At 50.8% G+C, this 52,854-nt stretch carries 59 protein-coding genes, 9 tRNA genes and 11 pseudogenes; 22 read left to right on the top strand and 57 right to left on the bottom strand.

Annotated features, from left to right (window positions below; all coding sequences use genetic code 11):
• The 4 genes from JCM13996_RS09565 to JCM13996_RS09550 form a co-directional block, all read right to left on the bottom strand.
• Positions 1-257: response regulator transcription factor (locus tag JCM13996_RS09565; RefSeq protein ID WP_156321953.1), on the bottom strand; the 257-nt coding region annotated here is incomplete at its 3' end.
• A 155-nt stretch (positions 258-412) separates the two neighbouring features.
• On the bottom strand, positions 413-943 hold the full coding sequence (locus JCM13996_RS09560) for a hypothetical protein (protein WP_054750955.1): 531 nt from the start codon (positions 941-943) through the stop codon (positions 413-415).
• Between the two features lie 371 nt (positions 944-1,314).
• The gene (locus JCM13996_RS09555) at positions 1,315-2,073 is read right to left on the bottom strand and encodes an ABC transporter permease (RefSeq protein WP_054750954.1); all 759 of its coding nucleotides are present in this window, start codon (positions 2,071-2,073) and stop codon (positions 1,315-1,317) included.
• Positions 2,066-2,716 carry an ABC transporter ATP-binding protein gene (locus JCM13996_RS09550; protein WP_054750959.1) on the bottom strand — a complete coding sequence of 217 codons (651 nt, stop codon included), beginning with the start codon at positions 2,714-2,716 and terminating at the stop codon, positions 2,066-2,068. Before JCM13996_RS09550 ends, JCM13996_RS09555 begins: the two co-directional genes overlap by 8 nt.
• Positions 2,717-2,894: 178 nt before the next feature.
• Between JCM13996_RS09550 and JCM13996_RS09545 the strand changes: the two are divergent.
• A pseudogene (locus JCM13996_RS09545) lies at positions 2,895-3,591 on the top strand (response regulator transcription factor).
• Between the two features lie 39 nt (positions 3,592-3,630).
• Positions 3,631-4,957, top strand: a pseudogene (locus JCM13996_RS09540) (sensor histidine kinase).
• A 93-nt stretch (positions 4,958-5,050) separates the two neighbouring features.
• On the opposite strand, the gene JCM13996_RS09535 reads toward JCM13996_RS09540, so the two are convergent.
• Positions 5,051-5,758, bottom strand: a complete 708-nt coding sequence (locus JCM13996_RS09535) for a hypothetical protein (protein WP_156321952.1) — start codon at positions 5,756-5,758, stop codon at positions 5,051-5,053.
• A gap of 25 nt (positions 5,759-5,783) precedes the next feature.
• On the bottom strand, positions 5,784-6,104 hold the full coding sequence (locus JCM13996_RS11030; protein WP_156321951.1) for a hypothetical protein: 321 nt from the start codon (positions 6,102-6,104) through the stop codon (positions 5,784-5,786).
• Between the two features lie 389 nt (positions 6,105-6,493).
• On the opposite strand from JCM13996_RS11030, the gene JCM13996_RS09530 reads away from it, so the two are divergent.
• The 16 genes from JCM13996_RS09530 to JCM13996_RS12040 all read left to right on the top strand — a co-directional run bounded on the left by JCM13996_RS09530 (position 6,494) and on the right by JCM13996_RS12040 (position 16,514).
• Positions 6,494-7,150, top strand: coding sequence for a VTT domain-containing protein (locus JCM13996_RS09530; protein WP_054750952.1), 657 nt, complete (start codon positions 6,494-6,496; stop codon positions 7,148-7,150).
• A 249-nt stretch (positions 7,151-7,399) separates the two neighbouring features.
• Entirely contained in the window at positions 7,400-7,813 is a 414-nt protein-coding gene (locus tag JCM13996_RS12060) for a phosphatase PAP2 family protein (protein WP_225353573.1), read from the top strand.
• Positions 7,795-8,742, top strand: a complete 948-nt coding sequence (locus JCM13996_RS09520) for a glycosyltransferase family 2 protein (RefSeq protein ID WP_054750951.1) — start codon at positions 7,795-7,797, stop codon at positions 8,740-8,742. The genes JCM13996_RS12060 and JCM13996_RS09520 overlap by 19 nt, the downstream gene beginning before the upstream one ends.
• A gap of 8 nt (positions 8,743-8,750) precedes the next feature.
• A complete protein-coding gene (locus tag JCM13996_RS09515) occupies positions 8,751-10,709 on the top strand; it encodes a glycosyltransferase-like membrane protein (protein WP_054750950.1) in 1,959 nt (652 codons plus the stop codon).
• Between the two features lie 2 nt (positions 10,710-10,711).
• Positions 10,712-10,924, top strand: coding sequence for a GtrA family protein (locus JCM13996_RS12580; RefSeq protein ID WP_263848910.1), 213 nt, complete (start codon positions 10,712-10,714; stop codon positions 10,922-10,924).
• A gap of 16 nt (positions 10,925-10,940) precedes the next feature.
• Complete coding sequence (locus JCM13996_RS12575) at positions 10,941-11,117, top strand: GtrA family protein (RefSeq protein ID WP_263848909.1); 177 nt, start codon at positions 10,941-10,943, stop codon at positions 11,115-11,117.
• Positions 11,110-11,742, top strand: coding sequence for a TVP38/TMEM64 family protein (locus JCM13996_RS09505; RefSeq protein WP_225353572.1), 633 nt, complete (start codon positions 11,110-11,112; stop codon positions 11,740-11,742). The genes JCM13996_RS12575 and JCM13996_RS09505 overlap by 8 nt, the downstream gene beginning before the upstream one ends.
• A gap of 383 nt (positions 11,743-12,125) precedes the next feature.
• Entirely contained in the window at positions 12,126-12,638 is a 513-nt protein-coding gene (locus tag JCM13996_RS09500) for a hypothetical protein (RefSeq protein WP_054750948.1), read from the top strand.
• Between the two features lie 139 nt (positions 12,639-12,777).
• Positions 12,778-13,053: a hypothetical protein gene (locus tag JCM13996_RS09495; RefSeq protein WP_054750947.1), complete on the top strand. Its 276-nt coding sequence runs from the start codon at positions 12,778-12,780 to the stop codon at positions 13,051-13,053.
• 1 nt (position 13,054) lies between these two features.
• A complete protein-coding gene (locus tag JCM13996_RS12640) occupies positions 13,055-13,699 on the top strand; it encodes a CatB-related O-acetyltransferase (protein ID WP_082383920.1) in 645 nt (214 codons plus the stop codon).
• 187 nt (positions 13,700-13,886) lie between these two features.
• Entirely contained in the window at positions 13,887-14,285 is a 399-nt protein-coding gene (locus tag JCM13996_RS09485) for a sigma-70 family RNA polymerase sigma factor (protein WP_054750946.1), read from the top strand.
• A 20-nt stretch (positions 14,286-14,305) separates the two neighbouring features.
• Complete coding sequence (locus JCM13996_RS09480) at positions 14,306-14,563, top strand: helix-turn-helix domain-containing protein (protein ID WP_054750945.1); 258 nt, start codon at positions 14,306-14,308, stop codon at positions 14,561-14,563.
• A 300-nt stretch (positions 14,564-14,863) separates the two neighbouring features.
• Positions 14,864-15,184, top strand: a complete 321-nt coding sequence (locus tag JCM13996_RS09475; protein ID WP_225353571.1) for a helix-turn-helix domain-containing protein — start codon at positions 14,864-14,866, stop codon at positions 15,182-15,184.
• A gap of 61 nt (positions 15,185-15,245) precedes the next feature.
• On the top strand, positions 15,246-15,455 hold the full coding sequence (locus JCM13996_RS12050; protein ID WP_054750944.1) for a hypothetical protein: 210 nt from the start codon (positions 15,246-15,248) through the stop codon (positions 15,453-15,455).
• A 1-nt stretch (position 15,456) separates the two neighbouring features.
• A complete protein-coding gene (locus tag JCM13996_RS12045; RefSeq protein WP_054750943.1) occupies positions 15,457-16,095 on the top strand; it encodes a hypothetical protein in 639 nt (212 codons plus the stop codon).
• 5 nt (positions 16,096-16,100) lie between these two features.
• Entirely contained in the window at positions 16,101-16,514 is a 414-nt protein-coding gene (locus JCM13996_RS12040) for a tyrosine-type recombinase/integrase (protein ID WP_054750942.1), read from the top strand.
• Between the two features lie 209 nt (positions 16,515-16,723).
• Here the strand turns inward: JCM13996_RS12040 and rpsI are convergent, their stop codons facing one another.
• The 35 genes and pseudogenes from rpsI to rpsJ all read right to left on the bottom strand — a co-directional run bounded on the left by rpsI (position 16,724) and on the right by rpsJ (position 35,404).
• Positions 16,724-17,116 carry a 30S ribosomal protein S9 gene (gene rpsI, locus JCM13996_RS09455; RefSeq protein ID WP_054750941.1) on the bottom strand — a complete coding sequence of 131 codons (393 nt, stop codon included), beginning with the start codon at positions 17,114-17,116 and terminating at the stop codon, positions 16,724-16,726.
• A gap of 11 nt (positions 17,117-17,127) precedes the next feature.
• Positions 17,128-17,574: a 50S ribosomal protein L13 gene (gene rplM / locus JCM13996_RS09450; protein ID WP_054750940.1), complete on the bottom strand. Its 447-nt coding sequence runs from the start codon at positions 17,572-17,574 to the stop codon at positions 17,128-17,130.
• Between the two features lie 153 nt (positions 17,575-17,727).
• Positions 17,728-18,497: pseudogene (gene truA, locus JCM13996_RS09445) on the bottom strand (tRNA pseudouridine(38-40) synthase TruA).
• A 20-nt stretch (positions 18,498-18,517) separates the two neighbouring features.
• Positions 18,518-19,315, bottom strand: coding sequence for an energy-coupling factor transporter transmembrane component T family protein (locus tag JCM13996_RS09440; RefSeq protein WP_054750939.1), 798 nt, complete (start codon positions 19,313-19,315; stop codon positions 18,518-18,520).
• A 12-nt stretch (positions 19,316-19,327) separates the two neighbouring features.
• Positions 19,328-20,173 carry an energy-coupling factor ABC transporter ATP-binding protein gene (locus JCM13996_RS09435; RefSeq protein ID WP_054750938.1) on the bottom strand — a complete coding sequence of 282 codons (846 nt, stop codon included), beginning with the start codon at positions 20,171-20,173 and terminating at the stop codon, positions 19,328-19,330.
• Entirely contained in the window at positions 20,149-21,000 is an 852-nt protein-coding gene (locus JCM13996_RS09430) for an energy-coupling factor ABC transporter ATP-binding protein (protein ID WP_054750937.1), read from the bottom strand. The genes JCM13996_RS09435 and JCM13996_RS09430 overlap by 25 nt, the downstream gene beginning before the upstream one ends.
• A 573-nt stretch (positions 21,001-21,573) precedes the next feature.
• The gene (rplQ, locus tag JCM13996_RS09425) at positions 21,574-21,954 is read right to left on the bottom strand and encodes a 50S ribosomal protein L17 (protein ID WP_054750936.1); all 381 of its coding nucleotides are present in this window, start codon (positions 21,952-21,954) and stop codon (positions 21,574-21,576) included.
• Between the two features lie 20 nt (positions 21,955-21,974).
• Complete coding sequence (locus JCM13996_RS09420) at positions 21,975-22,916, bottom strand: DNA-directed RNA polymerase subunit alpha (protein WP_054649313.1); 942 nt, start codon at positions 22,914-22,916, stop codon at positions 21,975-21,977.
• Between the two features lie 75 nt (positions 22,917-22,991).
• On the bottom strand, positions 22,992-23,381 hold the full coding sequence (gene rpsK / locus JCM13996_RS09415) for a 30S ribosomal protein S11 (RefSeq protein WP_054750935.1): 390 nt from the start codon (positions 23,379-23,381) through the stop codon (positions 22,992-22,994).
• A gap of 18 nt (positions 23,382-23,399) precedes the next feature.
• Positions 23,400-23,765 (bottom strand): 30S ribosomal protein S13, encoded by a 366-nt coding sequence (gene rpsM / locus JCM13996_RS09410; RefSeq protein ID WP_054750934.1) that lies wholly within the window; start codon positions 23,763-23,765, stop codon positions 23,400-23,402.
• Between the two features lie 30 nt (positions 23,766-23,795).
• A complete protein-coding gene (rpmJ, locus tag JCM13996_RS10590) occupies positions 23,796-23,912 on the bottom strand; it encodes a 50S ribosomal protein L36 (protein WP_003567518.1) in 117 nt (38 codons plus the stop codon).
• Positions 23,913-23,935: 23 nt separating this feature from the next.
• The gene (gene infA, locus JCM13996_RS09405; RefSeq protein ID WP_054750933.1) at positions 23,936-24,154 is read right to left on the bottom strand and encodes a translation initiation factor IF-1; all 219 of its coding nucleotides are present in this window, start codon (positions 24,152-24,154) and stop codon (positions 23,936-23,938) included.
• Between the two features lie 155 nt (positions 24,155-24,309).
• Entirely contained in the window at positions 24,310-24,957 is a 648-nt protein-coding gene (locus tag JCM13996_RS09400) for an adenylate kinase (protein WP_054750932.1), read from the bottom strand.
• 19 nt (positions 24,958-24,976) lie between these two features.
• Positions 24,977-26,288 (bottom strand): annotated as a pseudogene (gene secY / locus JCM13996_RS09395) (preprotein translocase subunit SecY).
• Positions 26,288-26,728, bottom strand: coding sequence for a 50S ribosomal protein L15 (gene rplO / locus JCM13996_RS09390; protein WP_054750931.1), 441 nt, complete (start codon positions 26,726-26,728; stop codon positions 26,288-26,290). Before rplO ends, secY begins: the two are co-directional and overlap by 1 nt.
• Before the next feature lie 31 nt (positions 26,729-26,759).
• Entirely contained in the window at positions 26,760-26,945 is a 186-nt protein-coding gene (gene rpmD / locus JCM13996_RS09385; RefSeq protein ID WP_054750930.1) for a 50S ribosomal protein L30, read from the bottom strand.
• Positions 26,946-26,958: 13 nt separating this feature from the next.
• Positions 26,959-27,462: a 30S ribosomal protein S5 gene (gene rpsE, locus JCM13996_RS09380; protein WP_054750929.1), complete on the bottom strand. Its 504-nt coding sequence runs from the start codon at positions 27,460-27,462 to the stop codon at positions 26,959-26,961.
• 20 nt (positions 27,463-27,482) lie between these two features.
• Positions 27,483-27,851 (bottom strand): 50S ribosomal protein L18, encoded by a 369-nt coding sequence (rplR, locus tag JCM13996_RS09375; RefSeq protein WP_054750928.1) that lies wholly within the window; start codon positions 27,849-27,851, stop codon positions 27,483-27,485.
• A gap of 33 nt (positions 27,852-27,884) precedes the next feature.
• A complete protein-coding gene (gene rplF / locus JCM13996_RS09370; RefSeq protein WP_054750927.1) occupies positions 27,885-28,415 on the bottom strand; it encodes a 50S ribosomal protein L6 in 531 nt (176 codons plus the stop codon).
• Between the two features lie 30 nt (positions 28,416-28,445).
• Positions 28,446-28,844 carry a 30S ribosomal protein S8 gene (gene rpsH / locus JCM13996_RS09365; protein ID WP_054750926.1) on the bottom strand — a complete coding sequence of 133 codons (399 nt, stop codon included), beginning with the start codon at positions 28,842-28,844 and terminating at the stop codon, positions 28,446-28,448.
• Between the two features lie 32 nt (positions 28,845-28,876).
• Positions 28,877-29,062 (bottom strand): type Z 30S ribosomal protein S14, encoded by a 186-nt coding sequence (locus tag JCM13996_RS09360; protein ID WP_054750925.1) that lies wholly within the window; start codon positions 29,060-29,062, stop codon positions 28,877-28,879.
• A 13-nt stretch (positions 29,063-29,075) separates the two neighbouring features.
• Entirely contained in the window at positions 29,076-29,618 is a 543-nt protein-coding gene (gene rplE / locus JCM13996_RS09355) for a 50S ribosomal protein L5 (protein ID WP_054750924.1), read from the bottom strand.
• A 22-nt stretch (positions 29,619-29,640) separates the two neighbouring features.
• Complete coding sequence (rplX, locus tag JCM13996_RS09350; RefSeq protein WP_054750923.1) at positions 29,641-29,952, bottom strand: 50S ribosomal protein L24; 312 nt, start codon at positions 29,950-29,952, stop codon at positions 29,641-29,643.
• A gap of 22 nt (positions 29,953-29,974) precedes the next feature.
• Complete coding sequence (gene rplN, locus JCM13996_RS09345; RefSeq protein ID WP_054750922.1) at positions 29,975-30,343, bottom strand: 50S ribosomal protein L14; 369 nt, start codon at positions 30,341-30,343, stop codon at positions 29,975-29,977.
• Between the two features lie 30 nt (positions 30,344-30,373).
• On the bottom strand, positions 30,374-30,637 hold the full coding sequence (rpsQ, locus tag JCM13996_RS09340; RefSeq protein WP_054750921.1) for a 30S ribosomal protein S17: 264 nt from the start codon (positions 30,635-30,637) through the stop codon (positions 30,374-30,376).
• A gap of 20 nt (positions 30,638-30,657) precedes the next feature.
• Positions 30,658-30,852 carry a 50S ribosomal protein L29 gene (rpmC, locus tag JCM13996_RS09335; RefSeq protein WP_054649285.1) on the bottom strand — a complete coding sequence of 65 codons (195 nt, stop codon included), beginning with the start codon at positions 30,850-30,852 and terminating at the stop codon, positions 30,658-30,660.
• A complete protein-coding gene (rplP, locus tag JCM13996_RS09330) occupies positions 30,842-31,273 on the bottom strand; it encodes a 50S ribosomal protein L16 (RefSeq protein WP_054750920.1) in 432 nt (143 codons plus the stop codon). The genes rpmC and rplP overlap by 11 nt, the downstream gene beginning before the upstream one ends.
• A 3-nt stretch (positions 31,274-31,276) precedes the next feature.
• Positions 31,277-31,936 (bottom strand): 30S ribosomal protein S3, encoded by a 660-nt coding sequence (gene rpsC, locus JCM13996_RS09325; RefSeq protein WP_054750919.1) that lies wholly within the window; start codon positions 31,934-31,936, stop codon positions 31,277-31,279.
• A 13-nt stretch (positions 31,937-31,949) separates the two neighbouring features.
• Positions 31,950-32,303, bottom strand: coding sequence for a 50S ribosomal protein L22 (rplV, locus tag JCM13996_RS09320; protein ID WP_054750918.1), 354 nt, complete (start codon positions 32,301-32,303; stop codon positions 31,950-31,952).
• A 17-nt stretch (positions 32,304-32,320) separates the two neighbouring features.
• Positions 32,321-32,603 (bottom strand): annotated as a pseudogene (gene rpsS / locus JCM13996_RS10585) (30S ribosomal protein S19).
• 33 nt (positions 32,604-32,636) lie between these two features.
• On the bottom strand, positions 32,637-33,470 hold the full coding sequence (rplB, locus tag JCM13996_RS09315) for a 50S ribosomal protein L2 (protein WP_054750917.1): 834 nt from the start codon (positions 33,468-33,470) through the stop codon (positions 32,637-32,639).
• 31 nt (positions 33,471-33,501) lie between these two features.
• Positions 33,502-33,786 carry a 50S ribosomal protein L23 gene (gene rplW / locus JCM13996_RS09310; protein ID WP_054750916.1) on the bottom strand — a complete coding sequence of 95 codons (285 nt, stop codon included), beginning with the start codon at positions 33,784-33,786 and terminating at the stop codon, positions 33,502-33,504.
• The gene (gene rplD / locus JCM13996_RS09305) at positions 33,786-34,409 is read right to left on the bottom strand and encodes a 50S ribosomal protein L4 (protein ID WP_054750915.1); all 624 of its coding nucleotides are present in this window, start codon (positions 34,407-34,409) and stop codon (positions 33,786-33,788) included. The genes rplW and rplD overlap by 1 nt, the downstream gene beginning before the upstream one ends.
• A gap of 24 nt (positions 34,410-34,433) precedes the next feature.
• Entirely contained in the window at positions 34,434-35,069 is a 636-nt protein-coding gene (rplC, locus tag JCM13996_RS09300; RefSeq protein ID WP_082383919.1) for a 50S ribosomal protein L3, read from the bottom strand.
• 26 nt (positions 35,070-35,095) lie between these two features.
• Positions 35,096-35,404, bottom strand: a complete 309-nt coding sequence (gene rpsJ, locus JCM13996_RS09295) for a 30S ribosomal protein S10 (protein ID WP_054649271.1) — start codon at positions 35,402-35,404, stop codon at positions 35,096-35,098.
• A 432-nt stretch (positions 35,405-35,836) separates the two neighbouring features.
• Here rpsJ and JCM13996_RS09290 point away from each other — a divergent pair.
• Positions 35,837-36,391: pseudogene (locus JCM13996_RS09290) on the top strand (cysteine hydrolase family protein).
• A 108-nt stretch (positions 36,392-36,499) separates the two neighbouring features.
• Here the strand turns inward: JCM13996_RS09290 and fusA are convergent.
• The 3 genes and pseudogenes from fusA to rpsL form a co-directional block, all read right to left on the bottom strand.
• Positions 36,500-38,585 (bottom strand): annotated as a pseudogene (gene fusA, locus JCM13996_RS09285) (elongation factor G).
• A gap of 123 nt (positions 38,586-38,708) precedes the next feature.
• A complete protein-coding gene (gene rpsG / locus JCM13996_RS09280; RefSeq protein WP_054750914.1) occupies positions 38,709-39,179 on the bottom strand; it encodes a 30S ribosomal protein S7 in 471 nt (156 codons plus the stop codon).
• Positions 39,180-39,232: 53 nt separating this feature from the next.
• A pseudogene (gene rpsL, locus JCM13996_RS09275) lies at positions 39,233-39,648 on the bottom strand (30S ribosomal protein S12).
• A gap of 600 nt (positions 39,649-40,248) precedes the next feature.
• Here rpsL and JCM13996_RS11025 point away from each other — a divergent pair.
• The 3 genes from JCM13996_RS11025 to JCM13996_RS09265 all read left to right on the top strand — a co-directional run bounded on the left by JCM13996_RS11025 (position 40,249) and on the right by JCM13996_RS09265 (position 41,221).
• On the top strand, positions 40,249-40,488 hold the full coding sequence (locus tag JCM13996_RS11025) for a hypothetical protein (protein ID WP_156321949.1): 240 nt from the start codon (positions 40,249-40,251) through the stop codon (positions 40,486-40,488).
• Positions 40,464-40,667 carry an A24 family peptidase gene (locus JCM13996_RS11020; protein WP_156321948.1) on the top strand — a complete coding sequence of 68 codons (204 nt, stop codon included), beginning with the start codon at positions 40,464-40,466 and terminating at the stop codon, positions 40,665-40,667. Before JCM13996_RS11025 ends, JCM13996_RS11020 begins: the two co-directional genes overlap by 25 nt.
• Before the next feature lie 119 nt (positions 40,668-40,786).
• Positions 40,787-41,221, top strand: coding sequence for an ACT domain-containing protein (locus JCM13996_RS09265; RefSeq protein WP_054750911.1), 435 nt, complete (start codon positions 40,787-40,789; stop codon positions 41,219-41,221).
• A 114-nt stretch (positions 41,222-41,335) separates the two neighbouring features.
• Here the strand turns inward: JCM13996_RS09265 and rpoC are convergent.
• The 13 genes and pseudogenes from rpoC to JCM13996_RS09200 form a co-directional block, all read right to left on the bottom strand.
• A pseudogene (gene rpoC, locus JCM13996_RS09260) lies at positions 41,336-44,995 on the bottom strand (DNA-directed RNA polymerase subunit beta').
• Between the two features lie 11 nt (positions 44,996-45,006).
• Entirely contained in the window at positions 45,007-48,609 is a 3,603-nt protein-coding gene (gene rpoB / locus JCM13996_RS09255) for a DNA-directed RNA polymerase subunit beta (protein WP_305068999.1), read from the bottom strand.
• Positions 48,610-48,850: 241 nt separating this feature from the next.
• Positions 48,851-51,344 (bottom strand): annotated as a pseudogene (locus tag JCM13996_RS09250) (ATP-dependent Clp protease ATP-binding subunit).
• 21 nt (positions 51,345-51,365) lie between these two features.
• Positions 51,366-51,832 (bottom strand): annotated as a pseudogene (locus JCM13996_RS12035) (CtsR family transcriptional regulator).
• A gap of 192 nt (positions 51,833-52,024) precedes the next feature.
• Positions 52,025-52,098, bottom strand: a tRNA-Pro gene (locus tag JCM13996_RS09240).
• A gap of 10 nt (positions 52,099-52,108) precedes the next feature.
• A tRNA-Gly gene (locus JCM13996_RS09235) sits at positions 52,109-52,180 on the bottom strand.
• A 21-nt stretch (positions 52,181-52,201) separates the two neighbouring features.
• Positions 52,202-52,275: transfer RNA gene (locus JCM13996_RS09230), tRNA-Pro, on the bottom strand.
• An 8-nt stretch (positions 52,276-52,283) separates the two neighbouring features.
• A tRNA-Arg gene (locus JCM13996_RS09225) sits at positions 52,284-52,357 on the bottom strand.
• A gap of 22 nt (positions 52,358-52,379) precedes the next feature.
• Positions 52,380-52,465: transfer RNA gene (locus tag JCM13996_RS09220), tRNA-Leu, on the bottom strand.
• A 12-nt stretch (positions 52,466-52,477) separates the two neighbouring features.
• A tRNA-Gly gene (locus JCM13996_RS09215) sits at positions 52,478-52,549 on the bottom strand.
• Positions 52,550-52,567: 18 nt separating this feature from the next.
• A tRNA-Thr gene (locus JCM13996_RS09210) sits at positions 52,568-52,640 on the bottom strand.
• A 35-nt stretch (positions 52,641-52,675) separates the two neighbouring features.
• Positions 52,676-52,759: transfer RNA gene (locus JCM13996_RS09205), tRNA-Leu, on the bottom strand.
• 21 nt (positions 52,760-52,780) lie between these two features.
• Positions 52,781-52,853 (bottom strand) — tRNA-Lys (locus JCM13996_RS09200).
• Position 52,854 lies beyond the last annotated feature (1 nt).

Genomic DNA, 52,854 nt, shown 5'->3' with positions numbered 1-52,854 from the left:
GCAATATCGTCACGTGCTGTAATAAAGAGAATCGGGATTGCGGGATCAGTTCGACGAACTGTTTCAGCAAATGAATAACCGTCAATACCCGGCATCATGATATCAGATAATATCAAATCAAATGTTTGGTCGTACATTAAGTTGTAGGCATCATTGGCCGTATGCGCACCGATTGCCTGGTATCCTGTCTGCATCAGTGTACGGACTAGAATTTCGTTGAACTTTTCATCATCTTCAACAATTAAGATCTTTTGCATTATGATTCTTCTTTCTCTTGCAGCGCCAGGTTACGGTGGGAGGCGAACAATGCAATCCAGAGGCCAACAACGACCACTACTCCACTAATCGCCATTCCAAACACACCCGTTGCTGTCGTTACCTCAGAGGCTTTTTGGTAGGTCAACAAAGCATATTAAGTTAAAACGATAGCGGTCATTCCGTCGGCCACACTATATGCCTTTAACAGCGTAATCAATGGACTGAGAAGGTGTCTTGAGCGAACCAAGCCAACGATGGCACTGATCAACTTTGTGAAGCCAATCAAAGCAATCACCAAAGCAGCATTAAGATTAAATTTCTGGTCATATCCATGGTGATACATCACAAAGCAGAACACCCCAAAAACAAGCCCAATCAGGCTATATCCAAGGCCACCAAGCACCAAGAAAGCTTGCTCAGCCCGTATTTTCGCACTGGTAGGATTGTTACTCATCCGAATTTTCCGGTAGCGTATCAATGACAAGACCTTGACACTCAGCAAAATCGCATAATATAGGCCGAAGATTAGAAGCCAGCTGGAGAAGAATACTATCCCCATCACCAGCTTCGTTACAGCCATTAAAATTCCAACAGGAACTGATAGTGCAGCATAAAGTGCGATTCGATCGCGCCGATGCTCGACCTTGACTGGCAAATGTAACCAGCGAATTATCATGTTGAGCAAGTAGAATCCTCCAATACAGCTTACTAACCAATTATAGCTTAGTCAGTTATCACCAATCCCAACTTTTTTTCAAACAGCTAATTCCAGTGTTTGAATGCGGGGAAGAGAATTGCCAACACAATATTCCCAATTACGGCCAGTGATGTTACAACATTTAATTTCGAGTGTTTTGCTCTATTCATGTCAAATCCTCCACAGCTTCATTATTCAAAAACATCATAAGCTGTGGCTATTAGTGATTTGTTGCTGAAATGTTGCCAAATTGTTAATTTATGTTCCAATAGAAATCGTTGGAAAATATTGTGTCAGACAAAAAGACACTTCGTATGATTACCGAAGTGTTGCTTTGGCTATGATAATTTTTGAAGAATCTACCGTAACTGTAAGTCTACATTGTAAAATTGCGGATAAGCCAGGTAACAAGCAATGACACTCCCGATACTCGTAGCTGCTAGTAACATGAACGTGACCATGATCTGATACATAATTGCCTTAGTTGGATCAACACCCGCAAAAATTAAGCCCGACATCATGCCCGGTAGACTGACGATTCCAACTGTTTTAGCAGAATCGATGGTCGGTGCCATACCGGTGCGAATCGCGCTCCGAACAATCGCATTTGAGGCTTGTTTCAACGTTGAACCTAACGCCAGACGCTCCAACACACCTTGCCGTTGATCATGAAAGCTCGCATTCATACTCCGGTAGGCTAAGCCGATGGCAACCATCGAGTTTGATGCGATCATGCCTGACACTGGTACAATCTGACTGGGGGTAAAACGGACCGAGTGAGTTAAAACCAGCAGTGCGATGGTCAACAGTGTCGCCGTGCTAATTGCCAGTAAGCTGATAGCAAAAGCATGGGGAATCCCATTGGCGCGTTTGTTGGCATTCAGCGCAGCATTAAAGATAATGATTGCAACCATCAAACCAGTCAACCACAAACGATCAACCTTGATGATGTAGGTCAGCACATATCCTACTACGGTAAGTTGGACTACTGCCCGAATGACCCCAATTAGCATATCCCTTTCCAAACCGATTTTTTCACGTAAGTTGATGACCAGCGCAATCAAAACTAATACCACAGCAAAGGCCAGCGCAGTAGGACTAACGATTAGACTATTCATGCTTTGCCTCCAAACGCCCACCACGAATCTCTACCAAGGTTTCCGCTGCTGCAATCTCAGTTTCGTCGTGTGTCACCATCAAAATCGTCATGCCTTGCTGATGGTAATTCGCAATCAGACGATGCACACAGTTCTTCGTATCAGCATCAAGCCCTGTCGTCACTTCGTCTAGCAACAAGACCTTGGGTGGAAACAACAAGTTGCGAATCAGCGCAACGCGTTGCTTCTCTCCGCCTGAAAGCGAAGTGATCGGCGCATCGATCATCGTCTCTGACAACTCGACTGATGCCAGTGCCTGCTCTGCTCGCTTTTGAGACCAGGGCTGATCGCGAATTGAAAAAGGAAACGCCAGATTATCCCGCACAGTTTCGCCAAAAAGACTTGGCTGCTGGAAGCAGTATGAAACCTCTTGGCGATAGTACGGCTTGGGCAACTGTGCTTGTGGCTGACCTTGATATTTGATCACACCACTAGTAGGCGTCAGTAATGTTGCAATCAGTCGCAGAAGCGTACTTTTACCCGAACCGGATGGCCCAGTAAAAGTAATAAAGGCGTTCTCGTTAATTGCCAGATCAATGTCGGACAGAATTGGTTTCCCCTGAGGCGCATAGTTCACCTGATCAAGGGTCAAAATTAAGGTCATGGTAATCGCTATCCTTTTTTTCAATAAGTTTAGTCCTCGACGTTTGAGAACACCAACATAGAATTCTGAGTTTTCTTTAGATTTGCTTTAGTTTCTCTGGGTAGCTTCCTTTACATAAATGACTTATATTGAAGGCGATGATTTGCGTACCATGCAGAACAAAATAGGAGAAATAAATTTGAAAACAACACTACTACTAGTCGAAGATGAAGAAGGGCTGGCCGACTCATTGAAAACCGAGTTCGAGTTGGAGGCTTCAACGTAATTTGGGCGAATGATGGCCTAACTGCACTTGATCTCTTTCACCGAGATGAAGCCAGATTAATCTGATTATTCTAGACTGGATGCTGCCTCACTTAGACGGGTTCAGTGTACTGCGACGCATTCGCAAGTCCAGTCAAATTCCAATCATTATGCTCACCGCACGGGACTACATTGGCGATAAAGTGGCTGGACTAACAGGCGGCGCGGACGACTACGTGACGAAGCCTTTTGAGATGGAAGAATTGATTGCCAGAGTTGAAGTCGCCTTGCGTCATCGTCAATCTACCGATAACCCAGTAAAGACTTATACAGTCGGAGATCTAACCGTTGACACTGGCTCTAAACGTGTTACCCGCGACAGCCGAATCATTCCCCTGACACAACGCGAATATGAGCTACTCATCGCATTGATCAGCAATCAGAATGAGCCGTGCTCTCGTGAAGAATTATTGGATACAGTGTGGGGTGTTGATTTTGACGGCCAGCCTAATATATTAGATGTCTATGTTCGTAACTTACGAAATAAAATTGATCTTCCAGACAGGCAAAAGCTGATTCACACTGTACGTGGAGTCGGCTATATGCTTTCACAAAACGTAGTGGAGCGGTGATGCCAATGAAAAAAAACTGATCAATCAAGTGCTGCAATCATGCTTCGTAGCCTGATGCGGCTAATCATAGTCGTAACACTGGCACTTGGACTGCTGATCATTGTTGCCGTCGGTCATCAGCTGCTTCAAGGAGTACGATCGACCACCAGTCACATTACTGCAAGCCTCAAGAAAACAAACATCGATGGTGATGATGATTGGGAAGATTGGCGTAAAAACAGCACCCTGGACACCAGTGCCAGTTTTGTCTATGTGCACAACAAACGCGCTGATGCCAAAGTAAAACAGTATTTGTCACCAAATGCAGACGATGTGCTAGAAGTTAAGCCCATCAAAATACCATTTTTGACACACCTGTATTACCGGCCGGGAATTGGATTTCTTTATCACCGGATGGTGCATGCGCGTGGAATTTACTACACGTTGTGGCAGAATATGAAACCACAACTCGCTGTACTAGAACGAGTTATTCAGGTTACCGCCATGATATTAGTCTTGACGTTGATCATCACGCCATTCTACATTCGACGTATGATTAAGCGCTTGACTGATCCACTGACCGCATTGTCACAAACGACTCAGGTAATTGCGACTGCTAAAGAGCCTGGCGCAATGCAACTCCCAGTTCCGGCTACCCCTTCCGAAGTGACAGAGTTAGCTGGTAACTTCAATGAACTGCTCAGTATGCTGAACGAACGTCAGGAACAACAGAAACTCTTTGTGATGAACGCTGCCCATGAATTACGCACTCCGATTGCAACCATCCGGAGCCATGCACAGCTGATTGAGCGTCATGGGGAATCGCACCCCGAAATCATTGCAAAGTCAGTTCACTATATCACCGAGGAATCTCGCCAGATGCAACAACTGATCGATGAGCTCCTTCAACTTTCTCGCGCCGATCGACTCGCCCTCGAACTACACCACCTCAATCTAAGTGATACCGTTCAGACGATTATGCAAAAAAATCACGCCAACATTCTCACAGAAAGTTGTCACTTCGATTCAACCAAATGTTTACGTCAACGGCAACGCTAGTGCAGTAGAGCAGATTCTTATCAACTTGGTCACCAATGCGGCTAAATATTCACCTGCAAATAGCCAGATAGACGTATCTCTATCATTGCTAACAGATGGCACGCCTGAGCTTTCCGTCAAAGATCAAGGTAGCGGGATCAGCGAAACCGATAAAGTCCATATCTTTGAACGTTTTTACCGCAGCGCCGACGTCCGTGGTACCGTTGTGGGGACTGGACTAGGACTTGCCATTGCCACCCAGCTTGCTAAGCTCAGTAACAGCCAGCTAACTGTCCAAGATAATGAACCACAAGGAACCATTTTTACGCTTACGCTACCCCATGAATAAGGATTTTACCGGCTCGATCACACGTTTCGTGAACTTGATGTTTCTTTGACTTACAGTTCCATTGAAAACATGAAAAGTTTTCAATGCTGTTCGTCATTTCAACAAAGTTTTCAAATCTAATTTTAATACCCGATCTGCATGAAATTCCAGATCAGCTTGACGATAATGGATTGATGCTGATTCAAATAGCACATATAAATCACTACCGACAGCCACGATTTGTTCTAAGTATGGTGGCATGGTTATGGACTTCAACGTATCGTCCCCATCGAAGTCTAACCAGGACTTCTGCCCATCGTTGTCAAATACCAAGATATTAGACGGATGGACGCCAAAAGATTGCGAAAACAATAGCTTGCCCTGGAAAAATGTTGCGCCTTGGAGTCGCTTATTAGTTTCGTAGGTACCGACCTGTAAGTCTGAGCCACGTAAATCCATGTCCGCTTTCTGATGTACCTGTGGCATTCCCGATGCGTTTAGTGGGTAACTACGGAAAGTCCCTTGACCACTAGCAGCAAAGTAGCCCACATACAGTGCATTGTTGTGATAGGTCAAAAAGCTTGCTCTTGGAATATCTGGGAGAGCAACTACATGGTCAAACGGTGTTGCCTTTTTGATTCGCGAAAAGTCTGCATATTTCAACGTTTTACCGTCGTAGGCCGACAGAGATGCTTTACCCTTCTTAGACATTGTCGTAACCCACAAGCGACCTGTGACGGTGTCATAGGCAAGCCCACCGACATGATCCGTGCTGGGCAATACTATTTGTTTGTTATAAGCGCCAGTTTTCTTATCAAGCAAGTACAACACTGAATGATATGCCTTATCACGACTGTACGCAGAAATGATGACGTCTTTTTTTGGTCACCGCCAAGCCTTGCGGGTCCATCTGGGTAGAAGTGCCCAGCTTGCCTGCCAGATTTAAGCTGCGCGTCTTTAATAAGCCTGGAATCGTATAAGTTTCAGGCTTCGCGTCATGATCGAGTGCTGATTGCAAATGTGGATACTGCTTAATCAAAGCATCATAAAAGTCATGCTTGTTGGCAACCGTTGGACTGATTGTCGTACCAAAAACGCTCACCGAATGTGCTGGATCATCGGCCACTTGAGGTTTAGCTTGACTACACCCAGCTAATAGTCCGCACAAAATCAAAACGCTCCATAATTTTTTTCATCTTCTACCCTCTATCTGCCATTGTAGCAAAACGTTGGCTCGCGGTAATATTCAATTTTCACATTGAAAAGCCCCTATCAACCCTTAATACAGACACTTGCTAGCAGGTATTTACGCTAAATCTGATTTCAAACAACTTTCCCCGTGCCGCTCAAAAAAAATTGAGCGGTTTTTCTAGGCCTATGATTTGAACAATCTAAATTTTTTTTCAGATACATAGCCCTTAACACAGGCATTTCAGAATCGTGTTCTGAAATTTACTGAGTTTTACCTCAGTTTTCATAAGTGGGAGCACTACGTCAATCCAGCTATGCTTATGCCATAGTCAAGCATTACGAAAATCACTTAAAGGGGAACTCATCATGTCAATGCTCATGCTTACATCTTTAATTCCTAACCTGAGCCAACTTCTACCACAGCTCATCACTCAGTTCGGTAGCCTAATCTATGTTGGCTTATTTGCCTTAATCTTCATCGAAACGGGTATCGTCATTCTGCCTTTCCTACCCGGGGACTCGCTCTTATTCCTCTGCGGATCACTTGCCGCAATGAGCAATCATTCCTTGAATATCTGGGTATTGTTTATCTTACTGAGCGTGGCAGCGATTCTTGGTGATTCCCTAAACTTTGAAATTGGTGAACACTTCGGTACTCGCCTCGTACACAGTCCCAAACTAAGCCGGCTCATCAAGCCAGAATATTTAGCCCGCTCGCAACGCTTTTTCGAGAAACACGGCAAGCCGGCAATTTTCCTCGGTCGCTTTATGCCGATCATTCGCACGTTCATTCCCTTTACCGCTGGCGTGAGTCAAATGCACTATCGCTCATTCGTCACATACAACATCCTTGGCGGCGTGACCTGGGTATTGGTTGCACTAGGCGCCGGTTACTTCTTTGGCAACATCGCGGTCGTCAAAGCCCACTTCGAGTTGATCATGCTGGCAATCATCGTCATTTCCTTACTACCAGCAGCAATCATGGCGCTGCGTAATCGCGGAGGTGAAGCCGATGAGGACTAAACAAAAAAAATATGCTCGGCATCCTGTTACTGCTGTGTTTTGCTGGCTTGGTGCTGGGTGTGATGACGAAAGCACCATGGCTGGACTCCTTTGACAATAGTGCGAGTGCGCTGTTTACGAGATCCATCAATCCCGTCAACACATTCATTTTCAAAATCGTCGCATTTTTCGGTAGTCCCGCGACCGTGATTGGTTTAACCATCCTGGGGTGCTGCTGGCTTTGGTTCAAAAAAAGACCTTGTCATCAGCTTGTGGGTCGGTGGATTACAGCTTGTTGGATCGGCATTTGCTGAAATTATCAAGCAACTGGTTGGTCGATCACGCCCACTGCATCAGCTCGTCCCTGATAGTGGTTATAGCTTTCCAAGCGGGCACACATTCTGCACGACAGTTCTAGTGATCACCTTGCTAATACTATGCTTGCCCCAAATTAAAGATCAAGAAAATCAGCTGATCGCCATTGTAATCGGCGTCGTATGGATTGGTATGGTGGCTGCTTCGCGAGTTTATCTACGCGACCATTACGCCTCTGACGTTATTGCGAGTTTGCTCTTAGCTGGAGGCTACTTACTGATCATCGCACCATACGCAGAAGCTGTTCAAAGTAAGTTGCGAAGCATCTTGCCAGAAAGGATATTGAAACCATGGACACCCAAAAACTAACGATTGTTGTTCCTGCATACAACGAAGAAGAAGTATTGACGTCTTCCATTCAGAAACTGCTCTCGATTGAAGATAAGATTGCAGCGCAAAATATCATGGGCCAGCGGGCAGACATTCTGATTGTCGATGATGGCTCAGTTGATCATACCTGGGAGATTATTGAGAAGCTTCACCACAGTAATTCAAGGATTCGTGGCTTACGTTTCTCCCGCAATTTCGGTCATCAATCTGCATTGATCGCGGGTATGAAAGAAGCCGTGAAAAGTGCAGATATGATTGTCACAATCGACGCTGACTTACAAGACGACCCTGAAAAGATTGCAGAGATGGTTGATAAATACGCTGAGGGCGCAGACATCGTCTACGGCGTTAGAAATAATCGCGAGTCTGACAGTTGGTTCAAACGAACCACTGCCCAGGGTTATTACAAAACACTCAAAATGTTAGGAGTCGAATTGATTCCTAATCATGCAGACTTTCGGTTGATGTCCAAACGGGCAGTTGAAACTTTCCTAGACTACCCAGAACGAAATGTTTTCATTCGTGGCTTAATTCCAAAACTCGGTTACAAGACTGAGGAAGTTGACTACAAGCGAACGCCGCGCATGGCAGGCGAATCGAAGTATCCACTCAAGAAAATGCTAGCCTTTGCTTGGGATGGCATCACAAGTCTGACGATTGCTCCGGTACGCTTGATCCTGATTCTCGGTACACTGGCCTGCTTGCTGGCAGTCGGTATGGTCGCTTATGCCGTAGTAACCAAGTTGCTTGGTATGACAGTCCACGGCTGGTCTTCACTGATGGTATCACTATGGTTCATTGGCGGGGTGCAGATGGTCAGCCTCGGCGTGATTGGTGAATACATCGGTAAGCTCACAACGGAAGTGAAGCGACGTCCGCGCTACACTGTCCAAACAATCTTAGAATAGGTGTAAATATGACTCACAAGTTCATGCCAACCTTCCTACCCTTGGTTCTGATGATTTGCTTAATCGTTGGAATTGCTAGCAATTTAATCAAATCAACAGGCATCGCGGTTCTGATCGTCGCCATTTTAGCGTTTATTGGTATTCACCTTACCGCCAAGTGGCTTGATCAAATGAAATCAGTGCACGTTTATTGGGGTATTGGTATTGGACTGTTATTGATGCTAATTGGGCAGATCTTTGTCCTCAACGTCATGCCAAACACGGTTTACCACGATCCATACCGAGTACTATCACAAGCAGATCAAATGGCTGCCGGACACATGACTTGGGACATTACCTACTTTTGGCGCTATGCAAACAATGTCCCACTGACTTACTTCATGTCCTTGTGGCTCAGATTCACCCAGTTATTTGGCTTGAGCACCAACCTATCCGTTCACTTGCTAAGTATCCTGACCTTGGACGGGTTCATTCTCTTAGCGCTCTGCACAGTTTGGCAACTTAGCCGGCGCCACAGCACGCTAATCGGCGCGTTTGCTTTCTTCGCTTTGACGCCGTTCGCTTACACGTACTATCTACAAGTCTTCTATTCAGATTTACCGACAATGCTGATTCTCCTGATTATCATGAAGACCTTGCTGAACTGGTCGCAGGGCACGCATAACCAGCATCTGATCAAAGGTGCCGGTCTTGTCCTCACAGCATTGGCTGGCCTCTTGATCAAAGCGAACCTAATCGTGATTCTGCCAGCACTAGCGATTGTTTTGACTATACTTGCTCGCCAACGACTACTGCACAAATCACAGTTGATGATACCGGTGATCTTGATTGCATTGGGATTCGGACTTAGCTTACCGACCACTAAAGTGATCGACGAAGTCAGCAACTACCATACGGAGACCAAGTTTGAGTTTCCCGTTACTAATTGGATTTTGATGGGTTATAACTCAGTCAGCAACGGTGGTTATTCTGGCAGCGATGTTGGAAAAAGCATCAAGCAGCCAAGTAAGGCTGCACGCCAACAACATGATCTACAAGCAATTCCACAACGGCTCAAGCGACTAGGAGCTTTCGGTGTGCTACGGTTATGGATTGTGAAGCTAGGCATTCTACTCAATGTACGGGGAATTCAGAATTGGTACAACGGCGGTTTTCGTTCAGCCCCAAGTTGGTATCACAATCGTGTGAACTTTTTCCGGATGTTGACCACGATCAGCTATGCCTCCGCAACCATTGTGTTGTGGCTCATCCTCATGCTTCGACTGACCACTTGGCGGCCAGATCTCAGTGATTCAAAACAGGTCATTGCGTTACTGACAATCGTCACAGCACTTGGTTATCTCGCATTTCACACTTTGTTGTGGGAGGTCGAGCCTCGATATGGTCAGGCAATTCTGCCGCTCAGCTGGATTGCCTTAGCTGCGCTTCCTCAACCACAGCATGAATCAAATCCTCAACGACGCTGGCAGCAAGTGGCAGGTCAGTCATCTCTGCTTGCTAGTGTGTTAGTTGCACTTGGGCTGGCTGGCATTATTGGCAAGGCAGTCCCACAAAATCAAGTTGTGGCTGCGCAACGCAGTCAACTATCAGTGCAATATCATGCTAAGCCAAAGGCGCTGAAACCTGGTGCGGTCTTAACCGAAGACGTTGACCTACACGCCAAAGCAAACTACTTCTCGGTACAAATGCACGCCGGTTCAACAGAACGCGTCACGCTAACAAACCTCAAGACCAACAGTTCATATACACTGTATGATGCCGGATCGGTTTATCGACTACATCATCAGTTGAGTGCCGGTCGCTACCGTATCACTGTGCGGAACAATACAAATAAGCACCAGTTGGTCGATGTGGTGCACACCTATCAATACCGGCTCGCAACACATCCGCTGATCATCGACGAGCATAGCAATCCAACCGCATCATTTGTCTTCACCTGCATGCAACGGGTTCAAAAGAAGGGATAGTCATGGAGAAAACGATAACGACGCTGTATAGCAAATATGGAACGGCTTTCCGCTACCTCGTTGTAGGGGGGCTGACGACACTGATCAACATTGTGCTGTTCTTCGGCCTAACGCACCTTTCAATACAGTGGTTCTGGGCAAACATTGTGGCATGGTTTCTCAGCGTTCTGTTTGCCTTTATCACCAACAAAAAAAGTTGTGTTCGGCTCAGCTGATATGGCGCTGCACACCTTGCTAAAAGAAAGTATCAGCTTCTTCACTTTACGCGGGGCTTCTCTGTTAGCTGACACAGCAATTCTATTCGTTGGCCTAACCTTACTCAAGGGTTCGCCAATCATCGTCAAGATTATCGATCAGATTGTCGTGATTGCTTTGAACTACGTCTTTAGCAAACACATTTTTGCATGAAGCGACAGCAACGGCGGAAAAAAAAGGAGAGCAACCTATGACGAACTCGCGGAAAGTCTTGCGCCTGATACAGCTCAGCGGATTGGTGGCCATAATCCTATTTGGGATAACCTGTTATCGGCTTGGATACCTGACTGACCCGGCATCGCTGCAAGCAACTATCTTGCAGGCCGGAATATGGGCGCCGTTACTGTTTATTCTTTTACAAATCATTCAGGTAATTTTCCCCGTGATTCCTGGCGGGCTTTCAACCGTCGCAGCGATTGCCATGTTTGGTGCTAAATGGGGCTTTGTTTATAACTACATTGGCATCAGTATTGGCTCCATCGCTAGCTTCCTGCTGGTTCGCCGCTTTGGCAGGAACTTTATATCACTACTTGTTCCAAAGAAAACGATGGCGAAGTATCAGTATTACCTCGATGGCGGAACAAAGTTTGATCGCGTGTTTGCGATTGCAATTCTAATGCCAGTCGCACCCGACGACCTCTTATGTATGTTTGCCGGATTAACAAAAATGTCCGTGAGAAAATTCGTGACAATCATTGTTTTATGCAAACCTTGGACGATACTTGCATACAGTCTCGGCTTAAACACTGCCTTTAAGTTCATTGCGCCTTATTTGTAAGACTTCAACACCTAAGGAGGTGATGCCAGTGCAACCATTACGTGCAAAGAAGGTCATGGTTATATCACACTTGATACACTCCCACTCAACAACGGTTAATGACCTAACTTGCACAATGCTTGACTCCAACACACGCAGCAGTCCCCCTACTGAGCTGTGACTCAACAATGAGGCCATCCCGATGTCTTCTACGCTGATACATCGAGGTGGCCTTTTTTTATGATTTAGTCTTGAACAGGGACTAGTGAATAGCATTCAACAAACAGCATAGATACAATCCTGTTTTCAGATTTAACATCTCAGAAACATATCGCCAACAATTTGCAAATATCGCGTAGATATACTGACGTTGTTAAATAGTTAAAGAAAAAGGAGATATATCCATGACAGAATCCGACTTTGTAGCCTTCGAGTATCTTGAACAACAGATTCCCAAGGCAATGCAAAACAATTATATTGACGGCTATATGAACTTCGGTTGGCAAGTAACTGATCGTACGCCGGACATCGGTAAAAGCACGGTTACGTTGAAATTAAAGCGAGATCGTAACTTGCCCGAAAAAGCAGCGTTAAATCGACTACAAAAACAATTCGAGCAGGAAATGGCTGCCGCTGCCGGGCTGGAACGCAGCAAGTCATCAGTACCTACCGTGGTCGCGATGACCGTTGGCTTGATTGGTACTGCATTCATGGCCGGATCGGTATTTGCGGTCACTAACCAAATGGTAATTCTCTGCGCAATTCTCGCCGTCCCCGCCTTCCTCGGCTGGGCACTCGGATATTTCAGCTACGGTTGGGCCAAGACCCGCCGCATTGCCAAAGTTGGCCCGATCTTGGAACAGTCCTACGACAACGCCGCAAACTATTGCCAGCAAGCCTTCCAGCTGTTGCACTAGGAGGTCACCATGTACTTATCAAAGATCCTGCGGTTCTCGTTATATTAAGTGCGGTAGCATTCACCATTCAACGATTCCATCACCGCCGACCGAATATTATTGTCCCTGTTCATCACTCAAATCAAAAGAGGTAATTCAAATGTTACTATCCATCATCACTGCTGTCATCGTCGGGCTCGCTATGGGCGCTGCTGTCTACGCCATCGACCGCTTCTTCCATGAAAAGAGCATTATCATGTTAGGTTTAGACCTCGCCTTCGGGGCCCTTGGTAGCTACTCTGGCACTTATCTGGTCAACTACGGCCCACACCTGCTTGGCGTTGATATTCTCCCGACGCTGGTCGGCGGCTTAGTGCTTAGCTTCGTCGTGACCTACGGCGTGCGCAAGTTTGTCTTAGGAAAGGTGGCTCACTAATATGTGGATCGAAAAACAAAAGCTCGATAATAACATTCTCGTCGGCCGACACAACTACTACGACGCCGCAGACGGCACTGATTTCAACAGCGAAAACGTGCTGTACAACCGTCCTGGCCACGGCCGCTTGATCATCGGCAGCTTCTGCAGCTTTGCGCGCAACGTTCGTTTCATTATGGGCGCCGCCAACCACCCGATGAACTCCTTCTCCACCTTCATCTTCCCAGAACTAGACCGTAGCCTGATCGCCAAGCTCGGCATGACCAAAGAAGATATGCCAGTCAAAGGCGACACGGTCATTGGGAATGACGTCTGGATCGGCCGCCACGCTATCATCATGCCAGGCGTGCATATCGGCGACGGCGCCGTCATCGGTGCGTATGCTCTGGTCACCAAGGACGTGCCTGCCTACGCCATTGTCGGCGGCAACCCAGCAAAAGTGATCCGCTCTCGTTTCGACCAAGCCACGATCGACTGGCTGGAGGCCTTCCAGTGGTGGCAGTATGACGATGCTCTACTTGAAAAAAATCGTGCCATTATTAACTACCGTGCACACGAAGGAAGCGCGTATCAAGTTAGACAGGCTTGCAGATACTGCGAAGCTAGCTTCATAAAAGTTCAGGATAATCACATTCGTAACCTCTAACTGTTGACCTAAGCCAGCAGCACCGGTATTCCCACACTTGCCAATCACCCAACCAACAAGAATCGACGAGTATGCAACTTGTACTCGTCGGTTCTTTTTCTATTTATTTCAGAACCGGTTTCATTTGTCTGGCAAAAAAACCGTCTGTAACTGTGTAGCAAAAATTATCTATCAGGAGGTCAACAATATGAGCAGCGAACGTGAGGTTTCTCGTATGTTCATCAGATACATGCAGCAAGTCCTTCGTAATGAGCGAATCAACATCTACCGTAAGCATCTCAAAGACGTCAAAGAAACTCCACTTGAAGACTGGTTGTTAGAGGAAATTGCTGAACCAGGTCATCTTGAGGACTTTGTTCTGACTGATGAAGAAATCGCACATCTAGAGTCATTCATCGAAAATGAACGTCTTGCCACGGCCATTGCAACCCTTTCCATAGCTGATAAGATGGTGTTGTATCAATACTACTTTTCTGAACTCAACGACGTGGAAATCGGCAGCCGCACAGGCAAAACCAGTCAGGGGGTGAACAAACGGCGGCGACGGGCAATAGCGCGGATTAAGAAAGTTTACGAAAGCATGTAATGAATACGGAGGAGTGTTCAATGCATTATACAGAGGTCGATAACCTGATCCCGGTTATCTTGGCAGCACAGGACGGAGACGCTGAGGCAATGTCCAGACTACTCGATATGTTCAGCCACGACTTTGATTGCGAGGCTGCATACGGAAAAAGCTATGTCGATCCCGATTTGAAGCAAGAACTTCAAATCAAATTTGTATTCAGCGTTCAGCGCTTTAATGTTGCTGAACACCTATCGCAACCGTCCACTCAATCAGGTTCACAACTAACTCGCACATAATCAATTTCAACTTTTTTTCTGATTTTGGTTTCATTTCGACCCGTTCCCGCTGTCTGTATATGCAGAAGCGGGATTTTCTTTTGCTCGCTATGTCCTTTGACAACTGAATAGCATCATTCAGCAACGAAGGCTCCACACCGCCATGACCTCCCACGAGCGAGCGACTAAACCAGTGAGCCGGATACTTGCACGTCACCCTGACGAAACGAGGGAGAGAGGCTCTTATTGAGATCCTCGATAGTTGGTTGGACCCGGGCTGAATGATGAGCTGCTCGTCACAACATCAGTTTCACCAATACCGTGAAGAAGGAGGCATGTCATATTTCAGCGCAAGCAACGGAAACGCCAATCGATTTTCCCATGAACGATGAGAACGTGATTGCGATTCGTAACGCGCTGTCTACTTTATTTATCGATGAAGTTCACAGAGCTCGCGAAGAACAAGCACAGCATGATCGGTACCTGTTGAAGATGGAATTGTGCGCATACCTGAAAATCTCTAACAACACCTTAGATAAGTGGATTGAGCTTGGCTTACCACGGATCAATATCTGTGGCGTTGTTCGTTACGATCGCGATGCAGTTGATAACTGGCTTCGCAAACACGTTGAAGGATGGTAATATGTCGATGTAGCTTTACGTCCTGTTCAAGCTCGTTGACAAACAACAGGAGGTAAATATCATGTCTATTACTAAAACTGATGCAGGCACTTACTTTGTGGAGGTGTTCTACCCTAAAGATATTCGCGGTATTCTTGGCGTGAAGGTTCCCCGCTACCGTAAAACCGTAGCGACGAAACTGGAAGCCAAGACGCTGCAAAAACAAGTCGATGCGAAAATTAAGGAAGCTCAAAAAAACGCAATCTGCGGGTACTATCAAGAAGAACGGTGAAATGCTATTCAAGGACTTCTACCGTGAAATCTGGTGGCCGCTATACGCTGCGGGCGCAACCGGACGTATTCGCATTATTCCTTCGGAGGAGACTCAAGCGAATACACGCAACATTTTCCGGCTGCATTTGCTTCCGATGTTCGGCGAGTATTCCATGACCTACTTGAATCTCAATAAGCAGTTCGTCATGCAAGAGCTGGCAATTCTGTCAGAGAAGTACGCAAACATTCGCACAGTGAAGTCATACGTCAGCCAGATGTTTGATACCGCCGAAATGGTGGACTTCATCGACGTGAACCGGCTAGAAAAAGCCATCGCCTCCATCGGTAGTCCCAAGAAGGAACGGCTCGCCACTCGTCGCAAGATGACTGGTGAATCACTTTCCGCTGATGAAATGGTGGCTTGGCTCGACGCCGCCAACACAGATCACGACAACGGCAAGTTGAGTGACCAGGATTATCTGTTACTTTTCCTCACGCTCCACCTCGGAGATCGTAAAGGAGAATCATACGGATTGCAGTGGAAGCACGTTGACTTCAACACCGGCTATGTTCTGATTGTTCAGGCACTCAAGAAAAGTGGCAAGGTTGGGCCAACCAAGGCAAGAAGGAAACTTCCCACGCCTTACCACCTGTTTTGATCCCGATGCTGAAAGAATGGCGCGACAAGCAAGCTAGTCAACTCGCAGAAGTGAACGTAGAATCTGGGCCAAACCAGTTTCTGTTTACCTACACGAACTTCAAAGGCGAGATCAACCAACCGCTGCACGCCGACTATCTCAACTATCGCTTGAATTCGATCTACAAGCGCCACCCTGACCTTGTTCGGGTCACGCCACACAAGCTGCGGCATACGTTCTCAACGCTTGCACGTCAAGGTGGCGCCAGCTTACAGTTGATTTCCGAAGCGCTGTCACATTCCAGCATCAAGACCACGCGCGTGTATGTTAACACGCCTGATATTGTCGGCCTGGATGTTCATGACAAGTTCGCTGCACGAATCGCAGAAGCTAGAAAGAACTCACTCGCACAGGAAATGAAACTTAACGAAACTCATTAAAATTGACGCCCAAAAGAACGTAAAACTAGGACACACGCCCTAAAAGTTCTTGAAGCCAGAACGCCTCAAATGAAAGACGCGCACAAATCACGCCCTAATTTGAGGATAAAAAAAAGTGGCTCGCCCTAATTTGGAGAACCACTTTCGATGTTCGAGACTTACTTGAAACGCTGTCGTACCAACGTTTCCATCTCGATAGCATAACGCTATTAACGTTTGCTAAATTGAGATGCCTTACGAGCCTTCTTCAGACCATACTTCTTACGTTCCTTCATACGAGGGTCACGTGTCAGCATGCCGGCCTTCTTCAGGACTGCACGGAAGTCAGGGTCAACCTTCAACAGTGCACGGGAAATACCGTGACGGGTGGCACCGGCCTGGCCGGTGAAGCCACCACCGTTAACGTTGACCAAGACGTCGTACTGACCCTTGGTTTCAGTCAAATCGAATGGCTGGTTGATATCCTGAATCAAAGTGTTGAAGGGCAAGTATTCGTTAGCATCCTTGCCGTTCATGGTAATCTTACCGCTCCCAGGTACCAAACGTACGCGGGCTACGGAGTTCTTGCGGCGACCAGTGCCGCTGTATACTACGTCTGCCATGTGTATCCTCCTTAAATCAAGCCCTTGATGTCAAGCACTTCTGGCTTCTGCGCCTCGTGCTTGTGGTCAGCGCCTGCGTAAACATGCAGCTTCAGGAACTGCTGGTGACCCAGCGTGTTCTTGGTAGGCAGCATCTTCTTAACGGCGTATTCAATCAAACGTTCTGGGTTGTTGTCGCGCAAGTCGCCAGCGACTTCGTGCTTCAACCCACCTGGATGCTGGCTGTGGTGGTAGTAGATCTTGTCCGTGGCCTTACGACCCGTCAACTTAACCTTGCTTGCGTTGATAACGATGACGTTATCACCAGTATCTATGTTTGGTGTGAATGTAGGCTTGTTCTTGCCACGCAGGATGCTGGCAACAACGGATGCCAAGCGGCCAAGCGCAATGTCGGTAGCGTCGATAACGTACCACTTGCGGTCAACTTCACCTGGCTTGGCCATAAATGACTTACTCATAATGAGTTTCCTCCAATGTTCTGTGTTTGTTTGACACTAGTAAGATTCCGGGGCTTACGTGGGGCAAACAATACCAGCTAATATAATATCAAATATTCATGCGCTCGTCAACGCGTCCAGGCGTGTTCCGCGCATCATGTGCCCCGGTGCTATTTAAATCGTGGCGCCGGTGATATTTCCCGGGTAATAAACGTGCTTGAGGTAAAGCCCCGACGCCGGAGCCGTCCCACGCGCTTGTTGGCGGTCCTTGGCTGCCAGCACCCGCTGAAAATCGTGCAAATCACGGCGACCGTTACCAATCTCCAGCGCCGTGGCGACCATGATCCGGACCATGTTGTACAGGAAGCCATTCCCATAAAACTCGAAGCGTAGCTCATTATGCACCTTATCTTCAGTGCAGGTTGCTTCGTAAATGGTACGCACCTTGTCCTCTATCTGCCCACCGCTGGCGGCAAAACTGGTAAAGTCGTGCGTGCCCACCAGGTCGGGTAACGCCGCCTGAATGCGGGCGACATCCACGTGGTACGGGTAATGCCCAGTGTACAGCCGCTTCAAGGGGTCCGTGTACCGGCCTAGAGCAACGCGGTACAAGTAGCGCTTACCCACCGCCGAATAGCGCGCGTGAAAGTCCGCCGGTACGTGGGCACATTCCAGCACTAAAATATCCAGTGGCATCATACTGTTGAGGGCCGCCAACATGTTACGGTCGGGAATGTCGATGGGCGTATCAAAGGTGATTACCTGCCCAGCGCGTGTACCCCGGCATCCGTGCGGCCCGAACCGTCGATGTGAATGTGTGGCACCTTGGCCATCTTGGCCAGCGCCCGTTCGATGACTCCCTGCACGGTCCGCTGGTGCGGTTGCACCTGATACCCGGAAAATTTGGTCCCGTCATATTTAACTGTAATGCGGTAGTGAGCCAAACTGCAATCTCCTTTGCTAACTAATGGGTCCGCAACACGATCAGTACCACCGTCAGGACGACGAGTAGTACTACGGCGACCGCGTCCCCGCGGTGGTAGGCCAGTGCCCGATAACGCGTGCGGCCGTCCCCGCCACGGAAACCCCGGGCCTCCATCGCGGTTGCGAGGTCATCAGCCATCGAAAAGGCCGAGACGAACAACGGAATAAACAACGGCACGATGGCTTTGAGCTGTTTGATCGGGCCACCGCTACCAAAATCGACCCCCCGCGCCCGTTGCGCGTTCATCGTCTTGGTTGTTTGGTCCATCAACGTCGGCACGAAGCGTAACGCAATCGACAGCATCAAGGCTAGTTCCGTGACCGGGACGTGGAGTGGCTTCAGCGGTTTGAGAATGGACTCTACCGCGTCGGCCAACCCCAGCGGTTGTGTGGTCAAGGTCAGCAGCGTCGAGGCAAAGATGATCAGGACGAGCCGGCACAAAATGTACACGGCGTTCACCACCCCTTTGCTCGTCACGGTCAACCACCCCCACTGCCACCAAACGTGTCCCCCAGTCGTGAAGAACAGTTGCAACAGCACGGTGAACAGAATCAGGTAGATAATGGCACGCACCCCGCGCAGGAAGAAGCCCAAGCGCACGTGGGCGAGTGGTAACAACCCCAGCGTAAGGGCGAACATCAACGCGTAGGTGATCCAATTGTTGGCGAGGAACACAATACCGATATAGTAGAAACACCCGAGGAGCTTAGTGCGCGGATCCAACCGGTGAATGGGTGAATCGCCGGGAATGTACCGGCCCAGGATCATGCTATTCATGGGTGTGCCCCCCTAACTGCGGTGCCAGGCGTCCGCTAACTCATCGAGGGTCAGTGGTGGTTGGTCAAAGTGGAAGCCGCGGGCAGCCAGTGCCCCCGCCATCCGCGTAGTGGTCGGTTGCGCTAAGCTGTGGTCGCGTAGCCACGCCGCGTCGGCAAACACTTCGCGCGGTGTGCCCTCGCGTACCAGCGCGCCGCCATCCATGACGAGTACGTGCTCGGCAAAGTTGGCCACATCGTCCATCTGGTGGGTCACCAAAACGATAGTCAGGCCCTCTTCCGTGTGCAACCGGGCAAACAGCGCCATTAGGTCACGTCGCCCCGCGGGATCCAGTCCCGCGGTGGGTTCATCCAGCACCAACACGGATGGACGCATCGCCAACACGCCGGCAATCGCCACCCGCCGCATTTGCCCACCCGAGAGGTCAAATGGCGACCGGGTCAGCAGGTCATCGGGCAAGCCCACCAGCCGCGCCGTCTCAGCGGCCAATGCGGCTGCCTCGTCCGGGGCCATGCCAAAGTTTTCCGGGCCAAAGGCGATGTCCCGCTGCACCGTCGATTCAAAGAGCTGGCTCTCCGGAAATTGAAACACCATCCCCACCTGTTGCCGCAAGGCGCGCAGGTGCTTGTTGTTCGTCGTCGGCGTAATCACGCGATCACCAATGGTCACCGTCCCCGCCGTGGGCTTCAGCAGTGCGTTCAGGTGTTGTAACAACGTCGACTTACCAGAGCCGGTATGACCAACAATCGCCGTGTATTCACCCCCATGAATGGTGGTATTGACGTCACGCAGGCCCGTACCAGCAAAGGGGGTCCCGGGCTGGTAGGTGAAACTTACATGGTTGAACGTAATGTCCATAAGTAATCCACCAGTCCTTTCTCCGTGCGGTAGTCGTCCGGTACGCTCACGCCGCGAGCACGCAATGCTACTTTGAGTTGTTCGGGGAACGGCACGTCCAGTCCGTTGGCAGCTAACTCGGTCCCCCGGGTGAAAATTTCTGCCGGTGTGCCCACATCAGCCACCGCGCCGTGTGCCAGCATGATGATACGGTCGGCCCGGGCCGCTTCGTCCAGGTCGTGGGTGATGGACAGAACCGTCATGTGGCGTTCCTGTTGGAGCTGCGTCACCAGGTCGATGACGGCACGGCGCCCCGCCGGATCCAACATCGACGTGGCTTCGTCCAGAATGATGATGTCCGGAGCCTGCGCGACGATGCCAGCGATGGCGACCCGTTGCTTTTGCCCCCCCGATAGCCGGGCAGGTTCGCGCTCCGCAAAGTCAGTCATACCAACTGCCGACAAGGCGGCCTGCACACGCTGCTGCATCTCCGCGCGTGGGACGGCGCGGTTCTCCATGCCAAAGGCAATGTCATCGGCGACGGTTGCCCCCACAAACTGATTATCGGGATTCTGGAAGACGATCCCCACGCGTGCCCGGATATCCCACACGTGTTCATCGTCCAGCGGTAAGCCGCTCACCGTCACGTGGCCACTGGTCACCGAGCCGCGTTCCGGTTCCAATAAACCGATGATGTTACCCGCCAGGGTGCTTTTGCCACTACCATTACGCCCGATAATGGCCACCCATTCCCCAGGGTTGACCGTCAACGACACGTGTTTGAGCGCATCGGTCGTTGCTTCTCGGTAACGAAACGATAAGTCCTGAATATCAATCACTGGTTGCATGCGTGGCACCCCCCTGTATAACCATATATTTAGACCCAACAATAATAACACAGGCCCCACTCGGGATGGTAGCCGGTCAGACTTCACGCCAATCAAAAAGGCGGGTCAGCGACCCGCCCTAGCAACGTTGCCCAACCGTAGTCACCCTTGCGCAAAGTGGCACTGTTGATTGCTATGTATAAATCATTCAATGATGGAGGACCAGGTTGCCCTGGCACTCGCAAGCTAGACTAAGAGGGCCGTCGCCCCGGCACTATTTGGCCATGCCGCGCGCTAAGTTACCTTAGCGTAGTCGAGCTATACGGGGCAGAAGCTGGCGCTTAACGTGACATCGACTGCGGCGAAAACCGCCTCCGTCAATGTCACGTTAATGCTCAGCTTCTGAACGCCCCGCTCCGCTCTGTGGCACCCATCATCGTAACGCTCCATCGATCAAATGATCAAAGTGAACCGGCCAACGAGGGTCGATTCGGTTTTATTTAGTGGTGTGCGCAATTGCTTCCGCACACGTCTTGATCCGCCCGCACGGGTGCGACCCGTCCGGTTGTGGCATCAAGATGCCACCCGTCTTAATTAAACCAGTTCGATGATAACCATCGGTGCGGCGTCACCACGCCGTGGGCTGGTCTTCATAATCCGGGTGTAACCACCGTTACGACCTTCGTAACGCTTTGCCAGGTCACTGAACAGCTTCTGCAATGCGGATGTAACCACCACTGCGTCCCCTTCTTCAGTAACGTCAGCAATTTCGTTGCGGACAAACGCTGCGGCCTGACGACGTGCGTGCAGGTCACCATGCTTACCCAACGTGATCATCTTTTCAGTCGTCGAACGAACTTCCTTAGCGCGTGCTTCGGTCGTGATGATACGTTCGTTGATGATCAAGTCAGTAGTCAGGTCACGGAGCAATGCCTTACGCTGGGAACTTGTACGGCCCAATTTCCGGTAACTCATGTGTTATTCCTCCTTTACAATTAGTCTTCTTGACGTAGGCTGAGGCCCAAGTCGGACAGCTTGTTCTTTACTTCTTCAAGCGACTTCCGGCCGAGGTTACGTACCTTCATCATTTCTGCTTCAGTCTTGTCGGTCAATTCCTGAACGGTGTTGATCCCGGCACGCTTCAGACAGTTGTAAGAACGAACAGACAGGTCCAGTTCCTCGATCGTCATATCGAGCAACTTTTCACGCTGACTGTCTTCCTTTTCAACCATGATGTCGGCGTTCTTGGCGTCATCAGTCAGGTTGACAAAGATTGCCAGGTGATCCGTCAAAATTTTGGCGGCCAACGCGATGGCTGCACTGGGGGTGATTGACCCGTTCGTCCAGACATCCAACGTTAGTTTGTCAAAATCACTACGACGGCCCACACGAGCACTCTCAACCGTGTAATTAACTTTACTAATTGGGGTAAAGATGGAATCCACAGCGATGACCCCAATCGGCTGGTCGTCAGACTTGTTCTGATCAGCCGGAACATACCCACGACCAGTCTTGATCGTCATTTCCATTTCCAGGCGACCGCCTTCTGCAATGGTACAAATGTATTGGTCAGGGTTTAACACCTCGACGTCAGCATCTGTTTTGATGTCCGCAGCCGTCACGACAGCCGGACCCTCGACCAAGATGGTGGCCTTCTTGTCCTCTTCCTCACCCTCAACCTTCAAAGCAAGCTTCTTAATGTTGAGGATAATCTGGGTCACGTCTTCCAGAACGCCATCAATCGTCGAGAATTCATGCACGACGCCATCAATGTGTACGCTAGAAACCGCTGCCCCAGGCAAAGATGAAAGCAAAATTCGCCGCAACGAATTGCCGAGCGTAGTACCATACCCGCGTTCGAGTGGCTCGACGACAAACTTACCGTAGTTGTTGTCTTCTTCAACCTTGGTGATGTTTGGCTTTTCAAATTCAATCATCTATTGTGTACCCCTTTCAAATCGAGAGTGATGTGCGACATACCCACGCGCTCAACAAAGCGCAGGGCACACGAACTACACCCGACGACGCTTTGGAGGACGAGAACCATTGTGAGGTACTGGCGTAACGTCACGGATAGCCGTAACGTCGACACCGGCAGCCTGAATGGCACGAATAGCTGCTTCACGGCCCGAACCAGGACCCTTAACGGCTACTTCAACAGACTTCATGCCGTGTTCCATTGCTTCCTTAGCAGCTGCTTCTGCAGCCATTTGTGCAGCGTATGGCGTGGACTTACGGGAGCCCTTGAAGCCAAGTGCACCAGCAGAAGACCAAGCCACTGCGTTACCCTGGGCATCAGTAATCATGACCAGTGTGTTGTTGAAAGTGGCGTGGATGTGCGCAACACCGCTTTCGATGTGCTTACGCACACGACGCTTGCGCGTTGTTTTCCTTGTTGCCATCAGTACAGACCTCCCTTATTATTTCTTCCTACCAGCAATGGTAGCTTTCTTACCCTTGCGAGTACGTGCGTTGTTCTTGGTGTGCTGACCGCGAACTGGCAAACCACGACGGTGACGCATGCCACGGTATGAGCCAATTTCCTGAAGCCGCTTGATGTTCATGCTGACTTCACGGCGCAAATCACCTTCGACACGAATGTTATCTACTTCCGCACGCAACTTGTCTTCCTGGTCAGGAGTCAGGTCTGCAACCCGCACGTTTTCTGGTACACCAGCAGCTGCACAGATCTTTTGTGCAGTACTGTTGCCAATACCGAAAATGTAGGTCAAACCAATGACAATTTGCTTGTTGCGGGGTAAATCAATACCTGCAATACGAGCCATGTGATGACACCTCCTATGATAGTGTTTGTTTTATCCTTGGCGCTGCTTGTGCTTTGGGTTTGCAGAGCAAATGATCATCACGCGGCCCTTGCGGCGGACAACCTTGCAGTGCTCACACATTTTCTTTACAGATGGACGTACTTTCATCTTTAAAATGCCTCCTGTGTTGACTACTTGAAACGGTACGTAATCCGGCCCTTAGTCAGGTCGTATGGAGACAACTCCACCGTCACGCGGTCACCAGGCAGAATCCGGATGTAGTGCATCCGGATCTTCCCGGAAACGTGCGCCAGAATCTCCGCATCGTTTTCAAGCTTTACTTTAAACATCGCGTTGGGTAATGTATCCACCACGGTGCCCTGAATCTCAATGACATCGTCTTTTGCCACGAAACCTATTCCTCCTCGTCCGTTTTGGTCACAATTAAATCACGCACCCAAAAATGGGCGCCGACCGTCCGGCACACCAAAGCAGTGTACCACAAAGTTCGCAAGTTGAAAACAAAGCTGTCAGCTGACAGACGATGCCGTTCTCGAACTAGGCCCTAGCCGCGAGAATTTTTTTCAATCTCAGCGAACACCGCGTCGATATCCTGATCACCATTAACGGTGTACAGCAACTGACGGTTAGCGTAGAAATCAAGCAGGGGCGTGTTCATCTTAATGTTTACCTGCAGACGGTTCTGAACGGTCTCCGGCTTGTCATCATCCCGCTGGAAGAACTCGTGGCCACCGCAACGGTCACAGGTACCTTCCACCTTGGGGTTGTGGTACAACTTGTTGTACGTGGCCCCACAGGTTTTGCAGATATAACGCGCACTCAGACGGTCGGCCAGGACTTTGGGATCAACATCAATGTTGATGACTGCGTCCAACGGCTTGTTCAACTCGGCGGTGATATCAGTCAACGCCTCCGCCTGCGCAATCGTCCGGGGAAAACCGTCCAGCATGTAACCAGCATCGGTATCTGGTTGCTGAAGCCGTTCCTTAACGAGACCTTCAGTGACCTCATCGGGCACCAGCTGACCTTTGTCCATGTAGGACTGAGCCTGCTTACCCAACTCGGTACCGTCAGCCATCGCCGCCCGGAACATGTCGCCAGTACTAATGTGGGCAATGGGATATTTAACCACAATCTTTTCAGCTTGCGTACCCTTACCCGCGCCTGGTAGACCCATTAAAATCAGATTCACTTTTGTAGCCTCCGTTTAGCTATTTCTTCACCAGGTCACCCTGGATGAAGCCAACGTATTCGCGTTTCATGAGCAACCCATCTAGCTGGCGGACCAACTCAATGGCCGTCATGACCACAATTAACAGGCTGGTACCACCCAACCCGATGGATTGTGGCAAGTTCCACAGTAACGCGGCTAGTTGTGGCATCAAGGCAATCAACCCAGGAAGAGTGCCCCGACAACGGACAACCGCATGAGAATCCGGGAAACGAATTTCTCCGTCTCCTTCCCAGGCCAAACACCCGGAATGTAACTACCCTGCTTGACCAAGTTCTCCGACAACTTCTCCGGGTTAACCTGAACGAAGGCGTAGAAGAACGTGAACAAGACGATCAGTAAGGTGTAAAGCGCAATCCCAATCGGCTTTTCGAGACTGAAGATGTTGGTCAACGTGATGTACCAGCCATCACTGCCATGACTCTTCTGGAACGCCATCAAAATAGTTTGTGGCGTCACGATGAGTGAACTAGCAAAGATGACGGGAATCACCCCGGCAACGTTAACCTTCAGGGCAGGTAGGAATTGTCACCCGCACTGGTCACACGGCGCGTGTACTGAATCGGAATTTTACGGTTAGCTTGTTGTACCCAGGTCACGAAAGCAACGACGACAATCACCAGAATCAGCAGACCCACCATGAAGAGGGCCCCCTGCCAGCGATCAGACGGGTCGTTGTTCGTAATCTGGTCCGTCCAGATTTCCTTGACCCCGGATGGGAGCCGGGCAATAATCCCGGCAAAGATAATCATGGAGACCCCGTTGCCGAGACCCTTATCCGTGATTTGTTCCCCCATCCAGGTCAGTAACATCGTCCCACCGGTGAGAATAACACCGATAACGAGGTACTGTTGCACGCTCGGGTTCTTTACCAGCCCGTATTGGGAGAGGACTTGGAACCCAGCGGTAATCCCAATACCCTGAACAAACGCCAGGATAATGGTTAGGTAGCGGGTCACCTGGTTCAGCTTGCGCCGACCAACTTCCCCTTGCTTACTCCATTCAACAAACTTCGGGACAATGTCCATCTGTAACAGTTGAATGATGATCTGTGCGGTAATGTATGGCGACACCCCAAGGGCAAAGATGGAGTAGTTCGACAAACCACCACCACTGACGGTCGATAGAATGGAAATCAGTCCGGTATCGCCCAGCTTAGTGAGCTGACCAGCGTCAATCCCTGGTACCGAAATACTGGCACCTAACCGGTAAACCAGCAAAACGATCAGGGTGAACAACATCTTGTGACGAATGTCCTTCACCTTGAGTGCGTTTTTGAGGGTCGCAATCATTAGATCACCTCAATTGAACCGCCTGCTGCTGCAACAGCTTCTTTAGCAGTTGCGGATGCTTTTGCTACCTTGATGGTTAACTTCTTGGTCAACTCGCCATCACCCAACAGCTTGATGCCGTCAAGTTCGTTCTTAACCAAGCCGCTCTCAACGAGCAATGCTGGAGTAACTTCCGTACCATCATCAAAACGGTTCAGGTCGGATAGGTTGATAACCGCGTAGTCTTTGCGGTTAACGTTCTTGAAACCGCGCTTCGGCATACGACGGAACAGTGGCATCTGGCCACCTTCAAACCCAAGACGAGTCTTGCCACCCTGACGAGCCAATTGACCCTTAGTACCCTTACCAGCAGTCTTACCCTGACCACTAGAAGTACCACGGCCAAGACGCTTGCGGCTGTGACGTGAACCTTCACTTGGAGTGAGTTCGTGTAACTTCATGGATGTGCGCACCTCCTTGTATATAGTTTTGTTAGTCCTTAACTTCTTCAACGGAAACCAGGTGGAAAATCTGGTTAATAACACCACGAGTAGCGGCGTTATCTGGCTTGATCACCGTGCTGTTCACACGGCCCAGGCCAAATTCCTTGACAATCTTGCGCTGCTTCGGCAAACGGTGTGCCGCAGACCGAGTCAACGTGATCTTCAATTGAGCCATTGTTGACTACCTCCTAGTCTTGTAGGTGTGCAACGGAAACGCCGCGCAACTCAGCAACTTCTTCAGCGGTCTTTAGCTGCTTCAAGCCTTCGATCGTTGCACGCACCATGTTAATTGGCGTGTTCCGACCAAGGGACTTACTAGTAACGTCACCGATACCCGCTAATTCCATAACGGCACGGATGGCACCACCAGCGGCAACCCCAGAACCTTCAACGGATGGCTTCAACAGCACTTCACCAGCGCCGTAGTGACCAATTACTTCGTGAGGAATCGTAGTACCAACACGTGGTACGGCGATCAGGTTCTTCTTACCGTTTTCGACGGCCTTACGGATGGCTTCAGGAACTTCCTGGGCCTTACCCGTACCAAGACCGACGTGGCCGTTCTTGTCACCAACAATCGCAATAGCAGCGAAACGCAGGCGGCGACCACCCTTGACAACTTTAGTAACTCGGTTGATAGCGACGACTTCGTCTTCCAAATCGAGTTGGTTTGGATCGATAAATGATGCCATGTTAGGTTTTTCCTCCTGTGTTAGAATTCGAGGCCGTTCTCACGAGCAGCTTCGGCTAGTGCAGCGACACGACCATGGTAGATGTAACCACCACGGTCGAAGACTACATCAGACTTACCAGCAGCAACAGCGCGCTTGGCAATCAAGGCACCGACTTGAGCTGCTTGCTCAGTCTTAGTAGCATCGGCTTTAATTTCTTTATCGAGAGTGGAGGCACTTGCTAACGTCACACCCGCTACGTCATCAATTAATTGAGCGTAGATGTTTTTGTTGGAACGGAATACGTTCAAGCGTGGGCGCTCGCTCGTACCAGAAATCTTGCCCCGTACACGCGCATGGCGCTTTGCACGAGTCTTGTTCTTATCTGGCTTTGAAATCACAATGTTCACCTCATAAAATTTTATGCAGCCAATAACTGACTACTACTTACCAGTCTTACCTTCCTTACGCCGAACGTATTCGTCGACGTAACGGATACCCTTACCCTTGTATGGTTCAGGGGAGCGAACAGCACGGATCTCGGCGGCAAACTGGCCAACCTTCTCTTTGCTGATCCCAGAAACGGTGATAGCTGTAGTACCAGGTACTTCAACCTTTACGCCCTCTGGGGCTTCCATCTCAACCGGGTGAGAGTAACCAACGTTCAGGACCAACTTGGAACCCTGCATCTGGGCACGGTAACCAACACCGACCAGAGACAAGTCCTTCTTGTAGCCCTCGGTTACCCCAACAACCATGTTGTTGAATACGGCACGGGTAGTGCCGTGGATAGCCTTTAAATTATCGTTGTCACGGTCAAATGACACCGTGTTACCGTCCACCGTCATCTTAATGTCGGCGCTGAGCTCACGGGTCAGTTCACCCTTAGGACCCTTAACGGTCACAACGTTGCCGTCTTGCGCTACAGAAACACCTTCTGGTAGCGTGACGCTTTTATAACCAATACGACTCACAGGTAGGCACCTCCTTTGTTAATTTTTGTATTACCAAACGTAGGCGAGTACTTCGCCACCGACGTTCTTGGCACGGGCTTCCTTGTCGGTGATAACACCGTTGGAAGTGGAAATGATTGCAATCCCGAGACCATTGAGAACCTTAGGGACAGCGTCCGCCTTTACGTAAGTACGTAGGCCGGGCTTGCTGATACGCTTCAAACCAGAGATGACCTTTTCGTTGTCCTTCCCGTACTTCAGGAAGATGCGGATCATGCCTTGCTTGTCGTCATCGATAACTTCATAGTCACGGATGAACCCTTCGTTCTTCAAGATTTCGGAAATGGATTTCTTCATCTTGGAAGCAGGTACTTCCAGGCTTTCGTGACGTACCATGTTGGCGTTACGAATGCGAGTCAAGTAGTCTGCAATAGGATCTGTCAGAGCCATTGATTTAACCTCCTTTGTCTAAGTGAATTGAATTACCAGCTGGCCTTCTTCAAACCAGGAATCTGACCGGCGTGTGCTAACTCACGAAGGCAAATCCGGCAAAGCTTAAACTTCCGGTAAACGGAGTGTGGCCGACCACAGCGCTCGCAGCGCGTGTATTCTTGAACAGCGAACTTTGCAGGCCGGTGGTTCTTTACAATTAAAGACTTCTTAGCCAAGTGGTTGACCTCCTTACTTAGCGAATGGCATCCCGAACTGCTTGAGCAGCGCGAGACCTTCTTCATCAGTTTGTGCAGTAGTAACGATTACAACGTCCAGACCACGAACGTGGTTAACCTGATCGTAGTCAATTTCTGGGAAGATCAACTGTTCACGAACACCCAGGGTGTAGTTACCACGACCGTCAAAACTCTTTGGTGAAATACCGCGGAAGTCCCGCACACGTGGTAGGGAAACATTGATCAACTTGTCCAGGAAGTCGTACATCCGCTCGCCACGAAGGGTGACCTTCGCACCAATCGGCATGCCTTCACGCAGACGGAAGTTGGCAATCGACTTCTTAGCCTTAGTCGTCATGGGGTGCTGACCAGAGATCAGTGCCAATTCGTTAACGGCTTCGTCCAGGTTCTTGGCGTTCTGTGTAGCATCACCAACACCCATGTTCAAGACGATTTTGTCAATCTTCGGCGTCTGCATCGTGCTCTTGTAACTGAACTGCTTGTTCAGCGCCGGTGCAATTTCCTGCTTATAACGTTCTTGTAAACGGTTTGCCATGAAAAATAGGTCCTCCTTTCTATTACTTGTCGAGAGCGGTGCCAGACTTCTTGGCTACGCGCACACGCTTACCATCCTGTTCGGTAACACCGACACGGGATGGCTTGTTGTCCTTCGGGTCGAGCAACATGACGTTAGAAACGTGAATTGCTGCTTCAGCATCGACGATACCACCGTTAGGGTTAGTATTCGACGGCTTCACGTGCTTCTTAACCATGTTGATGCCCTCAACGATGACGCGGTCCTTGTTCTTCAGGACCTGCTTGATGGTGCCTTCTTTGCCAGCGTCTTTACCACGCATGACGCGCACCTTATCACCTGTTTTGAATAACATGTTGCACCTCCTCCTATGGAAATTACAGAACTTCGGGTGCTAGTGAAACGATCTTCATAAAGTCGTTGTCACGCAACTCACGAGCCACGGGGCCAAAGATACGGGTACCCTTTGGCGTTTTGTCATCGTTGATGATGACAGCGGCATTTTCGTCAAACTTGATGTATGAACCATCAGTCCGGTGTGCACCTGACTTAGTCCGTACGATTACAGCCTTAACGACATCTGCCTTTTTGACAACGCCACCTGGTGTTGCCTGTTTTACAGTTGCGACTACGACGTCACCGAGGTTCCCGGTCTTGCGGTAAGAACCACCAAGAACCTTAATCACGAGGATTTCGCGCGCACCGGAGTTGTCTGCCACTTTGAGGCGACTTTCTTGTTGAATCACTGTTATGTCCTCCTTTCGTCACGAAATGCTCTAGATAATAACGGCCTTCTCGACAATGTCGAGCAACCGGAAACGCTTGGTCTTTGACAGAGGACGGGTTTCCATGATGCGAACGGTGTCACCAACGTGGGCTTCGTTGTTCTCATCCTGGGCGTAGTACTTCTTGGAGTACTTTACACGTTTGCCATATACCGGGTGGGTCTTGGTAGTGTTGACCTCGACGGTAATGGTCTTGTCCATCTTGTCAGAGACAACGCGGCCCTGATAAACTTTACGACTATTACGTTCTTCCAAAGTACTGGGCTCCTTTCCGATTATTTGTTCAGTTGCTGCTGACGCAGAACCGTCTTAATCCGGGCAATGTTCTTCTTAACCTGCTTCAAACGAGCAGTGTTTTCCAGCTGACCGGTCGCCTGCTGGAAACGGAGGTTGAACAATTCGTCTTTGTATTGCTTTTCCTTGTCCAACATCTCAGCAGTGCTCAATGCGGTAATTTCCTTAGCCTTCATTCTGCTCACCTGCTTCCTGGCGCTTGATCACCTTGGTACGGATTGGGAGTTTGTTGGAAGCCAAACGCAATGCTTCGTTAGCGACTTCTTCAGAAACGCCACCAACTTCAAACATCACCTTCTGGCGCTTAACAACGGCTACCCAGCCTTCTGGTGCACCCTTACCATTACCCATACGTACCCCAACACCTTTGCTGGTGTAGGACTTGTGCGGGAAGATCCGGATCCAAACTTTACCGCCACGCTTCATGTAACGAGTCATGGCAACACGAGCGGCTTCAATCTGACGGTTGGAGATCCAGTGGGATTCCAAGGCCTGCAGACCATAATCGCCAAAGTCAACTTTGGTACCGCCCTTGGCGGCGCCACGCATCTTGCCACGGAATTCACGGCGGTGCTTAACACGCTTAGGTACTAGCATTGGTTACTTCGCTCCCTTCGCAGGTTTATTTGCCTTTTCTGGCAAGATTTCACCACGGTAGATCCAGACCTTCACGCCTAGCTGACCGTAAGTGGTTTTTGCTTCCTGCCAAGAGTAATCAATATCTGCACGCAGAGTGTGCAGAGGCACCGTTCCTTCGGAATAGTGCTCGCGGCGAGACATGTCCGCACCGTTCAAACGGCCGGATGTCTGGACCTTGATACCCTTAGCACCTGCCCGCATCGTGCGCTGCATCGTCTGCTTCATTGCGCGACGGAATGCAATACGCTGTTCCAACTGATCGGCGATGTTCTCGGCGACCAACTTGGCGTCCAGGTCAGGTTTCTTGATTTCAACAATGTTGATGTGCACGTTACGACCGGTCAATGCGACGATGTCCTTACGCAGGGCTTCGACCTGAGCACCACCCTTACCGATAACCATCCCTGGCTTAGCGGTGTGGATAGAAATGTTGACCTTGTTAGCGGCACGCTCGATTTCGATGGTCGAGACAGACGCATCGGCGAGCTTCTTGTTAATGAAGTCCCGGATGTGCAGGTCTTCGTGCAGGAATGTGGCATAGTCCTTCTCGGCATACCACTTAGCTTCCCAGTCACGGATGACACCGACACGGAACCCATTTGGATTTACTTTTTGACCCACGCGTTATCCCTCCTTATGCTTCTTTCTCAGCAACGGTCACGGTGATGTGACTCGTACGCTTGTTGATTGGTGATGCAGAACCTTTGGCCCGTGGACGGAACCGCTTCAAGGTTGGACCCTCGTTAACGAAAGCGTCCTTGACGTAGAGGTTTTGTGCATCCAGGTCGAAGTTGTGTTCTGCATTAGCAATCGCACTCTTCAATACCTTAGCAATAATCGGTGAACCCGCGCGGGGCGTGAATTCAAGGATTGCCAGAGCTTCTGCTGCGCTCCGGCCGCGAATCAAGTCGATTACCAACCGCGCTTTGCGAGCAGCAATTCGTACTGTCTTCGCCGTTGCGGTTGCAGACGTAATTGTTTCAGCCATGTCTGAATTGCTCCTTTCTAGCGTGCTGCGGTTTTCTTGTCATCGACAGCGTGACCATGGAAGGTCCGGGTAGGTACAAACTCACCGAGCTTGTGACCAACCATGTCTTCAGACACGTAAACTGGAACGTGCTTCCGGCCATCGTACACTGCGAAGGTGTAGCCGATGAAACTTGGGAAAATAGTTGAACGACGCGACCACGTCTTGATGACGGTCTTCTTGTCGTTACCTGCCTGTGCCTCAACCTTCTTCAGAAGGCTGGCATCGGCAAAAGGTCCTTTTTTTAAGACTGCGACCCATTTTGTGACCTCCTTAACTACTACTTGTAGTGGTTTACTTGTGCTTACGGTGACGGACGATGAACTTCTCGGACTTAGCCTTGTGATCACGCGTCTTCTTACCCAACGTCTTCTTACCCCATGGGGATAATGGCGATGGACGACCGATAGGTGCTTTACCTTCACCACCACCATGTGGGTGATCGTTAGGGTTCATAACCGAACCACGAACCGTTGGACGGAAACCGAGCCAACGCTTGCGACCGGCCTTACCAATGCTAATCAGTGAGTGTTCAGCGTTACCAACTTCACCAACCGTTGCACGGTTAACTGCCAGGACCATCCGGACTTCACCGGAAGATAGGCGAACGGTGACGTACTTGCCATCGTGACCCAGCAACTGTGCGGAGGCACCAGCGGAACGGGCCAACTGACCACCCTTACCAGGCTTCAATTCAACGTTGTGAATCAAAGTCCCATCAGGAATGTTGCTCAGTGGCAGTGCGTTACCAGCCTTAATGTCGGCGTCAGGGCCAGAAACAACCTTGTCACCAACCTTGAGACCCTTAGGTGCCAGGATGTAGGACTTAACCCCATCTTCATATGTCAGCAAAGCAATGTTTGCCGTACGGTTTGGATCGTATTCGATAGCCGTTACCTTAGCAGTAACGTTATCCTTCTGCCGCTTGAAGTCGATCACACGGTAGAACTGCTTGTTACCACCGCCACGGTGACGGACAGTGATGTGTCCATGCGCGTTACGGCCGGCGGTGTGGTTTTGGCTTTCCAACAGGGAGCGTTCTGGACGCTTCTTGGTGATGTCGGCAAAGTCGGAACCAGACATGTTACGACGACCGTTGGTGGTTGGTTTGTACTTAATAATCGCCACTTTATTAACCTCCTTTTAAAAATTTTTCGAATTAATCTTCGAAAATCTTGATGTCTTTAGAATCAGCATTCAGGGTAACGATCGCCTTACGACGACGACGGGTCATACCTTCGTAACGACCCTGACGCTTCTTCTTGCCGCGAACATTGGCAATGTTGACGTTCTTAACGCTTGCGCCGAAGATTTCTTCGACAGCGCGCTTAACCTGGGTCTTGTCGGCGTTCAGGTTAACTTCAAACGTGTACTTGCGGTTGTCCATCTCGGCGGTAGACTGTTCGGTAATGATTGGGCGAAGAATAATATCGCGTGCATCCATTATGCGAATACCTCCTCAATCTTCTGGAGAGCTGCTTGTGTGACAACCAGCTTGTTGTTGTTCACGATATCCAAAACGTTGATACCATCAGCAACTACAACCTTGACGTTTGGCAGGTTCCGTGCAGCCAGAGCAGCGTTGTCGTTGCCGGCTTCGAGAACAACCAGAGTCTTTTCGTTGGCGTTCAGTGCAGTCAATGCCTGTGCGAATGCCTTCGTCTTTGGTGCGTCGAAGCTCAAAGCGTCAACGACTACCAGGTTCTTGTCAGCAACCTTTTCGGATAAGACCGACTTCAGTGCCAGGCGACGAACCTTCTTAGGCAGCTTGTAGCTGTAGCTCCGTGGGGTTGGTCCGAAGACGATCCCACCGCCACGCCACTGTGGTGAACGGATGGAACCCTGACGGGCACGACCGGTACCCTTCTGGCGCCATGGCTTGCGGCCACCGCCAGAAACGGCGGAACGGTTCTTAACCGCGTGGGTGCCCTGACGAAGAGAAGCACGCTGCATGATGATTGCATCAAACACCACGTTCTGGTTTGGTTCAATGGCGAAAATAGCATCGTTTAATTCAACGGAGCCGTTCTCAGAGCCATCTTGCTTGTACAAAGTAACGTTAGCCATCTGTTAATGTCCTCCCTTCGTGATTTATTTTGCGACCGACTTAACAGCCGTGCGAACGGTAACAAAGGACTTGTTTGCCCCAGGGACGTTACCCTTGATGAGCAATACGTTGTGATCCGTATCTACGGCCACAACTTCGAGGTTCTGCATGGTAACCTTCTTGTTACCCATGCGGCCTGGCAACTTCTTACCAGGGAACACACGGTTAATGATGGCACCAAGTGAACCAGGACGACGGTGGTAACGAGAACCGTGGGCCATAGGACCGCGACGCTGACCGTCTTTCTTGATGTTACCTTGGTATCCGTGACCCTTTGTAATCCCGGTGACATCCACGATGTCGCCTGCTGCAAAGGTGTCAGCCTTTACTTCGGCACCGACCTCATAATCATCAAGCGCTACATCGCGGATCTCCTTAATGAAGCGCTTAGGGGTGGTGTCTGCCTTCTTTGCGTGGCCAGCTTCTGGCTTGTTGGACAGAACTTCACGCTTGTCGTCAAACCCGAGCTGAACGGCTTCATAGCCATCAGTTTCGTTAGTCTTAACCTGCAACACCTTGTTGCCAGTAACGTCAATGACAGTTACTGGAACCAACTCGCCGTTTTCAGTGAAGACCTGGGTCATGCCGACCTTTTTACCTAAGATTCCTTTTCGAGACAATGGGTACACCTCCAGTTTCTTACAGATTAAAGTTTAATCTCGATATCAACACCGCTTGGCAGGTCGAGCTTCATTAAAGCATCAACTGTCTTTGGCGTTGGGTTAACAATGTCGATCAGACGCTTGTGCGTGCGCATTTCGAACTGTTCCCGTGAATCCTTGTGCTTATGCGGTGAACGTAGCACCGTGTAAAGTGTGCGTTCCGTTGGCAGTGGGATTGGGCCAGAGATCGTAGCACCTGTGCGCTTTGCGGTCTCGACAATCTTTTCTGCGGACTGATCGATAATCCGGTGCTCGTAAGCCTTAAGCCGGATCCGAATCTTCTGTTTTGCCATTGTGTGTCCTCCTTCGTCTATTATCTTTAGTAGACTAGCTCCGTGAAAATTTCCGTCGCGCTCTCCGTGGCAAAGCGGCCGGGCGTGTCGCAACCTCTCACATCCACGCTATGCTTGTGCAAACCGCCGCGGAGCGCACACTGCGCCCCGAATTAACCTGCAACTTTGTTAGTATACATGATATTAACGCCGAGTTCAAGGCCTTTATACAGCTTTCTCGCGTAATTTGCAACGTTCGCGTTTGCGCGTGCCGACCCCGTAATTTGCCCGTACACGTTCGCGTTCAGGGACAAACAGCTATTCTGGGGAGCGCAACCCCATACACCCATTTTCATCCCGCATTTTCTGGTGTAAAATCAGGTGTCAAGACACCAACGCACGCACCGTGCATATACATTAACACCGATGCTTAGTGAACACAAACTGGAGGATATGCTCATGACTCACGCCCTACTGATTATCGATTACACTAACGACTTTGTTGCGCCCAATGGTGCCCTCACGGCCGGCGCCCCCGCTCAGGCTATTGACGACGCCATCGTGGCTGCAGCCGACCAAACTCTGGCTGACGGTGGCTGGGTGTACCTACCGACTGACCTGCATGTTGCCGGCGACCAGTACCATCCTGAGACCAAGCTCTTCCCACCCCACAACGAACGTGACACTTGGGGGCGCGCATTTTATGGCCACACCGGGGAATGGTATGCCGCGCACCACGCTGACGCGCAGGTGCACGCCTTTGCCAAGACCCGCTACTCCAGCTTTGCTGGCACGCCGCTTGACCTCTGGCTACGTTAACGGTCGATTCGTACTATCACCCTTGTCGGTGTCTGCACCGACATCTGCGTCCTGCACACCGCCGTGGACGCGTACAACTTGGGTTACGCGTTGACCATCCCGACCAACGCGACCGCGACGTTCACACCGGGTGGCCAGGACTGGGCACTGAACCACTTCCGTTCCGCGTTGGGCGCCGAGGTCATTTAACGGCCCTTACCATAGTAACTTGCGTGCCAGCCTGCGCACGCGTATGCAAAAAAAACGCCCGCTACGGCTAAACCCGCAGCGGGCGTTTCGTTTAAGCAACCAGTTTAATTACTGGCCACCGTTTTTCTTGATGATCTCTTCTTGGATGGACTTTGGCGTTGCTTCGTAGTGGTCAAAGGTCATCGTGAAGGTCCCACGACCCTGGGTAGCAGAACGCAGGGTCGTCGCGTAACCGAACATTTCGGCCAACGGTACCATGGCGTTAACGACCTGGGCGTTACCGCGGGCTTCCATACCTTCAACACGGCCACGACGGGCAGTAACCTGGCCCATAACGTCACCAAAGTTGTCTTCTGGAGCCACGATTTCAACCTTCATGATTGGTTCCAGGATGACGGCACCGGCCTTAGGCGCAGCAGCCTTCAAAGCCATGGATGCGGCAACCTTGAACGCAGCTTCGGAAGAATCGACTTCGTGGTAAGAACCATCGTAAAGCTTGGCCTTAACGTCAATCAATGGGTAGCCGGCCAACACACCGTTAGCCATAGCTTCCTTCAGACCCTGCTCAACGGATGGAATGTATTCACGCGGAACCACACCACCGACGATGGCGTCTTCGAATTCGAAGCCTTTGCCCTCTTCGTTAGGAGTGAACTCGATCCAAACATCACCATACTGACCTTTACCACCAGACTGACGCACAAACTTACCTTGGGCGCTAGCTTGCTTGGTGAAGGTTTCACGGTAGGCAACTTGTGGTTCACCAATCTGGGCGTCAACATTGAATTCACGCCGCATACGGTCAACCATGATGTCCAAGTGCAGTTCACCCATGCCGGCGATCAAAGTTTCACCAGTTTCAGGGTTAGTTTCCGCCTGGAACGTTGGGTCTTCTTCGGCCAGCTTCTGGATGGCAACATCAAGCTTGTCGCGGTCTTCCTTGGACTTAGGTTCAACGGAAACCTGGATAACTGGGTCAGGAATTTCAAGGGATTCCAATACCAGTGGGTGGTCCTGGTCGGTCAGGGAATCACCAGTAGTGGTGTTCTTCAAACCGATAACGGCCGCAATATCACCAGAGAAGACTTCAGGGATTTCCTGACGGTGGTTACTGTGCATTTGCAACAGACGACCAACACGTTCACGCTTGCCCTTCGTCGTGTTCTCAACGTAGGAACCGGATTCCAAACTACCAGTGTAAACACGGATGAAAGTCAGACGACCAACGAATGGGTCGGTGGCAATCTTGAAGCCAACGCAGCGAACGGCTTGTCGTCACCGGCCATCAATTCAACTTCTTCACCAGTTTCTGGGTCCTTGGCGTTATATGGCTTAACGTCCAGTGGGCTAGGCAGGTAGTCGACCGTGGCGTCGAGCAGCATCTGGACACCCTTGTTCTTGAAGGCAGAGCCAGCCAGAACAGGGAAGAATTCCAGGTTGATGGTCGCCTTACGGATAGCAGCCTTCAGTTCCGGCACACTAATGTCGTCACCATTCAGGTACTTTTCCATAATGTCATCGTCAACATCGGCAACGGCTTCAACAAGGTCCTGGCGAGCTTTCTCTGCCTGTTCCTTATATTCGTCAGGGATCTCAACAGTATCCCATTCCGTCCCCAATTCGTCTTCGTCGTACAGGTCGGCCTTCATTTCAAGGAGGTCGATAACCCCTTCAAACTTGTCTTCAGCACCGATCGGCAACTGGATAGCGTGGGCGTTGGCACCCAGACGGTCGCGGATAGTACCCACGGAGTACTGGAAGTCGGCGCCGACCTTGTCCATCTTGTTGACGAACACGATCCGCGGAACACTGTATGTGGTAGCCTGACGCCAAACGTTTTCGGTCTGAGGTTCAACCCCAGCCTGAGCATCTAGCACGGTGATGGCACCATCCAAAACACGCAGGGAACGTTCAACTTCGATAGTGAAGTCAACATGTCCTGGGGTATCGATGATGTTGATACGGTTACCCTTCCAGTGGGCGGTAGTAGCGGCGGAAGTGATCGTGATACCACGCTCTTGTTCCTGAGCCATCCAGTCCATCTGGGAAGCACCGTCATGAGTTTCACCGATTTTGTGAATTTTACCTGTGTAGTACAGGATACGTTCAGTGGTAGTAGTTTTACCAGCATCGATGTGGGCCATGATCCAATGTTACGGGTCTTTTCAAGTGGGAATTCACGCTTGTTAGCCATGTGAAAGATTTACTCCTCTCAAGTTAATACAGAGTGACAGCACCCATTGTGCTGTTCAAATGAAGTTGGTTCAAAGAAAGGGCTACTATATGGCGTAGCAACCGCATATAATAGCCCTTCATATTACCAACGATAGTGTGCAAATGCCCGGTTGGCGTCTGCCATACGGTGGGTATCTTCACGCTTCTTAACGGCTGCACCAGTGTTGTTGGCGGCATCCATCAGTTCGCGGGCCAGCCGCTCGTCCATGGTGTGTTCACCACGAGAACGCGCGTACTGTACGATCCAGCGCAGGCCCAAAGTGGTCCGACGTTCTGGTCGAACTTCGATTGGCACCTGGTAGTTAGAACCACCGATACGACGAGCCTTAACTTCCAGAACAGGCATAACGTTCTTCATTGCCTCTTCGAAAACTTCGACTGGGTCGTTACCAGTTTGTTCCTTAATAATGTCAAATGCATCGTAGAGAATCTTCTGCGCCTTACCACGCTTGCCATCAACCATCATGTGGTTGATCAAGCGGGTAACCAGCTTTGAGTTGTAAACTGGGTCAGGCAGGACATCTCGGTTTTTAACGTAGCCTTTACGTGGCATCCTAAAACCCTCCTAATTGTTTATTACCCGTTAACGGGCGTTTCCATTACGAATTACTTCTTCTTAGGGCGCTTTGCACCGTACTTGGAACGGCTCTGCATACGGCCGTCAACACCGGCAGTATCCAAGGCACCACGAACGATGTGGTAACGAACCCCAGGCAAGTCCTTGACACGACCACCACGGATCAAAACGACCGAGTGTTCCTGCAGGTTGTGGCCTTCACCAGGGATGTAAGCCGTAACTTCAATCAGGTTGGAGAGACGTACACGAGCGTACTTCCGCAGGGCGGAGTTTGGCTTCTTTGGTGTCATCGTACCAACACGGGTAGCAACACCACGCTTCTGAGGTGCAGGGTTGTCACCCAAAGACTTTGTCTTACTGTTGTAGCTAAAGTTCAGGCAGGAGCATTACTCTTCTTGCCATGAGACTTACGACCTTGACGTACCAGTTGGTTAATTGTTGGCATATCTAGGTTCCTCCTTTCGATTTCGGTACTACTTATTTAAGTCCACACATCCGGGCGGTTCATTTTTGATTGTAAAAAAATGGCCACTTCGGCGGCAGTTTGGCGCGGTGCCAGTCAGCCGTCGGGTGAACCGCATAAACTGAAAAAAAGCACCTTTGATAGTATACAAAGTTTTCACGGGGAAAGTCAACTGTTTATTTAAGCGAACGAAGCCGGCTGTGCAGAAAACGAGCGTGTAGTGGACAATAGCCGGAAGGCTCGCACTTAGCCTTTTGGCTATAGTCTGCTACGCGGTAGTTTTCTGGGGGGCGCAGCTCGTTTCAATCAGGGAGCGGAACCCCACGTTCAGAAACTAGAACGTAACGCGCTTTAGCGGTGAAGCCCGTGCTTGGTTTCACTGCTGAAACGCTTTACGTGCAAGTTTCTGCGGGATGCAGCGCGTTTCAATCTCCCACAGCAGCCACCAACGAAGTGATCCCCCGCTCTGCCCCGATTGTAACGCGAAAACCGACAAACTGATAATTTTGGCCTTAACCACCGACTCGCCGACCCAAAATGGCGAAATCTCCCTATGAAAACATCTCACCCGGAGGTATGCCCATGTTCTGGCTTCAACCCGTCCAACTCGTACTCTGCTTTGGCCCCCTGACCTACTTTGCTTACTGTGACCTCCACACCATGAGCATCCCCGCCTACCCGCTTGAAGTGTGGACGACCATCATCTGCCTGTATGGGGCCATGCGGGACTGGCGCCTGCTCGCCGTAGCCTCAGCACCATGGCGGTCGTCGGGTTACTTGCTTGGAGCACCCATGGATTGGGCAGTGCCGACGTACTGGTGATGGGTGCGCTTGGTGCTTGTCTCGGCCTTTCCAGCGTCCTGCTGACGATTCTGCTGGCGTGTGGGCTGGGGTTGGCGCATAGTTGCTGGCGCCACACACGCCGCATCCCCTTTGTCCCCGCACTCACCCTCGCTGGTATTGTCGTTGTCACCGTAGCCACGTTGCGCCGCTACTTGTGATAGGAGCATATACACTTGTCTTACTATGATAAACATATTAAGATTGAACCTATCAGTTGCGCGCCATGACCCACCCGGCGTGCAGCCAATACATACTACCACGGAAGGGAAGTTCCCTTATGGAAAAATATTATATTGTCGATAGCTCCATGCTACCGGCAGTCATTGAGAAAGTGATTGCGGCCCGGACCCTGCTCGAAAACGGAAGCGTGAAGCAGGTCAGTGAGGCCGTCAAGCAGGTTGGCATCAGTCGCGGAACCTACTATAAGTATAAGGACCTGGTCTTTGCCGCCGACTCCCAGCCCGCGACCCGGAAGGCCGTAATCTCACTGATGCTCCATCACTCGCGGGGTGTCCTATCCGAGGTGCTGGCGGCCCTGTCACACGCAGCGGCCAACATCTTGACCATCAACCAAAACATCCCCATTCATGAATGGGCGAGTGTGACCATCTCGTTTGACGTCTCCAGCCTGACCGGAACGCTGGATGACCTCACCGCCGCCCTCAAGGTTCTAAACGGGGTCAGTGACGTAAGGTTACTCGCGGTGGAATAATCCCCGCCTGCAACCAACACCTCATTGCTATATGTAACGCAAAGGAGCTTGCCGCAACGAATTGCGACAAGCTCCTTTTGTGTAACTAGGACGTCAAGTAGTGGGCAAAACCAACTACTTGTCTGTATCCTCACCCTGCGTGTCCGTTTCCTTCATCTGCTGTTCAATGTCAGAAATAGAGTACACATTGTCAGAAACAGTACCGACCGTCTTTGGTTCCTCGTGACGGTAAGTAGCCATACCAGTACCAGCAGGAATGATCTTCCCGATGATAACATTTTCCTTCAAACCAACCAGTGGGTCGTTCTTCCCGCGGATGGAGGCATCCGTCAGGACACGGGTCGTTTCCTGGAAGGAAGCGGCGGACAGGAAGCTGTTCGTCTCCAGGGACGCCTTCGTGATCCCGAGTAGGACGGCCCGGCCAGTAGCCGGAATACCACCACTAATGATGGTGTCGCGGTTCTGGTCCTTGAAGTCACCGATATCCAACAGGGTACCAGGCAAGATGTCGGTATCACCAGGGTCGAGCACACGGATCTTGCGCAGCATCTGCCGCACCATGACCTCAACGTGCTTATCCCCGATTTCAACCCCTTGCATACGGTAAACCTTCTGTACTTCACTGAGCAGGTAGTTTTCGGTCACCATCACGTCGCTGACCTTAATCAGTTCCTTCGGGTCGATTGAACCACCAGTCAGACGGTCACCACGTTCAACGTGATCACCTTCGGCAACGGCCACACTGGAAGCGTACGGTACGTTGTACGTCCGCGTGTCAGTCGTACCCTGAACGGTAATTTCACGGGTGTGTTCAGCCGGGTTCTCATCGATCCCGGTAATTTCACCAGTAACTTCAGTAATAACAGCCAGCCCTTTAGGGTTACGTGCTTCAAAGATTTCCTGAACACGAGGCAGCCCTTGGGTAATATCTTCACCACCGGCAACACCACCGGTATGGAAGTTACGCATGGTCAGCTGGGTACCTGGTTCACCGATCGACTGAGCGGCAACAGTACCAACAGCTTCACCAACTTCAACTTCTTCACCAGTAGCCAAGTTACGGCCGTAGCACTTCTGGCAAACACCATGACGGGTGTTGCAGCAGAAGACGGAACGGATCGTGACTTCTTCGACACCAGCATCAACAACCTTCTGGGCGATATCTTCGTCCATCAGCGTCATGCGTGGTACCAAAATTTCGCCCGTCTTCGGATCACGGATGGTCTTCATGTTGTAACGGCCAACCAGACGGTCGTACAGCGGTTCGATCATTTCGTTACCTTCAGTGATGGCCCGAACAACCAAACCACGGTCAGTGCCACAGTCCTCTTCACGGACGATGACATCCTGGGCAACGTCGACCAGACGCCGCGTCAGATAACCAGAATCGGCGGTCTTCAAGGCGGTATCGGTCATCCCTTTACGTGCACCATGAGTACTCATAAACATTTCCATGACGGACAAGCCTTCACGGAAGTTCGAGATAACGGGCACTTCCATCATCCACCGTTAGGCGCAGCCATCAGACCACGCATCCCGGCAAGCTGGGTAAAGTTAGAAATGTTACCACGGGCACCAGAATCACTCATCATGGAGATAGGGTTCTTCTGGTCAAAGTGTTCGATCAGCTTCTGCTGAACCTGGTCCTTCGCGTCGTTCCAGATGGAAATGACCCGCTCATGACGTTCGTCATCAGTGATCAACCCACGCCGGAACTGCTTGGAAACCATGTCGACCTGCTTGTGGGCTTCAGCGACGATGTCCGCTTTTTCAGGCAAGTGAGGCACATCGGCAACCCCAACAGTCAAGCCAGACTTGGTGGCCTGCGTGTAACCCAGGGTCTTCATGTCATCCAACAGGTCACTAGTCCGCTGCACCTTGTAGGTCTTGAAGACCTCGGCAATGATGTCGGACAAGAAGCCCTTCTTGAACGGACTGATTGGTTCCGCGTTGGCCAAGTAATCGTTAATATCCTGACCTTCTGCCAAGAAGTACTTGTCCGGTACACCATTAACGATGTTGTCACGCGTCGGTTCGTTCAGGAACGGCAAACCTTCGGGCATGATTTCGTTAAAGATGACCTTACCCACGCTGGTGACCATGATTTTACCACGCTGATCATCACCGAACGGCTTGTTGGGCAGACCTTCCGTAGACAGGCCAATGCGAGTATGCAACGTGACGTCGCCATCCTCATGCGCCATGATGACTTCGGCAGGATCCTTGAAGATCATGCCTTCGCCAACTTTGCCTGGTTCCTCAATCGTCAAGAAGTAGTTCCCCAAAACGATATCTTGAGAAGGCGTAACGATTGGCTTACCATCCTTAGGTGCCAGGATGTGGTGTGCCGCCAGCATCAGCATGCGCGCTTCAGCCTGAGCTTCATCAGACAGTGGCACATGGATAGCCATTTGGTCACCATCAAAGTCGGCGTTGTAGGCTTCACACACGATTGGGTGCAAACGCATCGCCTTACCATCAACCAGAACGGGTTCAAAGGCTTGAATCCCCAAACGGTGCAGCGTAGGCGCACGGTTCAGGAGTACTGGCCGTTCCTTGATGACATCGGCCAAAACATCCCAAATGTCATCATCCTGACGGTCGATCTTCCGCCGGGCGTTCTTAATGTTGCTGGCCAGGTCACGCTTAACCAATTCGCGCATCACGAATGGCTTGAACAGTTCCAAAGCCATTTCACGGGGCAACCCACACTGGTAAAACTTCAGCGTAGGGCCAACGTCGATAACCGAACGGCCAGAGTAGTCAACACGCTTGCCGAGCAGGTTTTGACGGAACCGGCCCTGCTTACCTTTGAGCAGGTGTGACAAACTCTTCAACGGACGGTTACCAGGACCCGTAACGGGACGGCCACGACGACCGTTGTCGATCAGGGCGTCGACGGCTTCCTGCAACATCCGCTTTTCGTTCTGGACAATGATGTTTGGTGCCTTGAGGTCCAGCAGGCGCTTCAACCGGTTGTTACGGTTGATAACCCGCCGGTACAAGTCGTTCAGGTCGGAAGTGGCAAACCGACCACCTTCAAGTTGCACCATGGGCCGCAAGTCCGGTGGGATAACCGGAATCGTGTCCATAACCATCCACTCCGGCTTGTTGCCAGATTCGAGGAAGGCATCCAAGATGTCCAACCGACGAATGGCACGGGTCCGCTTCTGACCGGTTGCCTTCTTCAGCTGTTCCTTGAGGTCAGCAACTTCCTTCTCCAGGTCAACCTGCTCCAGCAGTTCCTTGACCCCTTCAGCACCCATCTTGGCCACAAACTTACCGTTGTACTCTTCGTACTTTTCACGGTATTCATTTTCGGTCAGGAGTTGCTTCTTGACCAATGGTGTGTCCATTGGGTCAATCACAACGTAGGAAGCAAAGTAGATTACTTCTTCGAGGGAGCGTGGCGACATGTCCAGTACCAGGCCCATCCGGCTAGGGATACCCTTGAAGTACCAGATGTGGGAAACCGGTGCAGCCAACTCAATGTGGCCCATCCGCTCACGGCGAACGTTAGCACGGGTAACTTCAACACCACAACGGTCACAAACAATGCCCTTGTACCGAATGCCTTTGTACTTACCACAAGCACAGGTCCAGTCCTTGGTCGGGCCAAAGATGCGCTCGTCGAACAGACCGTCGCGTTCTGGCTTCAACGTACGGTAGTTGATGGTTTCGGGTTTTTTTAACTTCCCCATACGACCAGCTGCGAATCTTGTCTGGCGATGCCAGGTTGATTTGCATACTGTCAAACTTGTTGACGTCAATCACAGGGTACCCTCCTATTCGTTATCTTTTTGCTGTGCAGCCTTAGCTTCCGCTTCAGCTGCCTTCTTTTCTTCCTGCTGAGCCGCAAATTTCGCTAATGCGTCGGCGGAACCGCCTTCGTCATCATCGTCGTCCAGGTCACGCAGTTCAATTTCGTTCTTCTGGGTGTCAAGCACCTTCATGTCCAAGCCCAAAGACTGCAATTCCTTCACCAGAACCCGGAAACTTTCTGGGACACCTGGGTGCGGAATTGGTTCGCCCTTAACGATCGCCTCGTACGTTTTCACACGACCCACAACATCATCGGACTTGTACGTCAGAATTTCTTGCAGGGTGTAAGCAGCACCATAGGCTTCAAGGGCCCAAACTTCCATTTCCCCGAAACGCTGGCCACCAAACTGAGCTTTACCACCCAGCGGCTGCTGCGTAACCAAGGAGTAAGGTCCAATGGAACGAGCATGGATCTTGTCATCAACCATGTGGGAGAGTTTCATGTAGTACATAACCCCGACGGCAACCCGCGTTTCGAACGGTTCACCAGTGCGGCCATCATACAGCACACTCTTACCATCGCTAGCCATACCGGCTTCCTTAACGGTGGCCCACATGTCATCTTCAGTCGCACCATCAAAGACTGGTGTAGCGACGTGGATGCCTAACTTACGTGCGGCCATCCCCAAGTGCAGTTCAAGTACCTGCCCAATATTCATACGGGATGGCACACCCATTGGTGACAGACAAATGTCAACTGGCGTACCGTCTGGTAAGTATGGCATATCCTCTTCAGGAACCACGATGGAAACAGTACCCTTGTTACCATGACGACCGGCCATCTTGTCACCAACCTGAATCTTACGCTTCTGGGTGATGTAAACCCGGACCATCATGTTGACACCTGGAGACAGTTCGTCACCATCTTCACGCGTGAAGATCTTGACGTCCTGCACGATACCACCACCACCATGCGGAACACGGAGGGAAGTATCACGGACTTCACGAGCCTTTTCACCAAAGATGGCGTGCAACAGCCGCTCTTCAGCGGACAGTTCCGTCACACCCTTGGGCGTAACCTTACCAACCAGGATGTCGCCGTCCTTAACTTCGGCCCCAATGCGGACGATCCCGTCCTCATCCAGGTCCTTCAAGGCGTCGTCACCAACGTTAGGAATTTCGCGGGTGACCTCTTCAGGTCCCAGCTTGGTGTCACGTGATTCGGACTCGTACTCCTCAATATGAATCGAGGTGTAAATATCTTCCTTCACCAGACGCTCGGACATAACGATGGCATCTTCGTAGTTGTACATGTTCCACGTCATGAAGGCGATAATTGGGTTCTGGCCCAAGGCTAATTCGCCCTGGTCCATGGCTGGCCCGTCGGCGATAATCTCGCCGGCGTCAACCTGGTCACCCAAACGTACGATTGGTGTTTGGTTGTAGTTCTTGTTGGCGTTACTACGCCGGAATTTCATCAGGTGGTAAACATCCTGCGTGTCGTCTTGACGCCGTACCTTGATGACCTTGGCGTCAACGTACTCCACACGACCAGGGTGCTTAGCAAGCAACGCAGTACCAGAGTCATGCGCAGCTTTGTACTCCATCCCCGTGGCAACCAACGGTGCGTGGGGGCGAACCAAAGGTACGGCCTGACGCTGCATGTTGGCACCCATCAGGGCACGGTTGGAGTCGTCGTTTTCCAAGAACGGAATGCAGGCCGTGGCCACAGCAACTACTTGCTTTGGCGAAACGTCCATGTAGTCAACCTTCTCAGGACTAACTTCAATGTTGTCATCCTTGTGCCGGGCCAGAACGGTCGCGTCACGGAACGTACCGTCTTCGTTTAACACGGAGTTGGCTTGGGCAACAACGAAGTTATCTTCTTCGTCAGCCGTCAGGTAATCAATCTTGTCGGTAACCTTGTGGGTCGTCCAGTCGACACGCCGGTATGGCGTTTCGATGAAGCCATAACGGTTAACCACGGCGTAACTAGCCAGGCTGTTGATCAGCCCAATGTTAGGCCCTTCAGGCGTTTCGATTGGGCACATCCGCCCATAATGTGTGTAGTGCACGTCACGCACTTCGTAACCGGCACGATCACGGGTCAAACCACCAGGTCCTAAGGCGGACAGACGCCGCTTATGCGTCAATTCACCCAACGGGTTGGTCTGGTCCATGAACTGTGACAGCTGGGATGAACCAAAGAATTCCTTAATGGATGCAACCACTGGCCGAATGTTAATCAATTGCTGTGGCGTAACGGTGGAAGTGTCCTGAATGGACATCCGCTCACGGACCACCCGTTCCATCCGGGACAAACCGATACGGAACTGGTTCTGTAGCAGTTCACCCACGGAACGGATCCGCCGGTTACCCAAATGGTCGATGTCATCGGTCGAACCGATGCCTTCTTGCAGCAGCAAGAAGTAGTTCATCGATGCCAAGATGTCGGCTGGCGTTAGGTGCTTCAGCAATTCGTCAATGTGACCATTACCGATCATGTTGACTTCTTTGTCCGGTGTTACCTGGGAGTAAACCTTCACTACCTGCAACGTAACGGGGTCTTGGAGGACACCGTCTTCGTTCGGCTGGTAGGTGACGGTTTTAAAGTCGTCGCGGTCCAGGTACTGGCCCAGTGTATCCATCATCTTGTGGGTCACACGGTCACCCTTTTTGGCGATCACTTCACCGGTATCGGGGTCAGCCAGCGTCTCAGCCAGCGTCTGACCCAATAGGCGGGACTTCAAGGACAGCTTCTTGTTGACCTTGTAACGGCCAACACGAGCCATGTCGTAACGCTTCGGGTCAAAGAACCGGGCGTACAGCAAGGAGCGACTGGAGTCAGCCGTCTTTGGTTCGCCTGGGCGTAACCGTTCGTAAATGTCCTTCAGGGCCTCATCAGTCCGGGAATCGTTCGTGTCTTTGTGGACGTCCTTTTCCAACGTCAGCATCAACGAATCGCTGTCACCGAACATGTCGATGATGTCTTGATCCGAGCCAAAGCCCAGCGCCCGTACCAGTTCGGTCAACGGAATCTTCCGCGTCCGGTCGATACGGACGTAAGCAATGTCCTTAGCGTCGGTTTCGTATTCCAGCCATGCACCACGGTTAGGGATAACGGTCGTCCCCCAAGTCGTGCGGCTGTTCTTATCGATTTCGCTGTTGAAGTACACCCCAGGGGAACGTACCAACTGCGAAACGATTACCCGTTCGGCCCCGTTAATGATGAAGGTACCTTGTTCAGTCATCAGCGGGAAGTCACCAAAGAAGACGTCTTGCGACTTGATCTCACCAGTTTCGTGGTTCGTCAAACGTAGCGTCACGTGCAACGGTGCGGAGTAGTTGGCGTCGTGCTGACGAGCTTCCTCCACCGTGTACTTTGGTTCTAGCAACTGGTAATCAACGTATTCCAGACTCAAGTTACCCTGGAAATCGGAAATCGGCATGATATCGTCGAACATTTCCTTCAGGCCTTCGTCGAGGAACCACTGGTAGGAATTCGTTTGAATTTCAATCAGGTTGGGCAGGTCCAAAACTTCCTTGATCCGGGAGTATGACCGGCGCGTACGGTGCTTACCGTAGTTCACATTGTGTCCTAAGTGCTGCTCTGCCAAGTTGTTCACCCCTCTAAAATATTGGCGGCAATCCATTGTAAAGAGAACGTAAATTTTGTTAAGTCAGATTACAACTGCTACGGTTACGACCTTACAGGCAAAAAAAAACCAAAAGCAGTAAATTCACGCCACTGCTTTTGACTTTTTCTGCGGCGCCACGCGGACAATAGATCGCGCTTAACCTTCTGCTTCGTAACCGAAATGCAACTGGTGATAATATTATCAGTCTTCTGGTTGCATGTCAATGAAATTACTGGATGGTCACGGCGTCGTCCGCGGGGTGCTCCTGCTTCTTAACGTCGAAGGTGATGTTACCTTTACGGGCACCAATAACGATGGTGTCACCAGCAACGGCATCACCCGCCAGCAAAATTTCACTCATCCGGTCTTCAACCTTGCTCTGGAGGGCCCGCCGTAACGGCCGGGCGCCGTATTCAGGATCAAAGCCGGCTTTGGCAATCGCGTCCACCGCGGCGGGCGTGATCCGGACGCCGATGCCCATCGCCGTGACCCGGTTGATCAGCGTCTTGGCCATCAACTTCACGATGGCGTGCAACTCCTTTTTGCCCAGACTGTGGAAGACGATCGTTTCGTCAATCCGGTTGATGAATTCAGGACGGAAGTACTTCTTCTGTTCCTCCAGTACCCGAGCCTTGGTGGCCTCATAATCATGACCATGGTTTTCGGCACCAAAACCGACGCTCTTTTCGTCACGTAGCGCGGTTGCCCCTAAGTTCGAGGTCATAATCAGGATGGTGTTCCGGAAGTCGACCATCCGCCCCTTGGCGTCACGCAGGTAACCATCATCAAGCACCTGCAGCAACAGGTTGAAGACATCCGGGTGAGCTTTTTCAACTTCATCCAACAGCACAACGGAATATGGTTTGTTACGAACCTTTTCCGTGAGCTGGCCACCCTCTTCGTAGCCGACGTAACCCGGTGCTGCCCCAATGAGGCGGCTAGTACTGTACTTTTCCATGTACTCGGACATGTCGACACGGATGAGGGCATCTTCACTCCCGAACATGGCTTCAGCCAAAGCCTTGGCCAATTCCGTCTTACCAACCCAGTTGGGCCGAGGAACATAAAGCTCCCAATTGGCCGGTTAGGTCCTTGATACCGCTACGTGCCCGCCGAATGGCCCGGGCAACCGCACTCACGGCCTCATCCTGACCAATGACCCGATGGTGCAGGACGCGTTCAAGCTTGATCAACCGCTCGCTGTCCTTACTCGTGAGCTGGGTAACCGGAACCCCCGTCCATTGAGCTACAACTTTGGCAATATCTTCCTCGCCAACCACAACATCGGTCCGTACGTGTGGCTCACCGTCATCGCTATCGGCGACCGCGGCGTTGTTCGCAATTTTGTCGCGCAACTTCATCTCGCGCGCACGAATCTTAGCAGCAGCTTCGAAGTCCTGTTCACTGATGGCCTCTTCTTTGTCAGCAACCAATTTAGCGAGTTTCTGCGCGTCCTTATCGGCCGCAGTCGGCTGCTCATCCGCATCCAGACGTACCATGGCCGCAGCTTCATCAACCAGGTCAATAGCCTTGTCCGGCAAGAACCGTGACGAGATGTACCGGTTAGACAAGCGGACAGCCGCGGAGAGTGCAGCATCACTAATGGTAATACCGTGGTGCTGTTCATAGCGTGGGCGTAAGCCCTGCAAAATCTTGAACGCATCGTCGGTGCTTGGTTCGTTGACCTGAATGGTAGCAAACCGCCGCTCTAGGGCCGCGTCCTTTTCAATGTACTTTTGGTATTCATCCAGGGTGGTAGCACCGATGAGTTGCAGCTCACCCCGGGCCAACGCTGGCTTCAGAATGTTGGAAGCATCGATGGCGCCTTCAGCACCACCGGCCCCAATCAAGGTGTGCAGCTCGTCAATAAACAGGATAACTTGCCCGTTGGCGGCTACCTCCTCGATGACCTTCTTCAAGCGGTCCTCAAACTCACCACGATACTTAGTACCGGCAACTAATGAGCCCATGTCGAGCATCATCAGCCGCTTCTGGCGCATTTCCACCGGCACGTCACCGGCGACGATACGCTGAGCAAAGCCTTCGACCACCGCCGTTTTACCGACACCAGGTTCGCCAACAAGCACCGGGTTGTTCTTGGTCCGCCGCGCCAGGACTTGAATCAGGCGGTGAATTTCTTGGTTCCGACCCACCACGGGGTCCAGTTTGTTTTCACGGGCGGTTTGGGTTAAGTCGCGGGCCAACCCGTCAAGCGTTGGGGTCTCCACCGTTTGGCGCTGACGCGCACGGGGACGCTTGGCCTGCTGCCGCTCGGTCACGCCCATTTTCTTCAATACCAGTTGCCGTAATTTAGTGAGGGACAAATCGGAATTCTGAATGATCTTGGCGGCGATGGTATCGTCATCACGCAGTAATCCCAACAGGATGTGCTCCGTACCGATTTTGACCGCGCCGATCTGCTTAGCCTCATCACCAGCGGCGGCCAAAATGGCTTTGCCTTTGGGTGAGTAGGGCAAAAAGCTGTCCGGACCCAACGCGCTGTCGGGCACAGTTCCGTAACCGGTGAAGGCTTCAATGTCGTCGTGGACCTCGTCCTCATTGACGCCCAGTTGCCGCAAAGTTTTGCCGGCAACGCCCTCTTGTTCAACAACCAAAGCCAGGAGGATGTGTTCAGAGCCCACTGCATGGTGGTGGAAGGACTTGGCCTGTTCCTGTGCGATTAACAGCACATTCTTGGCACTGATCGTAAATAAATTATCCATACTATACCTCCTGGAACGTGGTTAACGTTCATACCGCAGACTATCCAGAAACGCACGCATCAACCGTGCCCGGATAACCTGTTCTGACTCACTATCGGCAATGGCTAACGTATGGTGACTCATCGCCGCCAACATCGCGTTACCAGTCTCACGTGCAATGACGTGTGCATCGAACAATTGCTGCGTCATTACGCGAGCGTCACTTTCACGTAAGTGGTCGGGAACGTGGGCCCGCATCAGGTCAATGGTTCCTGTTCATCGCGCAACTGCGCCTTCACGATGCGAATATACCCGCCACCGCCGCGCTTACTCTCCACCGCATAGCCACGCTGCGGGGTAAAGCGGGTCTTTAGCACGTAATTGATCTGCGAAGGTACACAGTTGAACCGTTCAGCAATTTCCGACCGGCGAATCTCCACTTGTCGCTGCTCCGCCAGTATTGCGTTCAAGTACGCCTCAATAATATCCGACATGCTTTGCGCTTGCACGCGATCACCACCCCTTGTATTTGACTAATCTTGACTTTCATCCATTATACTTATTTTAATGAAGTTTGCCAAACACGATTTGTCAGCCTATAACACGGTGGTTTGGTGCTTTAAGTTACCAGTTTGTGGAGTACTTGTCAATGAAAGCACAAAAAAAACGGTCTAACCGTGACGGCTAAATCGTCAAATGAGTCGGGAAAACAGGATTCGAACCTGCGACCTCTACGTCCCGAACGTAGCGCTCTACCAAGCTGAGCTATTTCCCGATATTATAAAAGCGGAAGACGGGATTCGAACCCGCGACCCCCACCATGGCAAGGTGATGTTCTACCACTGAACTACTTCCGCATACTTATTTATATATTCACATCGGGAAAACAGGATTCGAACCTGCGACCCCCTGGTCCCAAACCAGGTGCTCTACCAAGCTGAGCTATTTCCCGATTAAAAATGCACCCAGTAGGAGTCGAACCTACAACCTTCTGATTCGTAGTCAGACACTCTATCCAATTGCGCTATGGGTGCGTAATATTAAAATGGTTCATTCTGCCGAGGACCGGGTTCGAACCGGTACGGTGACTACTCACCGCTGGATTTTAAGTCCAGTGCGTCTACCAATTCCGCCACCCCGGCGGCTTCATGCAAAGCGGAAGACGGGATTCGAACCCGCGACCCCCACCATGGCAAGGTGATGTTCTACCACTGAACTACTTCCGCATGATTATTGTTGGTAAATGCCGACTATAGGATTCGAACCTACGACCCCCTGTTTACAAGACAGATGCTCTACCAACTGAGCTAAGTCGGCCTAAAAGTAAAGCAGCTGCCAAAGGCAGCCAACGCTGCGGGTGAAGGGACTCGAACCCCCACGGTTGATTAACCACTAGAACCTAAATCTAGCGCGTCTGCCAGTTCCGCCACACCCGCATTAAACTGATCCTACTGGAATGAGCCGTGACAGGCTCGAACTGTCGACCCTCTGATTAAAAGTCAGATGCTCTACCGACTGAGCTAACGGCTCA

The sequence above is a fragment of the Lacticaseibacillus thailandensis DSM 22698 = JCM 13996 genome (assembly GCF_001312865.1).
Taxonomy (GTDB): Bacteria; Bacillota; Bacilli; order Lactobacillales; family Lactobacillaceae; genus Lacticaseibacillus; species Lacticaseibacillus thailandensis.
Note: the sequence above shows the minus strand (reverse complement) of the source record. Positions and strands in the feature narration are given on the sequence as shown.

Excerpts from the sequence above, each read along its gene's own strand:
- JCM13996_RS09485 (WP_054750946.1), top strand. The coding sequence starts at position 13,887 with ATGAGCAGCGAACGTGAGGTTTCTCGTATGTTCATCAGATACATGCAG.
- JCM13996_RS12040 (WP_054750942.1), top strand. The coding sequence starts at position 16,101 with ATGCTGAAAGAATGGCGCGACAAGCAAGCTAGTCAACTCGCAGAAGTG.
- JCM13996_RS12050 (WP_054750944.1), top strand. The coding sequence starts at position 15,246 with ATGTCTATTACTAAAACTGATGCAGGCACTTACTTTGTGGAGGTGTTC.
- JCM13996_RS09480 (WP_054750945.1), top strand. The coding sequence starts at position 14,306 with ATGCATTATACAGAGGTCGATAACCTGATCCCGGTTATCTTGGCAGCA.
- rpmD (WP_054750930.1), bottom strand. The coding sequence starts at position 26,945 with ATGGCTCAATTGAAGATCACGTTGACTCGGTCTGCGGCACACCGTTTG.
- rpsI (WP_054750941.1), bottom strand. The coding sequence starts at position 17,116 with ATGGCAGACGTAGTATACAGCGGCACTGGTCGCCGCAAGAACTCCGTA.
- JCM13996_RS09530 (WP_054750952.1), top strand. The coding sequence starts at position 6,494 with ATGTCAATGCTCATGCTTACATCTTTAATTCCTAACCTGAGCCAACTT.
- rplV (WP_054750918.1), bottom strand. The coding sequence starts at position 32,303 with ATGGCTGAAACAATTACGTCTGCAACCGCAACGGCGAAGACAGTACGA.
- JCM13996_RS09550 (WP_054750959.1), bottom strand. The coding sequence starts at position 2,716 with ATGACCTTAATTTTGACCCTTGATCAGGTGAACTATGCGCCTCAGGGG.
- rplW (WP_054750916.1), bottom strand. The coding sequence starts at position 33,786 with ATGGATGCACGCGATATTATTCTTCGCCCAATCATTACCGAACAGTCT.
- JCM13996_RS09500 (WP_054750948.1), top strand. The coding sequence starts at position 12,126 with ATGACAGAATCCGACTTTGTAGCCTTCGAGTATCTTGAACAACAGATT.
- rplO (WP_054750931.1), bottom strand. The coding sequence starts at position 26,728 with ATGAAGTTACACGAACTCACTCCAAGTGAAGGTTCACGTCACAGCCGC.
- rpmC (WP_054649285.1), bottom strand. The coding sequence starts at position 30,852 with ATGAAGGCTAAGGAAATTACCGCATTGAGCACTGCTGAGATGTTGGAC.
- JCM13996_RS09515 (WP_054750950.1), top strand. The coding sequence starts at position 8,751 with ATGACTCACAAGTTCATGCCAACCTTCCTACCCTTGGTTCTGATGATT.
- JCM13996_RS09555 (WP_054750954.1), bottom strand. The coding sequence starts at position 2,073 with ATGAATAGTCTAATCGTTAGTCCTACTGCGCTGGCCTTTGCTGTGGTA.
- JCM13996_RS09420 (WP_054649313.1), bottom strand. The coding sequence starts at position 22,916 with ATGATTGAATTTGAAAAGCCAAACATCACCAAGGTTGAAGAAGACAAC.
- rpsH (WP_054750926.1), bottom strand. The coding sequence starts at position 28,844 with ATGGCTCTGACAGATCCTATTGCAGACTACTTGACTCGCATTCGTAAC.
- JCM13996_RS09440 (WP_054750939.1), bottom strand. The coding sequence starts at position 19,315 with ATGAATAGCATGATCCTGGGCCGGTACATTCCCGGCGATTCACCCATT.
- rplM (WP_054750940.1), bottom strand. The coding sequence starts at position 17,574 with ATGAGTAAGTCATTTATGGCCAAGCCAGGTGAAGTTGACCGCAAGTGG.
- JCM13996_RS09435 (WP_054750938.1), bottom strand. The coding sequence starts at position 20,173 with ATGGACATTACGTTCAACCATGTAAGTTTCACCTACCAGCCCGGGACC.
- rplX (WP_054750923.1), bottom strand. The coding sequence starts at position 29,952 with ATGTTATTCAAAACAGGTGATAAGGTGCGCGTCATGCGTGGTAAAGAC.
- rplP (WP_054750920.1), bottom strand. The coding sequence starts at position 31,273 with ATGCTAGTACCTAAGCGTGTTAAGCACCGCCGTGAATTCCGTGGCAAG.
- rpsE (WP_054750929.1), bottom strand. The coding sequence starts at position 27,462 with ATGGCATCATTTATCGATCCAAACCAACTCGATTTGGAAGACGAAGTC.
- rpsG (WP_054750914.1), bottom strand. The coding sequence starts at position 39,179 with ATGCCACGTAAAGGCTACGTTAAAAACCGAGATGTCCTGCCTGACCCA.
- JCM13996_RS12580 (WP_263848910.1), top strand. The coding sequence starts at position 10,712 with ATGGAGAAAACGATAACGACGCTGTATAGCAAATATGGAACGGCTTTC.
- rplD (WP_054750915.1), bottom strand. The coding sequence starts at position 34,409 with ATGGCTAACGTTACTTTGTACAAGCAAGATGGCTCTGAGAACGGCTCC.
- JCM13996_RS09495 (WP_054750947.1), top strand. The coding sequence starts at position 12,778 with ATGTTACTATCCATCATCACTGCTGTCATCGTCGGGCTCGCTATGGGC.
- JCM13996_RS11025 (WP_156321949.1), top strand. The coding sequence starts at position 40,249 with ATGTTCTGGCTTCAACCCGTCCAACTCGTACTCTGCTTTGGCCCCCTG.
- JCM13996_RS09520 (WP_054750951.1), top strand. The coding sequence starts at position 7,795 with ATGGACACCCAAAAACTAACGATTGTTGTTCCTGCATACAACGAAGAA.
- rpsJ (WP_054649271.1), bottom strand. The coding sequence starts at position 35,404 with ATGGCAAAACAGAAGATTCGGATCCGGCTTAAGGCTTACGAGCACCGG.
- rplQ (WP_054750936.1), bottom strand. The coding sequence starts at position 21,954 with ATGAGTTACCGGAAATTGGGCCGTACAAGTTCCCAGCGTAAGGCATTG.
- rplE (WP_054750924.1), bottom strand. The coding sequence starts at position 29,618 with ATGGCAAACCGTTTACAAGAACGTTATAAGCAGGAAATTGCACCGGCG.
- JCM13996_RS12045 (WP_054750943.1), top strand. The coding sequence starts at position 15,457 with ATGCTATTCAAGGACTTCTACCGTGAAATCTGGTGGCCGCTATACGCT.
- rpmJ (WP_003567518.1), bottom strand. The coding sequence starts at position 23,912 with ATGAAAGTACGTCCATCTGTAAAGAAAATGTGTGAGCACTGCAAGGTT.
- rpsK (WP_054750935.1), bottom strand. The coding sequence starts at position 23,381 with ATGGCAACAAGGAAAACAACGCGCAAGCGTCGTGTGCGTAAGCACATC.
- JCM13996_RS09430 (WP_054750937.1), bottom strand. The coding sequence starts at position 21,000 with ATGCAACCAGTGATTGATATTCAGGACTTATCGTTTCGTTACCGAGAA.
- rpsM (WP_054750934.1), bottom strand. The coding sequence starts at position 23,765 with ATGGCTCGTATTGCAGGTATTGATTTACCCCGCAACAAGCAAATTGTC.
- JCM13996_RS12640 (WP_082383920.1), top strand. The coding sequence starts at position 13,055 with ATGTGGATCGAAAAACAAAAGCTCGATAATAACATTCTCGTCGGCCGA.
- JCM13996_RS09265 (WP_054750911.1), top strand. The coding sequence starts at position 40,787 with ATGGAAAAATATTATATTGTCGATAGCTCCATGCTACCGGCAGTCATT.